The organism is Luteimonas sp. J29, from assembly GCF_000472505.1.
Taxonomy (GTDB): domain Bacteria; phylum Pseudomonadota; class Gammaproteobacteria; order Xanthomonadales; family Xanthomonadaceae; genus Luteimonas.
Window position 1 is genome coordinate 559,916 of record NZ_AWZR01000001.1, and the last position, 53,321, is coordinate 613,236.

Genomic DNA, 53,321 nt, shown 5'->3' on the forward strand with positions numbered 1-53,321 from the left:
CGGCCGCCCAGCGGCGACAGTTCGACCAGCACCTCCGCGGCGCAGACCCGTGCGCCCTGGCGCCGCACCAGCGCCACGCCCGCGCGCAGGGTGCCGCCGGTGGCGAGCACGTCGTCGACCACCAGCACGTTCGCGCCGGGCGGCAGTGCGTCGGCGTGGATCTCCAGCCGGTCGTGCCCGTACTCGAGCGCGTACTCCACGGCCAGGGTCGGCCCCGGCAGCTTGCCCGGCTTGCGCAGCGGCACGAAGCCGCAGCGCAGTTCGCGCGCCAGCGCCGCGCCGAGGATGAAGCCGCGCGCCTCAATGCCGGCCACCGCGTCCGGCGGCGCCGCGCGCCAGGGCGCGGCGAGCCCCGCGATCGCGGCGGCGAAGGCGTCGGCGTCGGCAAGCACCGGGGTGATGTCCTTGAACACGATCCCGGGCCGGGGGAAGTCGGGGACATCGCGGATCAGTCGGGACCAGTGCGGCACGGTGGCGCTCCTTCGGCGGGCACGCGCATGCTAGACCACGGATGCCGCGCGCGCCGGGTTCGCGCTATCGTGGCGGGCCCACGCCCGCCGCGAGGAGCCCCATGCGCCTGCCGACCATCCCGGCCCTGCCGTTCGCCGCCGTGGCCGTCGCCGCGGCCACGCCCCATGGCGGGCCGCTGCCCGGGGGCGAGCCCGAGCCGGTGTCGGTGGCGATCGCCGGGTTCGACGCGCATGCCGGGCAGGCGCACCGCTTCAGCGGCCCCATCACCTCGATCTGCCAGGCCGGCGGTGGCTGGAGGATGCTCGAGGACGACGGCAAGGGCCTGGCGGCCGCGCAGGTCGAGTACCGCATCATCGCCGACGGCGTGGGTATCGGGTCCTGAACGGGGGAACGGGGATGGCGTTGTCGATGCTTGCGGCGGCGATGGACGCGGTCGCGCAGGCGGGCGCCGCGGCGCCGGATCCGGTCGCCTGGACGCCGCAGCACTGGGACGCGCTGGGCAACCTGCTGCTCGGCGTGGGCGCGGTGGTGGGCGGCGCGTTCGGCCTCTACACCTACCGCAAGGCGACGCGCACGCGCGAGGCCGAATGGCTGGACCGGCTGTTCGAACGATTCTACCTCAACCCGACGTTCTCGCCGTTGCTGCTCTCGTTCGAGTACGAGTTCGTCGCCGGCACCAACCGCCTGGTGGACCGTGTGCTGACCGTCGACACCCCGGTCCTGGCGCCCGCCGAGATCGAGCGCATCCGCAGCGTCGACGTGGTGCTCAACTTCCTCGAGCACCTGCTGTACCTGGAGAGCGACAGGCACCTGCTGGCGCGCGACCGCGACGCGCTGTTCGGCTACTGGCTCGGGCTGCTGTCGCGGCCCCGGTATGCCTCGCTGCGCCAGTACGCGCTGCACTTCAACTACGAGCACGTGGCCACGTACTGCAAGGCGCGCAAGGTGGAGCACGTGTTCCTGTACGGCAGCCTGATGCGCGGGCACGCAGAGCACGTGCGGCGCGGGCTGGACCAGGCGCTGGAGTTCGTCGGCGAGGCCTGGGTCCCCGGCAGGATCTACCCGTTGCCGCCGGGCTACCCCGGGCTGAAGTTCAGCCGCGAGGAGGACGGCGCCCGGGCGCACGGCGAGCTGTTCCGGGTGCGCGACGAGCGCATCCTGCGCGACCTCGACGACTACGAGGAGTATTTCCCCGACCGCATGGAGCGCTCGGAGTACGCCCGCCGGCTCGTGCACGTGCCGGGCGCCGGCGTCGATGCCTGGGTCTACGAATACCTGGGCGAAGTCGAGGGCATCGACCCGGTCCAGGGCCGCTGGCGCGCGGACGCGGCCGGCGCCAGCGGCGCGTCGCTCACTGCTTCGGCGTGAGCCGCAGCAGGCGGCCGCCCTTGCCGTCCTCGATCACCCACAGCGCGCCGTCCGGGCCCTGGCGCACGCCGCGGATGCGTGCGCCCATCGCGAAGCGCTCGGCCTCGCGCGCGCCACCCTCGCCGTCGAACTCGATCCGCACCAGCGACTGCGACGACAGGCCGCCGGCGAAGGCGTTGCCCTTCCACTGCGGGAACAGCTCGCCGTCGTAGAACACCAGGCTCGAGGGCGAGATCACCGGCGTCCACGTGATCGCCGGCGGGTTGAACTCAGGACGGGTGGAGTGGTCGGGGATCGAGCGGCCATCGTAGTGGTCGCCGTTGGAGACCAGCGGGTAGCCGTAGTTCGCGCCGCGCTCGACCCGGTTGAGCTCGTCGCCGCCCTTCGGGCCCATCTCGATGTCCCACAGCTGGCCGTTGGCGTCGAAGGCCAGGCCGAGCGGGTTGCGGTGGCCGAGCGACCACACCTGCGCCGCCACCCCGCCCTGGTCGGCGAAGGGATTGTCGTCGGGCACGCTGCCGTCCTCGTTGAGGCGCAGCACCTTGCCGAGGTTGGACTGCATGTCCTGGGCCGGGTCGAACTTCTGCCGTTCGCCCGAGGAGATCCACAGCTTGCCGTCGTGGAACACGATGCGATGCGCGTAGTGGCCGCGGCCGGAGACCTTGGGCACCTGGCGCCACACGACCTCGAGGTCCTCGAGCCTGCCGCCGCCGGCGTCGTCGAGTACCAGGCGCGCACGCGCGACCGCCGCGCCGGCGGTGTCGCCCTCGCCGGCCTCGGCATAGCTCAGGTACACCAGCCCGTTCTCGGCGAACTGCGGATGCGGCACCACGTCGCCGAAGCCGCCCTGGCCGCCGTACACCACCTCGGGCACGCCGGTGATCTCGCCGGCCTGGCGCGTCCGCGGGTCGAGCAGGCGCAGCGTGCCGGGCTTTTCGCTCACCAGCAGGCGCCCGTCGGGCAGGAAGTTCAGCGCCCAGGGCTCGTTGAAGCTGGCGATGGCCTCGGCCTGGAACGGGCCGATGGCGCGGGTCTCGCCAGCCGCGGCGGTGGTCGCGGCGTCGCCACCCTGCGCGGCCGCAGTCGCGTCGTTGCCGGCATTGCAGGCGGCCAGCAGCGCGAGCGAGAGCAGGGCGGTGGTCATTGCGATTCGTTGCATCGGGGGCCTCGTTCGGGTTCCGGAAACCGGTGCATCATAGCTTCGATGCGGGCCGCCACCATCGCCCGCCGGGAGCCGGAATGGACCTGCAGCCGTTCGGACACGGCCATTGCCCCTGGTGCGGCGAACCGCTCGAGTTCGCACTCGACGCCAGCGGCGGCGACCAGGACTACGTCGAGGACTGCCAGGTGTGCTGCCGGCCGATCCTGGTGTCGGTCGCCTTCGACGCGGACGGCGAGGCGCGGCTGTCGCTGCGGCGCGAGGGCGGATGACGCATGCGCACTCGCGCGCATGCGCATGCGCCAACGCGTGCCCGCCTGGATGAACGCGCCTGCACTGCATCACGCATTCGCGCGGTGGTTCCTGAATCCCCGCAGGCGACGAACGCGATCTTAACTCCGGCCATGCGCCGGTCTTTATGCGTCCGCGGGCAAGGTGGCTGCGTGCGGAAGCGGACGACATGCACGACATGGACGCGATGCCGCGCACTTCCCCCAATTGCACTGGAGACCGTGATGAAGAATTCCCGCAAGCCGCTGTCCGGCCTGATCGCGCTGGGCGCCGCCCTCGCCATCCCGATGGCCTTCGCGCAGGACGCGACCACGCCGCCGCAGGACCCGGCGACGCAGGGTGGTGATCCGGCCCAGTCCACGGCCCCGGCCAGCAGCCAGCAGCCGCTGACGTGGGCGGACCTGGACGTGGACGGCAACGGCACGCTCAGCCGGACCGAGGCGTCGAGCCTGCCCTCGCTCGCCCAGGTGTTCGACCAGGCCGACGCCGACAGCGACGGCGAGCTGACCCCGGACGAGTACAAGGCGTTCGCGGCCGCGGCCAACGCGGGCCAGCCGCAGGACGGCGGCACCGACTGACCGCACTCGACGGTGAAGACCGCCGGACGCCCATCCCCCTGGCGTCCGGCCCATGACGGCGGCCACGTGGCCGCCGTCTTCGCGTCCGGGCGCGCATAATAGGCCCATGAACCCCGCCATCGAGATGGTCGGCTTCGACGCCGACGACACCCTGTGGCGCAGCGAGGACTATTTCCACGCCGCCCAGGACGAGTTCGAGCAGATCGTCGCGCGCCACGTCGACCTTGCCGACGCGCGCGTGCGCGAGCGGCTGTACGAGGTCGAGCGCAGCAACATCGCCGTGTTCGGGTACGGCGTGAAGGGCATGGCGCTCTCGATGGTGGAGGCCGCCGTGGACATCACGGGCGGCCGCATCGCCGCGCGCGACCTGCACCGGGTGGTGCAGATCGCCAAGGACATGCTGCGGCACCCGGTCGAGCTGCTGCCCGGCGTGCGCGAGGCGGTCGAGGCGGTGGCGGCCGAGCACCAGGTGGTGCTGATCACCAAGGGCGACCTGTTCCACCAGGAAGCGAAGGTGCGCGACAGCGGCATGGCCTCGCTGTTCCGCCGCATCGAGGTCGTGAGCGAGAAGGACATCGCCACCTACGCGCGGCTGATGGAGGAGTTCGGGATCCGCGCCGACCGCTTCGTGATGGTCGGCAACTCGATGCGCTCGGACATCGTGCCGGTGTTGCGCCTGGGCGGCTGGGGCGTGCACGTGCCCTACCACCTGACCTGGGAGCACGAGAACGAGGCCGACGACGTGGCCGGGCACCCGCGCCTGCGCCACGTGGCCACGGCCGCGGACCTGCCCGCGGCGCTGCGCGACATCGTGGCGTCGGCGGCGCCTGCGCCGGTGGCGTGATGCGGCCACGGCACGGGCACGCGCTGGCGCTGCTGGCCCTGGCCCTGGCCGCACCGGTGGCGCTCGCGCAGGAGGCGCCGGACGCCGCGCGCCAGGCGCCGGCCGATGCCGCGCCGGCGGGCACCGGCGATGCCTGGATCGACCCGCGCCTGGACGACATGCAACGCTACGCCGCGCGCTACCGCGACGCCTTCGTCGACGAGATCGTGCGCTACCTCGAGGCGCCGCGGGAACTGGTGGTGGAGGCCCTGGACGGCGGCATGCCCGCGGGCGACGTCTACTACGCCTGCGCCCTGGCGCGCGTGTCCGGCCGCGCCTGCCGCGGCGTGGTCGAGGCCTGGCGCGCGGAGGGCGAGGGCGGCTGGCCCGCGGTGCTCGAGCGGCTGGACCTGTCCCCGCGCGAGCTGCACCCGCGCGTGCGCGAGGAGATCCGCGCCAGCTACCGGCGCTGGGCGCGGCCCGACGACCACCTGCGTCCGCGTCGCTGATCCCGCCCGCGGCGCTTCTCGCCGCCTTGACGCCGTCCCGGGCGAGGATGGCGGCGGACCAGGCGCGGGAGCAGGCATGATCGACGTGGCCATCGTGGGCGGCGGGCCGGCGGGGCTGACCGCCGCGCTCTACATGCGCCGCTTCCACCGCTCCTGCGTGGTGTTCGACACCGGCGAAAGCCGCGCGCGCTGGATCCCGGAGAGCAACAACTGCCCCGGCTTCCCCGGCGGCGTGGGCGGGCGCGAGCTGCTGGAACGGCTGCGCCGCCAGGCCGGATCGGTGCAGGTGGGGTTCGAGCCGCTGGCGGTGGACCGGATCGCCGCCGGCGACGACGAAGGCGCGTTCTCGGTGGAGGCCGGCGGCCGCCGCTGGCAGGCCCGCAAGGTGATGCTCGCCACCGGCCTGCGCGACCGCCTGCCGGGCCCGTGGGCCGAGGACGCGATCGCCTGCGGCGCGCTGCGCCTGTGCCCGATCTGCGACGCCTTCGAGGCCAGCGACGCGCACATCGGCGTGTACGGCCACAGCCGCGACATCGGCTCGCACGCGACCTTTCTGCGCGCCTTCTCGCGGCGGGTGAGCGCGCTGCCGTACGACGGCGGCGACGGTGGCGAAGACGGGGAGGCCGCACGCGCGGCCGGAGTGCGCTGGCTCGGGGCGGGCGAGCTGGAGTTCAACGGCGCGCGCTGCCGCTACCGCAGCGAGGGCGAGGTGCTGGAGCCGGACACCGTGTACTCGTTCCTCGGCTTCACCACCTCGGTGCCCGTCGAGGGGCTGGCGCTCGAGCGCACCGGAGGCGGCGAGATCCTGGTCGACCACCACCAGCAGACGCAGACGCCGGGGCTGTACGCGATCGGCGACATCGTCGGCGGCCTCAATCAGATCGCCGTGGCGGTGGGCCAGGCGGCCGTGGCCGCCACCCATGCCCACGGCCAGCTGCCGGAACTGGCGCGCGGCGCGCCGGGTGGCCCGTGAACCCGGACTGGATCGGCTGGGCCGCGTCGGCCGTCCTGCTCGCCACCCTGGTGCGGCAGATCCGCAAGCAGGTGGCCGACGGCACCGGCGCCGGCGTCTCGCGCTGGCTGTTCATCGGCCAGAGCGTGGCCTCGGTGGGGTTCATCGCCTACAGCGTCCTGCTCGACAACTGGGTGTTCATCGTCACCAACAGCTGCATCCTGCTCACCGCCATCGCCGGCCAGTGCCTGCGGCCGAAGCAGGACTGAGCGGTGCGGTCCGCGGTGGGGCGATGGGCCGGCGCCGCCGCCGCGCACCCGTCTGGATCTGTTTATGTCCTCTATAGGAGACTTTATATGGAATATGCGAATTAAAGGATCATATAGGAGATGCAATTGCATGTGTGTCGAAAAGGGTCTATAGATGGGCCTGTCGATTCGCATGGCGGGGCAACGGCTCCGATATGGGCTTCAAGAGCACTGAACCTGCAACCACCATCGACGCCGCCCTGCTGGCCTTGGGCGAGCGGGTGGCCCGGCTGCGCCTTGCCCGCAACCTCACCCAGGCCCAGGTCGCCCGCGAGGCGGGGATCGCGGTGAGCAGCCTCAAGCGCATGGAAGCCGGGGGCAATACCTCGCTCGAGACCCTGCTGCGGGTGCTGGGCGTGCTCGGCCTCGAACGCCACCTGCTCGAGGCGCTGCCGGATCCGGCGGTGCGCCCGGTCGAACGCGTGCGCCTGGGCGGACGTGAGCGAAAACGCGCACGGCCCGCCGTCGCCGACACGCCCAGGGCCAGCGAATGGGCCTGGGGCGAGGAGGACGGCGGGTGACCGATGCGACGGTCCGCCTCTGGGGCCGCGACATCGGGGCGGTGAGCTGGCTCGAGGACCGCCAGCACGCGGTGTTCCAGTACATGCCGGAGTTCGTCGGCAGCGGGATCGAGCTGGCGCCGGTGATGATGCCGCTGCGCGCCGAGCCCTACGCCTTCTCGAGCCTGCCGCGCGAGTCCTTCCTCGGGCTGCCGGGCCTGCTCGCCGACTCCCTGCCCGACCGCTTTGGCAACGCGCTCATCGACGCTTGGCTGGCGTCGCGGGGACGCCCGCCGGGCAGCCTCGACCCGGTCGAACGCCTGTGCTACATCGGCACCCGCGGCATGGGCGCGCTCGAGTTCCGGCCGACGCTGGCGCGCGGCGCCGCGGCCACGCGCACCGTGGAGATCGATGCGCTCGCCCGCCTGGCCGACGCCGTGCTCAACGACCGCCTCGGCCTGGCGGGCGAACTGCGCGGCGGCGACGACCAGGACGCGCTCGAGGACATCCTGCGCGTGGGGACCTCGGCCGGGGGCGCGCGGGCCAAGGCGGTGCTGGCGTGGAACCCGGAGACCGGCGAGTTCCGCTCGGGCCAGGTCCGCGCCGGCGAGGGCTTCGGCGACTGGCTGCTCAAGTTCGACGGCATCGCCAACAACCGCGACCGCGAGCTGGCCGACCCGCAGGGCTTCGGCCTCGTCGAATACGCCTTCCACCTGCTCGCGGTGGCGGCCGGCATCGACATGGCCGAATGCCGCGTGCACCGCGAGGGTGGCCGCGCGCACTTCATGACCCGCCGCTTCGACCGCGACGCGGCCGGCCGCAAGCTGCACATGCAGTCGCTGGCGGCGATGCGCCACTTCGACTACAACGCGCCCGGCGCGCATTCCTACGAGCAGGCGGTGGAGACGATCCGCATGCTCGGCCTGCCGCGCCACGACCTGGAGCAGCAGTTCCGGCGCGCGGTGCTCAACGTGCTGATCCGCAACCAGGACGACCACGTCAAGAACATCGCCTTCCTCATGGACCGCAAGGGCGAGTGGCGGCTGTCGCCCGCGTTCGACGTGGCCTACGCGCACAACCCCGACGGCAACTGGACCAACCGCCACCAGATGAGCCTGGGCGGCAAGCGCGACGGTTTCGAACTGGCCGACCTGGTCGCGTTCGGCGGCTACTGCGGCATCAAGCCGCCGGCCGCGCGCGCGCTGGTCGAGGAGATCCACGCCCAGGTCGAACGCTGGATGGAATACGCCGGGCGCGCCGGCGTGCCGGAGGCGATGGCGGCCCGCATCGATCGCGGATTGAGGCGCGGCATCGTGGCAGGCGGCGGGTCAGGGCGGGGCGTGTAACCTTGTTCGCCTTGCGGAACGCCGCCGGCGGCCGCCACGACACGACGCAGCATGGATCCGAAGCCCGAACGCGACGCCATCGCCCCGCCGCCCGCGCGCGCCCCGCACGTGGCCGCGGCCGCGCGCCTGTCGGTGGCGCCGATGATGGACTGGACCGACACCCACTGCCGCGTCTTCCACCGCCTGGTCGCGCCCGGGGCGCTGCTGTACACGGAAATGGTCCACGCCAATGCCGTGATCCACGGCGACCGGGCCAAGCTGCTGGCGATGGATCCGGTCGAGCATCCGGTGGTGCTGCAGCTCGGCGGCAGCGAGCCGGCGCTGCTGGCGCAGGCGGCGGCGATCGGCGCGGGGCACGGCTTCGACGCCGTCAACCTCAACTGCGGCTGTCCGTCCGACCGGGTCCAGGCCGGACGCTTCGGCGCCTGCCTGATGCGCGAGCCGGCGCTGGTCGCCGGGTGCGTGGCGGCGATGATCGAGGCGGTCGGCGCGCTCGAGCGCCCGATCCCGGTCACGGTGAAGTGCCGCCTGGGCGTGGACGACGACCACGACTTCGACCGCTTCATCGGCTTCATCGACCAGGTGGCCGCGGCCGGCTGCCGCACGTTCGTGGTCCATGCCCGCAACGCCTGGCTCAAGGGCCTGAGCCCGAAGGAGAACCGTGAAGTGCCGCCGCTGCGCCACGACTGGGCGTACCGGCTCAAGCGCGAGCGGCCGGGCCTGGAAGTGGTGCTCAATGGCGGCATCGCCAGCGTCGACGCGGTCCTCGGGCACCTGGCGCAGGTCGACGGCGTCATGCTGGGGCGCGCGGCCTACCACGATCCCTACACCCTGCACCTGGCCGACGCCGCGCTGCGCGGGGTCGCGCCGCGCCCGCGCGCCAGGCTGCTGCGCGCGCTGCAGCCCTACGCCGAGGCCCAGCTGGCACGCGGGGTGCCGCTGCGGCACCTCACCCGGCACATCCTCGGCCTGTTCCACGGCCAGCCGGGCGGCCGGGCCTTCCGCCAGGTGCTCAGCGAGGGCGCGCACCGGCCGTGCGCGGACTGGGCCCTGGTCGAGCGCGCCCTCGCCGCCACCGAGCGCACCGCGGCCGCGGCCTGACCCGCCGTGGATGGTCGCCGGCGCGGCCCGGCCCTGCCATCCGGCCGTCCCGGTCCGCCCGCCATGAACGCCGGCTGGGCGGTGAAGGAAAAGTTAAGGCCTGTTCACCGCGGGCCGCCAAGAATGCGGGTCCACCCCAGCAAGAGCCCAGGCGCGCCTGCCCAGCGTTCCGCCATGACCCTGCCGCCCGTCCGCCCGTCGATCCTCGCGCTCGCCCTCCCGGTCGTCCTGTCCGTGCTGGCCTGGCCGGGCGTGGCGTGGGCCCAGGATCCACCGCGGGACCGTTTCGAGCAGCGCCGGGACGACGTCCCGCGCCGCCAGGCCTCGCCTGCCGGCCGTCCCGGCCACAACCGCGACGCCCTGTCGGACTCGGTGCGCCGGTTCGAACGCGACCATCGCGGCAGCCGCGTCCTGAGCGTGGAGCGGATGCAGTCCGACGGCCGCGACGTGAACCGGATCAAGGCGATGGACGATCGCGGCCGGGTCCGGGTGTACGTCGACGACCCCCAGCGCCGCCCGCCGCCGCGCCGCCCGCCTACACGCGACGACCACGACTGACGCCGCATTCTGTTCAGGAAGTCGGGGCCACACTGGCCCGATCCTGAACTGACTGAACGGAGTGGCTGCATGCGCATCCTGCTCGTCGAAGATGAAGCTCCCCTGCGTGAAACGCTCGCCGCTCGCCTGAAGCGCGAAGGCTTTGCCGTGGACGCGGCCCAGGATGGCGAAGAGGGCCTGTACATGGGCCGTGAGGTGCCGTTCGACGTCGGCATCATCGATCTGGGCCTGCCCAAGATGTCGGGCATGGAACTGATCAAGGCCCTGCGCGACGAGGGCAAGCAGTTCCCGGTGCTGATCCTGACCGCGCGCTCGAGCTGGCAGGACAAGGTCGACGGCCTCAAGCAGGGCGCCGACGACTACCTGGTCAAGCCGTTCCACGTCGAGGAGCTGCTGGCCCGGATCAACGCCCTCGTGCGCCGCGCCGCCGGCTGGAGCAAGCCGCTGCTCGAATGCGGCGCGGTGGTGCTCGACCTCGCGGCGCAGACCGTCACCGTCAACGGCCGCAACGTCGACCTGACCAGCTACGAGTACAAGGTGCTCGAGTACCTGATGATGCACGCCGGCGAACTGGTCTCGAAGGCCGACCTGACCGAGCACATCTACCAGCAGGACTTCGACCGCGACTCGAACGTGCTCGAGGTCTTCATCGGCCGCCTGCGCAAGAAGCTCGACCCGGAAGGCACGCTCAAGCCGATCGAGACCGTGCGCGGCCGCGGCTACCGCTTCGCCATCCCCCGCAACGGCGAGTCCTGATCCGTCGCGCGGCGCGGCCGCGTCCCGGCGCGCCCGCCTCACGGGGCGGGTGCGTGGCGGGCCGCGCGATCGTTTATCGTGGGCGGCCATGCGCATCCGCCGCCGCCCGACGCCGCATGATTCCCTCCTGAGCCGATGAGCAGAGGCACGTCCACGCGCGAACTGCCCTGGCGCCCGCGCTCGCTGCAGGCGCGCCAGCTGATGGCCGCGAGCCTGGGCCTGGTCGCGTTCCTGGCGCTGGCCGGCTACGCGCTCGACCGCGCGTTCCAGGACGTGGCCAGCGAAGGTCAGCGCGACCGCCTGCGCAACTACGTGCTGGCCTATGCGGGCGAGGTCGAGTTCCTGCGCAACGGCGAGCTGTACGTACCCGACAACGGCCCGGACGAGCGCTTCGACCGCCCCGGGAGCGGGCTGTACGCCGAGATCGTGCTGCCCGACGGCAGCTGGGTGTCGCGTTCGGCGTCCGGCCCGCAGCTGCCGCCGGCGCCGATGCTGGGCGGCGGCGAGGAGAAGTTCGAGGGCCCGCTGGAGATGGTGCGTGCCGACGACACCCCGGGCCACGTCTACCGCTACGGCATGGGCATGATCTGGGCGCCGGACGGCGCCAGTCCCGAGTCCGAGTTCCCGTACACCATCTACGTGATGGAGGACGCCGGGACGGTGCCGCGCCAGGTGCGCGTGTTCCGCGCCGCGCTGTGGGGCTACCTCGGCGTGGCCGGACTGATCCTGCTGCTGCTCCAGACCCTGGTGCTGCGCTGGAGCCTGTGGCCGCTGCGCAAGGTGATCGACGAACTGGTCCGGGTCCAGCGCGGCCAGGCGCACCGGATGGGCGAGCACCATCCGCGCGAGCTCGAGCCGCTGACCGACAGCATCAACGCGCTGATCGAGAGCGAGCGCCAGAACCTCGAGCAGCAGCGCAACACCATGGCCGACCTCGCGCACAGCCTGAAGACGCCGCTGGCGGTGATGCGCGCGCGCCTGGACTCGGGCGCCAGCGAGCAGGAGTTGCGCGAGGAGGTGGCGACCCAGCTGCAGCGCATGACCGACCTAGTGAGCTACCAGCTCAGCCGCGCGTCCGCCTCGGGCCACACGCTGTTCGCCGCGCCGATCGAGATCGAGCCGCATGCCGAGGCGCTGGTCCGCAGCCTGGAGAAGATCTACGCGTCCAAGGGAGTGATCTGCGAGTTCGAGATCGATCCGGCGGCGCGCTTCCATGGCGAGCCGGGCGACCTGCAGGAGCTGCTCGGCAACCTGATCGAGAACGCGTTCAAGTGGGCGCGCGCGCGGGTGCTGCTCACGGTCAAGCCGGGCGCCACCGCGCCCAACCGGCGCCCCGGCCTGCTGCTGGCGGTCGACGACGACGGCCCCGGCATCCCGGAAGAGCGCATCCCGCTGGTCCTGCAGCGCGGCGTGCGCGGCGACGAGCGCGTGCAGGGCCACGGCATCGGCCTGTCGATCGTGCAGGACATCGTGCGCAGCTACCGCGGCGAACTGTACGTCGGGCGATCGGAGGAGCTGGGCGGGGCGCGCTTCGAGGTGCGGCTGCCGCCGGGGCTGTAGCGCTCCTGAGACCGCGGAGGTTCAGGCGCCGCAGGCCGTGCCTTCCGAAGGCGAGCGTCCGTAGAAGCGTTCCAGGTGCGCGGCCACCCGCGGGAAGCACGCGCGCAGCAGCTCCGGGTCGCTGAAGTGGTATTCGCTGCACACGGCGAAGAATTCTTCCGGGGCTTCGGCCGCGTAGGGGTCGATCGCCACCTCGCCGCCGGCGTCGACCTCGGCCACGAGCCCGTCGTATGCCTGCTGGAAGTCGCGCGCCCATTGCCGCTGCCAGTCGCGCGGCAGCGGCGGGGTGCCGTCGAGCACGCCGTCGAGCGCGTCGAGCTTGTGCGCCATCTCGTGCACCGCCACGCAGAAGCCGGCGTGCGGATCGTCGAGGTCGGCCTCGACGTCCGCCCAGGACAGTACCAGCGGGCCGTTGTCCCAGGCTTCGCCCGCCAGCTCGTCGTCCCACTCGTGCAGCACGCCGGCGGCATCGACGTGGCTGCGGTTCACCCGGAACGCATCCGGGTACACGATCAGCTGCGTCCAGCCGTGCAGTCCTTCGGCGCCGAATTCGAGCAGCGGCAGGCAGCACAGCGCGGCGAGCGTGGCGCGCCGCAGCGGGTCGAGCTCGAGCGGCTCGATCGGCGTGATCGCCTTGCGCTGCAGGAACAGCGTGGCGAGCTCGCGCAGCCTGCGCGCGCGCGCAGGTTCCAGCGCGGCGATCCACGCCACGCGCGCGGCCACCTGCTGCCAGGTGGCCTCGTCGATCGGATCGGGCGTGCGGCCCAGCAGCCGCCGGATCAGGCCCGCGGGCACGCCAGGCGTTGCCTCAGCGGATCATGCCCGGCAGGAAGCTGTGCCAGCGCGGCGGACGGGTCGTGGTGCTGGTCTCGGCGCCGCGGCGCGCCGGTGCGGAGCGCGTGGCGGGCGGCGCGGCCGCCTTCTTCTGCGTGCGGACCAGTTCCGCCTCGGTTTCCTCGGCCTCCGCGTCCGCGGAGAGCGGACACGCGCCTCCGCTGCCCCCGTTGGCATCCATCATCGCAGGCTGGCGGGCGGCCACGGGAAGGGCGGCGAACGCCAGCAGCAGGCACAGCAGCGGACGGATTCGGGTTCTCGTTCCTGGAGCCATGGCAACCATCCTTCGGCAGTTGTTGCGGCGGCAACAGCTCACTATACACGGGCCGGCCGCGCTGCGGGCACGCCGGCCAGCGCCTTCCGATCCCCGATAATCCCGGCCATGACCCGGGCCGATCCGCCATGACCACCTCCGCCGACCGTGCCCTCCTCCTGCGCCTGGGCGAGGGCCCCGTCTCCGGCGACGCCCTGGCGCGCGAGGCCGGCCAGACCCGGGCCGCGGTGTGGAAGCGGATCCAGGGGCTGCGCCAGGCCGGGCTCGCGATCGAGGCCCGGCCGGGGACCGGCTACGCCCTGGCCGAACCGGTGGACCTGCTCGACCCCGGCCGGATCCGGGACGCCCTGCCGGCAGCGGCGGCCGCGGAGATCGACACGCTCGAGGTCGCCTGGACCCTGGAATCGACCAATACCGAACTGCTGCGACGCGCCCAGCGCCCCGGGGTGCAGGTCCTGCTCGCCGAGCGCCAGAGCGGCGGGCGGGGTCGCCGCGGCCGCAGCTGGGCTTCGCCGCTTGCCGCCAACCTGTACCTGTCGGTCGCGCGCGCGTTCGAGGGGGGGCTGGCGCGCCTGGGCGGGCTGAGCCTGGTGGCGGGCGTCGCGGTGGCCGAGGCCCTGCGCGGGCTGGGCGCCGGCGAGGTGGGACTGAAGTGGCCCAACGACATCGTGGTCGTCGGCGCCGACGGGCTGCGCAAGCTCGGCGGCGTCCTGGTCGAAGGCGGCGGCGAGCACGCGGGCCCCGCGCGCGCCGTGGTCGGCATCGGGTTGAACGTGCGCATGCCGGCCGCGTTCGCGGCGGGCATCGACCAGCCCTGGACCGACCTGCGCGCGCTGCTCGACCCGGTCCCCGCGCGCGACGCGGTGGCCGCCGCGGTCCTGGCTGCGCTGGTCCCGGCGCTGGCGCGTTTCGACCGCGAGGGGCTGCCGCCGTTCCTGCCGCGTTACGCCGCCTGCGACGTGCTCGCGGGCGCGCGGGTGCAGGTGCTGTCCGGTGCCGAAGTCCATGAGGGCGTCGCACTCGGGCCGGCACCCGACGGCGCGCTGCGGGTGCGGACGGCCGCGGGCGAACGCGTGTTCCATTCCGGCGAGGTCAGCCTGCGGCGCATGGAGCCTGCGCGATGACCACCTGGCTGTTCGACCTCGGCAATTCCCGGCTCAAGCTCGCGCCGCTCGACCACGCGGGCCGGGTGGGCGAGGTGCAGGCGATCGCGCACGACGGACGGGAGTTCGGGCCGGGCTGGCGCGAGCGCCTGCCGCAGCGCTTCGAGCTGGCGCTCGTGGCCAGCGTCGCCGCGCCCGGGCTGCGCGTGGCGCTGTTCGACGCGCTCGTCGCGCGCTGCCGCCGGATCAGCCTCGCCACCACCCAGCCGCGGTGGGCCGGGTTGCGCATCGCCTACGCCGAGCCGTCGCGCCTGGGCGTGGACCGGTTCCTGGCCATGCTCGCGGCGCACGCGCGCGGCGGGCCATGGCTGGTGGCAGGGGTCGGCACCGCACTCACGGTGGACCTGGTCGACGCGGCCGGTCGCCACCACGGAGGCCGCATCGCGCCGTCGCCCTCGCTGATGCGGCAGGCCCTGCACGAGCGCGCCGCGCAGCTGCCCGCCGGCGGCGGCGCGTACCGCGAGTTCGCCGCCGACACCGTCGATGCACTCGAATCCGGCTGCACGGGCGCGGCGCTCGGGCTGCTCGCGCGCAGCCAGGCCGAGGCCGCGGCGGCCTGCGGCGCGCCGGTACCGGTGCTGCTGCACGGAGGCGGGGCGCCGGCGCTGCTGCCGCATCTGCCGCGGGCGGTGCATGCGCCGTCGCTGGTGCTCGAAGGACTGGCGCGCTGGGCCGCGCCGGCAGCGACCGCCTAGAATCGGCCGATGCCGACCCGCGCCCTGATCGTCCTCCTGGTGATCCTCAACCTCGGCGTCGCGCTGTGGTGGGCGACCCGCGCGGACCCGCCGCCGCCCGTCGACGCGCCGCTGCCGGCGGGCGTCGAGCCGCTGCGCCTGCTCGGCGAAGCGGCGCCCGGCGTGGCGCCTCCGGCCGCGACGGCGGCGCCCGCGCCGACCGGCGACGCGGACGCGCCGGACGACGCCGGCGCGGACGGTGCGGGCGATGTCGTCGTCGCGGCGGCGGACGTCGCGCCGGCGGCGCCGCAAGCGCCCGAAGCGCCCGCGCCGGAACGTTGCCTGCGCCTGGGTCCGTTCGGCGACGCCGACGCCGCCCGCGCCGCCGCCGATGCCGTGCGTGCCTCGGTGCTCCGCCTGGCGGTGCGCGGGCTGCCCGACACCTCGCGCGGCTGGGACGTGCGCATGGCCGGCCTCGCCGACCGCGCCGCTGCCGACGCGATGGCCGCCCGCCTCGTTGCGGCCGGCTTCAGCGATCACTACCTGCTGTCGCCCGACGCGGATGGCCGCATCGACATCGCGCTCGGGCGCTTCAGCAACGAGGACGGTGCCCAGCGCCAGCGCAATGCGCTGCGCGAAGCCGGCTTCGAGGCGGTGGTCCTCCCGCTCGGCGACGAGGGCAAGCTCCAGCACTGGCTGCACGTGGCGATCGAGGCGCAGGCCGACCCGGGTGCGCTGCGGCGCGCGGCCGGCGCCACGCGTTCGGCCCGGGTCGACTGCGCCACGCTGGGACCGGCGGGCGGCTGACGGCCTTGGGCTAGAATGCAGGCGTCCGGCGCTGGCCGTCGTCGCCGCTTTAGCTCAGCTGGTAGAGCAACCGCCTTGTAAGCGGTAGGTCGTCCGTTCGAATCGGACAAGCGGCACCACCCCGCGCACGCGGTGCCCGCGCCGCATCCCGGCGCCGTGCGTTGACGCGAAGCGCACGGCTGCCGCCACAGTCTGCCCACATGCACGCGATGCCGCCCGTCCACGATCCCGCAGGCGCACCCGGCCGGGAGCGGGGGCGGTGACGGCGCGCCGCCTGCCGCCGGGATGGACGCCGGTGCCGCGTGCGTTCTATCGCCGCCATCCGACCCTGGTCGCGCCCGAACTGCTCAACAAGCTGCTGGTCCGCGACGACGGCCGCGCAGGGCGCATCGTCGAGGTCGAGGCCTACGCCGGCAGCGAGGATCCGGCGGCGCATTCGTTCCGCGGCATGACCGCGCGCAACGCCACCATGTTCGGCGAGGCCGGGCACCTGTACGTGTACTTCAGCTACGGCCTGCACTGGGCCGGCAACGCGGTCTGCGGCGAGGTGGGCGAGGGCGCGGGCGTGCTGCTGCGCGCGATCGAACCGGTGGCCGGCATCGAACGCATGCGCGCGCTGCGCCCGGCGGCGCGTCGCGACCGCGACCTGGCCAACGGCCCGGGCAAGCTGGCGCAGGCGATGGGCCTGGACCGCAGCCACGACGGGGCCGACCTGGTGCGCGGCGACCGCGGCGTGTGGATCGTCAGCGACGGCACGCCACCTCCCGCGAACCCGCGCGTGGGGCCGCGCGTGGGCATCTCGCGCGCGGTCGATTTTCCCTGGCGGTGGCGCACGCCCTGACGCGCGTTGAGTGCTGCGTCGCGCAAGCGGCGATGGCCCGCCCTCGCTAGACTGGTGCGAGGCCAGAACGGAGTCGCATGCATGCCCGCACCCTATCCACCCGTCTCGATCTTCGGCGTCCCCACCGACGTCGGCGCCGGCACCCGCGGCGCCTCGATGGGCCCGGAGGCGTTGCGGGTGGCCGGGCTGGGCGAGGCGCTGGCCGCACGCGGCGTGGACGTGGTCGACACCGGCGACGTGTACGGGCCGAAGAACCCGTGGCGCGGCCCGGTGGACGGCTACCGCCACCTCGACGAGGTGGTGGCCTGGAACCGCGCGGTCTACCAGGCCTCGAGCGACATCCTGGGCGCGGGCCGGATGCCGGTGATGCTCGGTGGCGACCACTGCCTGGCGATCGGTTCGATCGCGGCCGTGGCCGACCACTGCCGCCGCGCCGGGCGGAAGCTGCGCGTGCTGTGGCTGGACGCGCACACCGACTTCAACACCAGCGCGATCACGCCCTCGGGCAACATCCACGGCATGCCGGTGGCGTGCCTGTGCGGCATCGGTCCGGACGCGCTGACCGGGATCGGCGCGCACGTGCCCGCGATCGCGCCGGCGCAGGTGCGCCAGCTCGGCATCCGCTCGGTCGACCAGGACGAGAAGCGGCTGGTGAAGGAGCATCGGCTCGACATCTACGACATGCGCTACATCGACGAGGTCGGGATGAAGCAGGCGATGGAGCAGGCGCTCGCGGGCCTCGACGCCGACACCCACCTGCACGTGAGCTTCGACGTCGACGTGGTCGATCCGGAGATCGCGCCGGGCACCGGCACCCCGATCCCCGGTGGCGTGAACTACCGCGAGGCGCAGCTGATCATGGAGATGATCGCCGATACCGGCCTGCTCGGGTCGCTCGACATCGTCGAGGTCAATCCCGCGCTCGACGCGCGCAACCGCACCGCCGAGCTCGCGGTGGACCTGGTCGAGAGCCTGTTCGGCAAGTCGACGCTGATGCGCGACTGACCTTCGCGTTGACGCGCCGGCGACATCGATGAATGCCGCGCGCGCCGCCGCACGGCGGCCCCGGCCTGCGGAGTGGTTTTCAACGTGGATTTCACGGCTGTCCGCGTGAGATGGCGCCGACGCTCGCGGGACCGCCGCGATCGCAGTTCCAGGAGAATCCACATGAAGCGTTTGATGGCCCTCATCCTGATCGCCCTGTTCTCGGCCGGCACGCTCAGCGCGTGCAACACCGTCAAGGGCGTGGGCAAGGACGTCGAGAAGGTCGGCGACAAGATGCAGGACGCGGCCGACGACACCGGCGGCACCGATCCGCGCTGAGCGCGGAGCGATGCGGACCCGAAAGACCGGCGCGAGCCGGTCTTTTCTTTATGCCCTCCGGTATCCGGGGTGCGCCGCGGCGCCGGTGGTCCAGAAGCGACTGGCCACGCTGGCCGCGCATCGATCGCCCGCACGGGCGCAGGTGCGCGCGTGTCGGCGAAGCGCGTGAAGTCCCGGATTACGAATCCTTGATCCTCCCGTGATGCGCGGTGGCCGATGATGCGATCCATCGGCACGGGGGAGGCATTCCGCGCCGATGACTTCCCCTACCAACAGGAGCGACGACATGAACAAAGACATCATTGCCGGCAAGTGGACGCAGCTCAAAGGCCAGGCCCAGGCGAAGTGGGGCGAATTGACCGACGACGTGTTCGACGTCGCCGAAGGCGACAGCAAGTACCTCGCCGGCAAGCTCCAGGAGCGTTACGGCTGGGAGCGCGACCGCGCCGAGCGCGAGGTGCGCGAGTTCGAGAAGACGCTCAACTGAGCCACCTCGAACCGTGGCCCCGGCGCTGCGCCGGTGGCCAACGGGTGCATTCGGGAAGGGCCGGCATTGCCGGCCCTTCTTCGTTCCGCGGGATTCACCATGCGCCGGGCGGGTCCGGCACGAACCTGCCGGGGAAGGCCTGCGGGCCAAGCGGGCGCGCGGGACGTTGCGCGTGCTGGCGCGGGATGATGCCGCGCGAGGCCAGCGCCCACGGCGCGTCGTAGCGCAGTTGGGTGACCTGCACCGGCTCGCGCGTCGCGCGTACGAACGATGCCTGGCCGACGGGCGACCACTCGCGGGGGCCGTGCCCGGTGCCGATCTGCCGGCGCGCGCGCGACTCGCCCGCATGGGCGTCCGCCCGCGGTGCGGCCGGCGCGGGCGGCGGCGCGGACTTCGCCTCCGCGCGTGCGATCGGAGGCGGCGACGGACGCGGTGTCGCACGTTCGCGGAACACCGCCACGCCGATGGTGCCGACGTTGTCCGGGCGCCCGGTGCGCGCGGCGTAGCTGTCGTCGAGCGACGTGAACACGAACGCGGCCACGTCCTGCCACGACTTGCGCCAGCCCTCGATTTCGGCGCTCTGCCAGGGCTCGAGCACGTAGCCCGACTGCGACGGGTGCGCCGTCTCGCCGCTGATCGCGTTGATGCCGTCGATCGACAGCACCGCCAGCACCCGCTCGCCGCTGGTGTTGGTCAGGCGCACCGCGTAGCGGTGGCCGGGCGTGCCGGCCACCCAGGTCTCGCCCCGGGACCGGTAGCCGGGCAGCCAGTGGCCCTCCTCGCGGTCGACGACGTCGATCCGGACCAGGGACGCGGCAAGCGCCGGCGCAGACGGCAGCAGCAGGCACGACGACATGAGCAGGGCGGTCAGGCGTTTCATGGCGGCACCTCGTATCGGGGTCCCCCATGCCAACGCGCGGGTGCGCCGGACGGGGTTGGACCGGCGGCGGGGTAAACTTCAGGCCCCGCCCGCCAGCCTCGCGCCGCGCAATGCCCGATTCCCCCATCCGCGTCCTGACCGGCATCACCACGTCCGGCACCCCGCACCTCGGCAACTACGTCGGCGCGGTGCGGCCGGCGATCGCCAGCAGCCGGGCCCCGGGTACCGAAAGCTTCTTCTTCCTGGCCGACCTGCACAGCCTGATCAAGGCCCAGGAGCCCGAGCGCACCCAGCGCTCGACGCTGGAGATCGCCGCCACCTGGCTGGCCGCCGGCCTGGATCCGGCGCGGGTGTGGTTCTACCGCCAGAGCGACATCCCCGAGATCACGGAGCTCACCTGGTTCCTGACCTGCGTCGCCGGCAAGGGCATCCTCAACCGCGCCCACGCGTACAAGGCGGCCGTGGACCGCAACCGTGTCGAGGGCGAGGACGACGACGCCGGCGTGACCGCGGGCCTGTTCATGTACCCGGTGCTGATGGCCGCGGACATCCTGATCTTCAATGCCCACAAGGTGCCGGTAGGGCGCGACCAGGTGCAGCACATCGAGATGGCGCGCGATTTCGGCCAGCGCTTCAACCACGTCTACGGCCGCGAGTGGTTCACCCTGCCCGAGGCGGTGGTGGAGGAGCACGTGGCCACGCTGCCCGGCCTGGACGGGCGCAAGATGAGCAAGAGCTACGGCAATACCATCCCGTTGTTCGCGCCGCCGGAGGAACTGCGCCGGCTGGTGTTCTCGATCGTCACCGACTCGCGCGCGCCGGGCGAGCCCAAGGACACCGAAGGCTCGGCCCTGTTCCAGCTCTACCAGGCCTTCGCCAGCGGGGAGGAAACGGCCGCCTTCGCCCGCGCCTACGCCGAGGGCATCGGCTGGGGCGAGGCCAAGCAGCGCCTGTTCGACCTCGTCGAGCGCGAGATCGCGCCGCTGCGCGAGCGCTACCTCGACCTGGTCTCCCGGCCGGGCGACATCGAGGACATCCTGCGCGACGGCGCGCGCCGCCTGCGCGAGCGCTACGCCACGCCATTGCTGGCGCAGCTGCGCGACGCGGTGGGCCTGCGCGACCTGTCGAAGCTGCGCATCGACGCGTCCGCGTCCGCGACCGCCGATGCCGGGCCCGCCGCGCGCCCGGCGCCGCCGGTGTTCAAGCAGTACCGCGAGGCCGACGGGCGCTTCTATTTCAAGCTCGTGCAGGGCGACCGCGTGCTGCTGCAGAGCCACGCGTTCGAGGCGCCGCGCGATGCGGGTCAGGCGATCGCCGGCCTGCGCCGCGGCACGCTGGCGCTCGCGCAGGCGCCGGCCGCGCTGGGCGAGGGCGTCACGGAGCCGGAGGTCCAGTCCGCACTGGAGGCGCTGGCCGCCGCCGACGCCGAGCGCGCCGCGAAGGAGAAGCCGTGAATCCGCTGGTCGAACTCAACCTGACCCTGATCCTGTTCCTGCCCTGGTTCGCGATCCTGGCGACGCTGTACTGGCTGTTTCCGCGCCAGCCGCGTGGCGCCGCGCGCCTGGCCTACGACCTCGTCACCCTGGCGCTGGCCGTGGGCGCGTTCCTGTGGAGCGTGCACTGGGCGATCGGCTACGCCGATCCGGGCTATGGCAGGCTGTGGCCGCAGATCCTCGCCACCGCGGTGGGCTACGGCGTGTTCCTGGCCGCGCTCGCGGTCGCGTTCGCGGTGCGGCGCGTGGTGCTGCGCCGGCCGGGCTGACGCGGGTCGACCGCGGCCGGCGCATCGGCCACACTTCGTCGGTCAGTCCAGGCAGGGAACCGCGCCATGCCAGCCGATGGCATCACCCTCATCGATACCGGCTACATCCGCCCCCACCTGTGCGCGGCCTACCTGGTGCACGGCGAGCGCGGCCGCGCGGCGCTGGTCGACTGCGGCACCGCGACCTGCGCCGGGCGCGTGCTCGAGGCCATCGATGCCGCCGGGGTGGCGCGCGAGGCGGTCGACTGGCTGCTTGTCACCCACGTCCACCTCGACCACGCCGGCGGCGCCGGGCCGCTGATGCGCGCGCTGCCCAATGCCCGGCTGGTGGTGCATCCGCGCGGCGCGCGCCACATGGTCGATCCGGAGAAGCTGATCGCGGGCGCGAAGCAGGTCTATGGCGAGGAGATGTTCGCCCGCGACCACGCCGGGATGCTGCCGGTGGACGAGGCGCGGGTGGTGGTGGCGGAGGACGGCCACGTGGTCGAACTCGCCGGACGCCCGCTGCTGTGCGCCGACACGCCGGGGCACGCGCTGCACCACTACAGCGTCTGGGACGCGGACACGCGCAGCTGGATCGCGGGCGACGCCTTCGGCCTGTCCTACCGCGAGTTCGACAACCACAACGGCGCCTTCGCCCTGCCGACCACCTCGCCGGTCCAGTTCGACCCGGAACAGATGAAGGCCTCGATCCGGCGCCTCGTCGCGCAGGGCCCGGCCGCGATCCGCATCGCCCACTACGGGGTCGTCACCGAATGCGCGCGGATTGCCGACGATCTGGTTGCCCAGGTGGACGCGATGGCGGCGATCGCCCGCGGCGTGGACGGCGCGCCTGACCGCCACGCGCGGATCGTCGAGGGGCTGACCGTGCTGTGCGTGGAGCGCGCGGCCGAACACGGCGTCGACGCGCCCGAGCGCATGGTGGCCGAGGTGCTCGGCGGCGACATCGAGATCAATGCCCAGGGCCTGGGCGTGTGGCTCGACCGCCTGGCCAGGGCCAGCTGAGCCCGTTCCCGTCCAATGCCGGAGGAAGTCCCGTGATCAAGCGCCTGCTGCCCTGCCTGTGCACCACGATCCTGGCCCTGTCCGCGCACGCGGCCGACGTGCCCGGAGGCGGCATCGATGGCGCGGCGCTGATGCGCCACGTGCAGGTGCTGGCCTCCGACCGGTTCGAAGGGCGCGCGCCGGCCACCGCGGGCGAGGAGCGCACGGTGGCCTACATCGCCGAACGCTTCGCCGAGGCGGGCCTGCAGCCTGGCGGCGACGACGGCGGCTGGACCCAGGCCGTGCCGCTGGTGCGGGCGCGGGTCGAGGGACCGGTGGCCGCCACCCTGCACGTCGGCGGCGAGGACCGCGCGCTCGCCAACGGCGAAGACATCACCCTGCAGTCGCTCAGCCCGGTGGACCGGGTCGAGGTCGAGCGCGCGCCGCTGGTGTTCGTCGGCTTCGGCATCGACGCGCCCGAGCGCGGCTGGGACGACTACAAGGGCGCCGACCTGGCGGGCAAGGTCGCGGTGGTGCTGATCAACGACCCCGACTTCGAGACGCCCGAGCCGGGCGCGTTCGACGGCCGCGCCGTCACCTACCACGGCCGCTGGACCTACAAGTACGAGGAGCTTGCCCGGCGCGGCGCGCTCGGCGCGCTGATCGTGCACGAGACCGCGCCCGCCGCCTACGGCTGGGAGACGGTGCGCGCCTCGGGGCTGTCGCCGCTGTTCGACATCCCGCGCGCGGATGCCGCGCGGCACCACACCCTGCTGCGCGGCTGGATCCATCGCGACACCGCGGTGTCGCTGTTCGCGGCCGCGGGCCTGGACTTCGAGCGCGAGAAGGCGCGCGCGCAGACCGCCGCGTTCGCGCCGGTGGCGCTGGGCGACGCGACCCTGTCGGCCGCATTCGACGTGGTGCGCGACGAGGTGGTGACCCGCAACGTGGTCGGCCGCCTGGAAGGCGCATCGCGCCCAGGGGAGACGGTGATCGTGTCCGCGCACTGGGACGCCTACGGCATCGGCGAGCCGGACGCCAGCGGCGACCGCATCCGGCGCGGCGCGGTCGACAACGCCACGGGCGTCGCTGCGGTGCTGGAGCTGGCGCGCGTGTTCGCCGCCGGACCGCGCCCGGCGCGCAGCCTGCTGTTCGTCGCCCTGGCCGCGGAGGAAAAGGGCCTGCAGGGCGCGACCTACTACGCCGCGAACCCGCTCACCCCGCTGGAGACCACCGCCGCAGTGCTCAACATCGAGATGCTCAGCCCGGACGGGCCGACCCACGACATCGCCACCTGGGGCAACGGGCGCGTGTCGCTGGAGGACGACCTGGGCCGCATCGCCCAAGCGCATGGCCGCCGCCGATCGCCCGATCCCAACCTCGAATCCGGGTTCTTCTACCGCGCCGACCACTTCGCGTTCGCGCGTGCCGGCGTGCCGGCGATCACCATCGGCGCCGGGCTGGACATGGTCGAGGGCGGCGTCGAGCGCGGCACCGCGCTGCGCGAGGCCTACTTTGCCGAGTGCTACCACCGCCCGTGCGACGCCTGGTCGCCCGACTGGGACCCCAGTGGCCAGGTGCGCGACGTCGAGCTGCTGTACGCGCTTGCGCGCGAACTCGCCGACGGCGACCACTGGCCGCACTGGCACGAGGGCTCGGAATTCAAGGCGCTGCGCGACGCGAGCAACGCGCGGCGCACGCCGGCCACGCGATAGTCCGGCTCAGTCCCAGCGGTTGAGGTGCGGGCCGAACGGCTTGCGCTGCTGGCGGACCACGCAGAAGCGGTGGCCGCTGGGCGCCTCCATCACCACCCAGGTGTGGACGTTCCGGACCCGGCGCGCGCCGAGCGTCTCCAGCCGCCTGACTTCGGCCTCGACGTCGTCGGTCTCGATGTCCAGGTGCACGCGCGAAGGGTGCGAGACCTTCTGCAGCAGGATGATCGGCTCGTCGTCCGCGGTCTGCAGGCGGGCGTAGCGGCCGTCGCCGTCCTCGTCGGCGCGCTCGACGCGCTTGCCCAGGGCCTTGCTCCAGAACTCCACGTGCGGGCCGAGGTCCTCGACCTCGCAGTCCAGGACCAGGGCGCAAAGGCGGCTGTGGTGGGGCATGGGGGTTCCTCCTTGGATCAGGGCCAGGTGGAAGGCATGGCGCGGGGTGCGTCTTCGCGCATCGGGACCACGCAGAAGCGGTGGCCGCTCGGGGCCTCCATCACCCACAGGCGTGCGCGCACGTGTTCGATCCTGCGCGCGCCCAGCACTTCGAGACGGCGGACTTCGGCCTCCACGTCGTCCGCCTCGATGTCCAGGTGCACGCGCGGGGGATGGTCGACGCGCTGGACCTCGGCGTGCAGGCCGCCGGGCGCGGGGCCGAACACGGCGTAGCGGCCGCGCCCGCCTTCGTCGGGATCGACCACCGGCAGGCCGAGTGCGCCGCCCCGGAACCTCGCCGCCGCCTCCAGCGTGCCGTCGCGGACCTCGATCATGAATCCTGCGAGTCGGCTGCGGTGCACGGGGCGTGGTCGCGGTCAGTCGGGGAGGGCGAGGTCGTCGAGCATCGCGCGCAGGAAGCGCGCCGCCTCGCCGCCGGTGCAGGCGCGGTGGTCGAAGGTCAGCGACAACGGGATGACCTTGCGCGACTCGAAACCGCCGACGACCGGCGTGACCTGGTGGCGCGCGCGCCCGGCGGCGACGATCGCCACGCTCGGCGGCACCACCACCGGAGTGGCGTAGCGGCCGGCGAACATGCCGAAGTTCGACAGCGAGATGGTGTGGCCGGTGAGCTCCGAGGCGGGGATGCTGCGGTCCTCCACCTGCGCGCGCAGGCGGTCGACCGCGGCGCGCACCCCGCGTGCGTCGAGCAGGTCGGCGTTGCGCAGCGCGGGCACGAACAGGCCGTCGGGGGTGTCGACCGCGATGCCCAGGTCCACGTGCGGGTGCAGGGTGCGGGTGAGCGTGTCGCCGTCGAACCAGGCATTAAGCGCCGGCACCGCGGCCGCGGCCGCGCAGATCGCGCGCACCAGGCGCACGGTGACGTCATTGCCCGGGTGCCAGGCCTGGACGTCGGCATCGTCCACCAGGGTGGTTGGCACGACCTTGCTGTGCGCGTCGGCCATGACCCGCGCCATGTTCCGGCGCACGCCCCGGAGCTGCTCGGGCTGGCCGCTGGCGCTGACCGAGGGCGGTCGGGTGCGCATCGGCCGGCCGCTGGCCGAGAGCGCGGTGCGCTGCGCGGCGTTGCGCGTGCTCCCACCCCGGCCCTCTCCTGCAGGCGGGGAAGGGGGAGCGGGAGACTGGCGGAAGTCGGCAGCTCCCTCCCCCGCCCGCGGGGGAGGGCTGGGGTGCGGGCCTGCCGCCGCGGTGCCTTCCGCCGCCGCCCGCTTCACGTCCGCCATCGTCACCACGCCGTCGGCACCGGTGCCGGTCACGCGGCTGAGGTCCACGCGCAGCTTGCGCGCCAGCGCGCGCACCGCCGGCATCGCCCTGACGCCGCCGACCGAGAGCAGGCGGTCGCTCTGCACCGCGTCGGAGGACTGCATCGCGCCGACCACGGTGCCGCTGTCGGCGCGCTCGCCGCCGGCGTCCGATTTCCGTTCCGGCGGCGGCACGCCCGCATCCTCGATCGCGCCGCCCTCGCTGGAGGCGACCACGCGGTCGTCCGGCGCGGGGTCCTGCGTGCCCACGCCCTTGCCGGCCGGGCGCGCCCCGTGGTGGTGGCCGGTGTCCTGGCCCTCGGCGCGCTGCGGCATCGTGGGATCGACCTCGAACTCGGCCAGCATCGCGCCGGTGGCGATCACGTCGCCGGGACCGCCGCCGAGCCTGAGCACCTTGCCGGAGACCGGCGAGGGCACGTCGACCACGGCCTTGGCGGTTTCCATCGACACCAGGTTGTCGTCCAGGCGCACCGTGTCGCCCACCTTGACGTACCACTCGACGATGGTGGCGTCGGGCAGGCCTTCGCCGAGGTCGGGGAGGAGGAAGGTGTTCCTGTTGCCCATGTCGATGCCGGAAGTGTCGGTTGGATGGATCGGGGTGGGGCCGCGCGGACGGGGGCGATGGCGATGCGCCCGCGCGGCGCATCGCACGCGCCGGGCGCTACGAGGCCGCCAGCGTGCGCTTCGCCGCTTCCACGATGCGCGCGGTGGACGGCATGTACTTCATCTCCAGCCGGAACAGCGGCATGTGGGTATCGTAGCCGGTGACGCGCTCGACCGGCGCCAGCAGGTCGTACATCGATTCGCTGGCCAGGCGCGCCGCGATCTCGGCGCCGAAGCCCGCGGTCTTCGGCGCCTCGTGCACGATCACGCAGCGGCCGGTCCGGGCCACCGACTCGGCGATGGTGGCGAAGTCCAGCGGCTTGAGGGTGGCGACGTCGATCACCTCGGCGCTGATGCCTTCGGCCTCGAGCTGCTCGGCGGCCTCCAGCGTCTCCTTCACCTGCGCGCCCCAGGTGACCAGGGTGACGTCGCTGCCGTCGCGCAGCACGTAGCACACGTCCAGCGGCAGCGCTTCGCCGTCGTCGGGCACCACTTCCTTGTACTGCCGGTAGATGCGCTTGGGCTCGAAGTAGATCACCGGGTCGGGTTCGCGGATCGCCGCCAGCAGCATGCCGTAGGCGCGCGCGGGCGAGGACGGCATCACCACCCGCAGCCCGGGCACGTTGGTGAACATCGCCTCGTTGGCCTCGCTGTGGTGCTCGGGCGCGCGGATGCCGCCGCCCCAGGGCACGCGCAGCACCATCGGGCAGGTGAGCCGGCCCCGGGTGCGGTAGCGGAAGCGCACCGCGTGGCAGATGATGTGGTCGAGCATCGGGTAGATGAAGCCGTCGAACTGCGCCTCGGCCACCGGCTTCATGCCCATCGCCGCCATGCCCACGGTAAGGCCGGCGATGGTGGTTTCGTCGAGTGGCGTGTCGAGCACGCGCATCGGGCCGAACTGCTGCTGCAGCCCGGCAGTGGCGCGGAACACGCCGCCGTTCACGCCCACGTCCTCGCCCAGCACGACCACCGAGTCGTCGTGGCGCATCTCCCAGGCCAGGGCCTGGGTGATCGCCTCGATCAGGGTGATCGCCTTCGCCGCCGGCGCTCCGCCGGCGCCCGCCGCGTCCTGCTTCGCGACCGCCTTCATGCGCGTCCCTCCAGGGCCAGCAGCTGGGCCCGCTGCTCGAGGATGTCGGGCGGCGGGTCGGCGTACAGGTAATCGAACATCGCCTCGGGCGGCTGGCTCTTCGTGCCCAGGTAGGCGTCGATCTCGGCATCGACCTGGCGCGTGCACTCGGCGATCCATTCCTCCTCCCGGGCCTCGTCCCACAGCCCCTGCGCGGTGAGCCAGGTGCGCAGGCGCGCGACCGGGTCGCGGGTCCAGGCGTCCTTCACCTCGGCCTCGTCGCGGTAACGGCGCGCATCGTCGGCGGTGGTGTGGTCGTGGAGGCGATAGGTGAGGAACTCGATGACCGTGCCGCCCTCGCCGGCGCGCGCGCGCTCCATCGCCCGGCGCATGCCCTCGAGCACCGCGAACAGGTCGTTGCCGTCCACCTGCAGGCAGTGCAGGCCGCCCGCCAGGCCCTTCTGCGCCAGGGTCCGTGCGCCGGTCTGCGCGCTGCGCGGCACCGAGATCGCCCAGCCGTTGTTGATGATGCACTGGACGAAGGGCAGGGCGTAGGCACCGGCGGCGTTGATTGCGGCGTAGGTGTCGGACTTGGAGCTGCCGCCGTCGCCGCAGCAGGTGACGGCGACGCGCTTCTCGCCGCGCAGCTTGAACGCGAGCGCGGCGCCGGCCGCGTGCAGGCACTGGGTGGCGATCGGCACCGCCCACGGGAAGTCGTGGCGCGCGGGCTCGTTCCGGTAGTCGTTGCCGCGCTCGTCGCCGCCCCAGTACAGCAGGATCTCGCGCAGCTGCACGCCGCGCATGATCTGCGCGCCGTACTCGCGGTAGCTCGGGGCGAGCACGTCCTCGGGGCGCATCATCGCGCCGATCCCGATCTGGGTGGCCTCGTGGCCGAGGCAGGGCGCGTAGGTGCCGAGCTTGCCTGTGCGCTGCAGGGCGACGGCCTTGCCGTCGAAGGTGCGCAGGAACAGCATCCTGCGGAACAGTTCCAGGACCTCGTCCGCGGCCGGCGCCTGCGGCGGCAGGTCGGCCGCGAGCGTCCCGTCCGGGGCCAGGTACTGCAGGTATTCGATCTCGAAACTCGCGGCTATGCGCATCGATCGCATCCGTCCGTCGTCGGGCCGGGCATGATAAGGTTTCCGGGGTAAGGAAACGTTGCGCGCCGCGTCATGCGCGGCGCGGCGCAATGTGCTTGCGGCGGCATGCCGTTTTCGCGCGATTGCGTGCGCGGTGGCGCCGCGTCGCCCGCCCCGCGGGGCCGACGCCGCCCGATCCCCGCCAGGTCGCACGCACGGCCGGTGGCGGCGCGGGACGGGCCGGATGCGTTACCCTCGCGCGATGGGAATCGAAGACAACGAACGGCCGCTCGAGGAGGGCATCCACACCGACCTCGAGGGGCGGATCACCTATGGCGGCTACCTGCACCTGGACCGGCTGCTGTCGGCCCAGCATCCGCGCTCCGACCCGCCGCACCACGACGAGATGCTGTTCATCGTCCAGCACCAGGTCTCGGAGCTGTGGCTGAAGCTGGCGATCCACGAACTCGGTGCCGCGGTCGCGTTCCTGCGCCGCGACCAGGTCTGGCGCTGCCAGAAGGTGATCGCGCGCTGCAAGCAGGTGCTGCGCCAGCTCACCGAGCAGTGGTCGGTGCTGGAGACGCTCACGCCGTCGGAGTACATGGAGTTCCGCGAGGTGCTGGGGCCCTCCTCGGGGTTCCAGTCGCTGCAGTACCGCACGCTCGAGTTCCTGATGGGCAACAAGAACGCGGCGATGCTCAAGGTGTTCGCCCACGACCCGGAGGGGCAGGCGCGCCTGCGCGAGGTGCTGGCCGCGCCCAGCCTGTACGACGAGTTCCTGATGTACCTTGCGCGCTGGGGCCACGCGGTTCCGAAGCGGCACCTGGAGCGCGACTGGACCCGGCCGCACGTGCGTGACGAGGAGCTGCTGCCGGTGTTCGTCTCGATCTACGAGCACACCGACCGCCACTGGCGCGAGTACGCGCTGTGCGAGGACCTGGTGGACCTGGAGACCCAGTTCCAGCTGTGGCGCTTCCGGCACATGCGTACGGTGATGCGGATCATCGGCTTCAAGCGCGGCACCGGCGGATCCTCGGGCGTGGGCTTCCTCAAGCAGGCTCTCGAACTGACGTTCTTCCCGGAACTGTTCGACGTGCGCACGCACATCGGACCGGGACGCTGACCCGCGGGGACGCCGCGTGGGCGCGTCGCTGCCGGGGTGGGCGTCGTGGCCGGCGTGGCTGGCCGCCGCCGCGGTGCTGGCGCGCGCGGCGCCGGCGCTGGGCCGGCACGTGGCCGGGGCCGACCGCGAGGCGCTGCGCGTGCTCGTGGTCGCCGCGCTGGCGCTGGCGGCGATGCGCTGGTTCAACACCGCCGCGCTGCAGGGCGTGATGCTGCACTTCCTCGGCGCGACCATCGCCACGCTGATGTTCGGCGCCGGCAGCGCGTGCTGGGTGATGGTGCTGTCCAGCCTCGCCGGCGTGCTGATGGGCGCGGCCTGGCACGGCTGGGCGATGGATTTCCTCGCCACCGGGGCGCTGCCGGTGGCGGTGAGCGCGGTGGCCTCGCGGCTGGCCCGCGCCTGGCTGCCGCGCAACATCTTCACCTACGTGATGCTCCACGCCTTCGCCGGCGCGGCGCTGGCGATGGCCGCCTCGATGCTGGCCAAGGCGGGGCTCGAGGCCTGGCTGGGCGCGCGCTCCGCGGCCGCGTACCTGGCGGCCACGCCGATGCTGATGTTCGCCGAGGCGTTCTTCGCCGGCACCGTGATGGTGCTGGTCGTGGTGTACCGGCCGCACTGGTGCCGCAGCTTCGACGACCGCGAGTACCTCTGGCCCGCACGGCGCATGTAGCCCGCCCCGTGCCCCTGCGGCCGCGGCCCCGGCGGCCCGGGCGGGGCGTGAAGACGCCCTCCGGCGGCCGCGTCGGGTTCCCAAGCCGGCCGTCACGGGCTAACGTTGCGCCCGAAACCAGCCATCCGCGTGCGGCCGGCGCCGTCGCGGCGCCCGCGCACGCGCACCCAACCAGACAGTCCCGGGGGAGTCCCACCGCATGAATTCCAACCGCGTCGAGCCCGCAGGTCCGGGCATGGAACAGCCTCGCCCGGAGGCCGGATCCCCCGACTTCCCCCAGGTCATGGGCCATCCGCGTCCGCTGTGGATGCTGTTCATGACCGAGTTCTGGGAGCGCTTCGCCTTCTACGGCATGCGCTGGGCGCTGGCGCTCTACATCGTCGCCCAGTTCTACAACGGCGACGCCGCCGGCGAGGCCCCGGCCAGCAGGCTCTACGGCGCCTACCTGGCGCTGGTCTACGCAGCGGCGCTGTTCGGCGGCTACGTCGCCGACAAGGTGATCGGCTACCAGCGCTCGATCCTGCTGGGCGCGGTGGTCATGGCGGCCGGCCTGTTCATGATCGTCGTGCCCAACGAGACCGTCTTCAAGCTGGGCCTGGCCACGGTGATCGCCGGCAACGGCCTGTTCAAGCCGAACATCTCGACCATGGTCGGCCATCTGTACGCTCCGGGCGACGCCCGCCGCGACTCCGGCTTCACCCTGTTCTACATGGGCATCAATGCCGGCGCCTTCATCGCGCCGATCCTCACAGGCTGGCTGGCCGAGCGCATGTTCGGCGGCTCGCCCGACATGCCCGCGTACAAGGTGGTCTTCATCGCCTCCGGCGTCGGCATGCTGATCAGCCTGGTGTGGTTCTGGTTCGGCCGCGCCCAGTTGAAGGGGATCGGCCGCCCGGCGGCCGGCGGCGAGGGCAAGGCGCGGGTGCTGTACACCGCGCTCGGCGCGCTGGTCTCGATTCCGGTGATCTACGTCCTGCTCGCGATCGACGCCGGACAGCTGCAGTGGCTGCTGAGCGCGCTGTTCGTGGGCCTGTGCGTGCTGATCCTGCGCGAAGGCTTCAAGGATGGCCCCGTGCGCCGCGACATGGCCATCGCCATGCTGATCATCTTCGCGTTCAACGTGCTGTTCTGGTGCTTCTTCGAGCAGGCCGGCAGCTCGTTCAACTTCCTGGCCCAGAACATCGTCGACCGCGACTTCGGCGGCTGGATCTTCCCGGTGGGCTGGTTCCAGTCAGTCAACTCGCTGGCCATCATCACGCTTGCCCCGCTGGTCGCGTGGATCTGGGTGAAGATGGGCAAGGCGAATCCCTCCATCCCGCGCAAGTTCGGCCTGGGCATCATCTTCAATGGCCTGGCGTTCCTGCTGCTGATGTTCGCGCTGACCAGCCTGGTCGATCCGCAGAGCCTGAAGATCCCGTTCTGGACCCTGTTCATGGTCTACGTGATCCAGTCGATCGGCGAGCTGTGCCTGTCGCCGATCGGCCTGTCGATGGTGACCAAGCTGGCGCCGGTGCGCCTGGTCGGCTTCGGCATGGGTGGCTGGTTCCTGTCGACCGCGATCGGCAACAACCTCTCCGGCATCTTCGCCAGCCACGTCAGCGGCGAGTCGGGCATGAGCGTGGAATCGGCGCTGGGCGGCTACACCTTCGGTTTCTGGGTGCTGGTCGGCTCGGGCCTTGCGCTGTTCCTGATCGCGCCGCTGATCCAGAAGCTGATGCATGGCGTGAAGTAGTTCCGGTGCGGCGGCCGCGCCGGCGCCGCGGGCGCGGTGCCGGCCTCCGCGGCGGCCGGCGCACGCGCGCCGGTCGCGCCGTCCCTGCCACGGGCAGCTCCCGATGACCCACCACGCCGCGCCCCCGTTGCCGCGTCCTTCGCCCGCCCAGCGCTGGCTCGCCCTGCTGCTGGTCAGCGTGGCCATGTTCGGCAACTACTACGTCTACGACGCGTTCGGCCCGGTGGTGGACCTGCTGCGCGAGCAGGCAGGCTTCACCTACGACCAGGTCAGCATGGTCTTCAGCGCCTACAGCGTCGCGGCGGTCGTGGTGCTGCTGGCCGGCGGCTACGTGATCGACCGCTGGGGCACCCGGCGCTCGATCCTCCTGTTCGCGGCCATCTGCCTGGCCGCGTCGGCGCTGATGGCGTCGACGGCGCGCTTCGAGACCATGGTCGCCGGGCGCTTCCTGCTCGGGATCGGCGCCGAGCCGCTGATCGTGGCCGTGACCGCGGTGCTGGCGAAGTGGTTCAAGGGCAAGGAGCTGTCGTTCGCGTTCGGCATCAACCTGTCGATCGCGCGCCTGGGTTCGGCGTCGGCCGACTGGTCGCCTTCGTTCGCCTCCGGGCTTTACGCCAACTGGCAGGACCCGCTGTGGCTGGCCACCGGCATCGCCGCGGTGGCGGTGGCCGCGGCCATGCTGTACTGGATGGCCGAGGCGCGGCTGGAGCGGCGCATCGACCTCGGCCAGGCGGGATCCACCGACAAGCTGGCGCTCAAGGGCCTGTACGCCTTCAGCGCCTCGTACTGGTACATCGTGGGCCTGTGCGTGGTGTTCTACGCCACGGTGTTCCCGTTCCGCGCCTTCGCCATCGACTACTTCCAGCAGGCGCACGGGCTGGCGCGCGACACCGCCGGGATGCTCAGCAGCCTGTTGCCGGTGGCGGCGATCGTGGTGACGCCGCTGTTCGGCCTGTGGGTGGACCGGGTGGGGCGGCGCTCGCTGTTCATGGCGGTCGGCTCGCTGGCGATGCTGCCGCTGTTCCTGCTGGTCACCTACGCGCCGCCCGGGCCGGAAATCGCGCTTCCATTCACGGATGGCGCGGCGGTCCCGCTCACGCTGCTGGTGGTGATGCTGCTGCTGGGCGCGGTGTTCTCGCTGATCCCGGCGGTGATGTGGCCGTCGGTGGCCTACATCGTCCGCGAGAACCGGCTGGGCTCGGCCTACTCGATGATGACCCTGTGCCAGCAGGTCGGGGTCGCCCTGGTGCCGCTGGCGGTGGGGCGGTTCAACACGGCGTTCGCCGCCGGTCCGGACAACCCCGCCGGGTACGCGCCGGGAATGTGGTTCTACACCGCGCTGGCGGCGCTCGGGCTGCTGTTCTCGTGGCTGCTGTGGCGCTCGGAGTCCGGACCCCGGGCGCACGGCCTGGAGTATCCGTCGGGCGCGAAGCCGGCCTGACGCCGGGGCAGGGCGCGGCGCGCGCGGGCGGCGGCGCCCCGGCGCGGCCCCGGTCAGAGGTGCCGCAGCATCGAGTCCATGCCCTCGCCGGCGAGCTTGTCGATCAGCCGGGACAGGGTCTCGCGCTCTTCCTCCGACAGCGGTTCGAGCAGCCGGCGCTCGCAGGCCAGGGTCATCGGCGCCACCTCGTCGTAGACCGAATAGCCCGACTCGGACAGGGTGAGCACCGAGCGGCGGCGGTCGTCGCCGTGGATGTCGCGCCGGATCAGCTCGCGCTCCAGCAACCGGGCCACGGCGCGGCTCACCGCCACCTTGTCCATGGCCGTGCGCTCGGTGACCTCGCGCGCCGACAGGCCCGGGTAGCGGCCGAGCACGGCCATGACCCGCCACTCGGTGATGGCCAGGCCGAAGCGGCGGCGGTACTCGTTGGAGATGGCGGTACTCACCCGGTTGGAGAGCACGCTCAGGCGGTACGGCAGGAAGCGCTCCAGATCGAGGACCGCGTGCTCCTGCTCCTGTGGGACGGCTGGGTCGGACATGATGCGCTGCACCTTGCTGTTGGTTACCCGTGAAACTATAGAATAGGGTTCCAGTGCGGCCCCCGGCCGCGCCCCTTCCCCGTGAGGAGTATCACATGACAGCGCAGTCACAGGCAGTCGCCACTCCCGAGGCCGGCATGCAGGTCACCCGGTTCGAGAACCCCATGGGGATCGACGGGTTCGAATTCGTCGAGTACGCCGCCCCCGAAGGCCAGGCCGGCCACCTCCACGACTATTTCCGGCGCATGGGCTTCGTCCAGGTCGCCCGCCACCGGACCCGGCCGATCAGCACCTACCGCCAGGGCGACTGCACGTTCCTGATCAACGAAGACCCCGACTCCTTCGCCGCGCGCTTCGCCGCCGAGCACGGCCCGAGCGCCTGCGGCTTCGCGATCCGCTTCAGGAAGCTGGCCGAGTGGGTGCGGATGCAGGTGCTGCAGAACGGCGCCGAGGAGTTCGCGCCCGAGGACGAACTGACCAAGGCGGTGGCGGCCCCGGTGATCAAGGGCATCGGCGGCTGCATGCTGTACCTGGTCGACCGCTACGACAGCAAGGGCACGATCCACGACCCGGACTACGAGATCCTCCCCGGCGTCGACCTGATGCCCGAGGGCTTCGGCCTGACCTTCATCGACCACCTCACCCACAACCTCTACCCGGGCAACATGGAGAAGTGGGCGGACTACTACGAGCGGCTGTTCAATTTCCGCGAGATCCGCTACTTCGACATCAAGGGCGCCAAGACCGGGCTGCTGTCGAAGGCGATGACCGCGCCCGACGGCATGGTGCGCATCCCGCTCAACGAGTCGAGCGACCCCAAGAGCCAGATCAACGAGTACCTCGAGGCCTACCGCGGCGAGGGCATCCAGCACATCGCCTGCTTCACCAACGACATCTACGTGACGGTGGAGAAGATGCGCGAGGCGGGGATCGAGTTCCTCGACACGCCCGACACCTACTTCGACGTGGTCGACCAGCGGATCCCCAACCACGGCGAGGACCTCGAGCGCCTGCGCCGCAACCGGATCCTGATCGACGCCGACCCCGAGACCAAGCAGCGCAAGCTGCTGCAGATCTTCACCCAGAACGCGCTCGGCCCGATCTTCTTCGAGATCATCCAGCGCAAGGGCAACGAGGGCTTCGGCGAGGGCAACTTCCAGGCCCTGTTCGAGAGCATCGAGCGCGACCAGATGCGGCGCGGCGTCCTGTAGGACGCGGCGCCCGCGGGCGGCAGGATCGGCGGAGCGAGGCAGGCGATGGCGGACAGCAACTACATGTCGGGCTTCGGCAACGAGTTCGCGACCGAGGCGATCCCGGGCACCCTGCCGGTCGGGCGCAACTCGCCGCAGCGGGTGGCGCACGGCCTGTACGCGGAGCAGCTCAGCGGCACCGCGTTCACCGCGCCGCGCGCGGAGAACCGGCGCAGCTGGCTGTACCGGATCCGCCCGGCGGCCATGCACGGCCGCTTCGAGCCGTTCGCCCAGCCGCGCCTGCACGAGCGCTTCGGCGAAGTGCCGGTCTCGCCCGACCAGATGCGCTGGAACCCGCTGCCGCTGCCGGAGGCGCCGACCGACTTCGTCGAAGGCCTCTACACGATGGCCGGCAACGGCGGCAGCGACGCGCGCACCGGCGTGGGCATCCACCTGTACGCGGCCAACGCCACGATGCGCGGCCGCTACTTCTACAGCGCCGACGGCGAGCTGCTCGTGGTCCCGCAGCTGGGCCGGCTGCGGATCGCGACCGAGCTGGGCGTGCTCGAGGTCGAGCCGCAGGAGATCGCGGTGGTGCCGCGCGGCGTGCGCTTCCGGGTCGAACTGCCCGACGGCCCCTCGCGCGGCTACGTGTGCGAGAACTACGGCGCGCTGCTGCGGTTGCCGGACCTGGGCCCGATCGGCGCCAACGGCCTGGCCAACCCGCGCGACTTCCTCTCCCCGGTGGCCGCGTACGAGGACGTCGAGGGCAGCTTCGAGCTGATCGCCAAGTTCGGCGGCCGGCTGTGGCACGCGCCGATCGACCACTCGCCGCTGGACGTGGTCGGCTGGCACGGCAACTACGCGCCGTACAAGTACGACCTGCGCCGCTTCAACACCATCGGCTCGATCAGCTTCGACCACCCGGACCCGAGCATCTTCCTCGTGCTCACCTCGCCGACCGACACGCCCGGCGTGGGCAACCTGGACCTGGCGATCTTCCCGCCGCGCTGGCTGGTCCAGCAGGACACCTTCCGGCCGCCGTGGTTCCACCGCAACGTCGCCAGCGAGTTCATGGGCCTGGTCCACGGCGTGTACGACGCCAAGGCCGAGGGCTTCGCGCCCGGCGGCTGCTCGCTGCACAACTGCATGACCGGCCACGGCCCGGACGCGGCGACGTTCGAGAAGGCCTCGAGCGCGGACCTGTCGAAGCCGGACGTCATCACCGACACCATGGCCTTCATGTTCGAGACCCGGCTGGTGCTCAAGCCGACCCGGCAGGCGATCGAGGCCGGGCATCGCCAGCGCGACTACCAGGCCTGCTGGGCGGGCCTGCGCAAGCACTTCACACCACCGGCCTGACGGTTCCCGTCCCTGCAGGAGCGGCTTCAGCCGCGACCGGAGCCAGCCGTTGCGACGACCGGCGACGACGGTCGCGGCTGAAGCCGCTCCTACAATGGCCACGGGTTGTCGACGGGCGCACGCCCGCGGGCGGGGGTGGTCGCCGGTCGTCGACCGGGCATGGTCGTCGCGCTCACGCGGCGCGTGACATGATCGCGCCGTCGCCGCTGCCCCCGGAGTGTCCATGCGCCTGCATGCCACGGTCCTGGTCCTGTCCTTCGCCGCGCTTGCCGGTTGCGACGGCGGGCCCACCGCGCCTGCCGCGCCTCCGCCTGCCGCGCAACCGCCGGCGCCCGCCGGACCGACCCCACCGGCCGAACCCGGCGAACCCGCCTCGCCGTCCCGGCCGTCCGCCGCTCCCGCCGGCTCGCTGCGCGTCGACGGACCCGCCGAAGGCGCCCTGCGCTTCGACGGCTTCGGCCCGGTCCGCTTCGGCGACGGCGCCGAGGCCGTGCGCCAGGCCTGGGGCGGGGACCTGGGCGACGCCCGGCCGGACGAGCCGGGCGGTTGCCATTACCTGATCCCGCAACCGATGGGCCCGGAGGGCTACCGCATCGCGTTCATGGTCGAAGGCGACCGGTTCGTGCGCGTGGACGTGGCCGACCCGTCGATCGAGGCGCCGGGCGGCGCGCGCGTCGGCATGAGCGCCGACGAGGTGCGCGCGCTGTACCCGGGCCGCGTGGCCGAGCAGCCGCACAAGTACGACCCCCAGGGCCGGGTGCTGCGGGTGTCCGCCGCGGAGGGCGAGGGCGTGCTGGTGCTGGAACTGGACGGGGACGGGCGCGTCGTCGGCTGGCGGGTCGGGATCCCGCCGCAGGTCGACTACGTGGAGGGTTGCTCCTGAGCGGACCGGCCGCTCCGGCATAATCGCGCCGTTTCACGGACCGGGAGGTGGACGCGGCCATGGCACTGATCCAGCTCATCGCGGGCATCATCCTGCTGGCCCTGGGCGGCGATTCCCTGGTCAAGGCCGCGTCGGGACTGTCCAGGCGCATGGGCCTCAGCCCGTTCACCACCGGCCTGGTGCTGGTCGCGTTCGCGACCTCGATCCCCGAACTGGCGGTCAACCTGCGCGCGATCGCCCTCGGCGAACCGGCGCTCGCGCTCGGCAACGCGGTCGGCAGCAATATCGCCAACTTCGGCCTCGCGCTGGGCGCGGCGGCGCTGTGCGCGCCGCTGCTGGTCCGCTGGAAGGCGCTGCCGGCGCTGCTGCTGTGCCTGGTGCTGGCCACGGTGGCCACGATCCTGCTGGCGCAGGACGGGCGGCTCAGCCGCCTCGACGGGGCGCTGCTGGTGGCGGCCTTCGCCGTGGTGCTGGGCGTCTCCTGGCACCTCGGACGCCGCCAGGCCGAACTCCGGGAAACGCTCGAGGAGTTCGCGCGCACCCATACCTCGCCGGCGCTGAACCTGCTGCGGCTGGCGATCGCCGCGGCACTGCTGTGGTTCGGCGCGCGCTGGGTCGTGGCCGGCGCGCTCGGGCTCGGACCGGCGCTGGGCATGGAAGCGCTGGTGCTGGGCTTGCTGCCGGTGGCGATCGGCACGGCGCTGCCGGAAGTCGCGGCCGCCATCGCCGCCGCGCGTCGCGGCCAGGGCGACCTCGTCGCCGGGCACGTGATCGGGTCGAGCCTGGTCAACCTGCTGCTGGTGGTGGGCGGCATGGCGCTGGTGCGCGACGTGCACGTGCCGGCGTCGTTCGTGCACGTCGAGCTCCCGGCATCGCTGGCGCTCGCGGCGCTGCTGCTGCCGATGCTGCGCGGCGACCTCGAGGTCAGCCGCGCCGAGGGCGGAGTGCTGCTGCTGGCGTTCCTGGGCTGGCTGGGCCTGGAACTGGCGATGTCCTGACGCCGGCGGCGATCAGCCGTCGTCCCGGCCCTCGGCGCGCTCGCGCGCCTCCTGCTCGGCGCGCTCGTCGGCGTCGTCGCGGATGTGGCCCTCGGGCTCGGTGCGGCGCGACGGCGCCTCCGGCCGGCCTTCCATCAGCGACAGCGCCGCGCGCGACATCAGGTGCGCGGCGACCGGCGCGGTCAGGAACAGGAACACGGTGATCAACAGTTCGCGCGGGTGCAGCCCGGTGCCGTGGATCGCGCGGTGCAGCACCGAGGCCGCGAGGATGCAGCCCACGCCCAGGGTGCTGGCCTTGGTCGGCCCGTGGATGCGGTGGAAGAAGCTCGACAGCTTCACCAGCGCGAAGCTGCCCAGGAACACGAAGCAGCAGCCCGTGACCAGGAGCAGCAGGGTCGCGATGTCGATCGCCAGCCTCATTCCACGATGTCCCTGCGGATGACGTACTTGCTCAGCACCACGGTGCCGAAGAACCCGAGCATGGCGATGATCAGCGCGATCTCGAAGTACACCTCGGTCTCGTCGAGCATGCCGAGCAGCACCGCCTCGGCGATCGTGGCGACGTAGAGCGTGTCGAGCGCGAGGATGCGGTCCGGCGCGGTCGGCCCGCGCGCCAGCCGCCACAGCGCCAGCAGCATCGCCGCGCCGACCACCACCATGCAGGCGCCGATCACCAGGTCCATCAGCTCGCTCATGGGAATATCCTGCGCAGGGGCGCCTCGTAGCGGCGCTTGATCTCGTCGACCATTGCCTGGGGATCCTTGACGTCCAGGCAGTGGACCAGCAGGTGCGTGCGGTCCTCGGACAGTTCGGCGGTCAGCGTGCCGGGCGTCAGGGTAATGACGCTGGTCAGCGCCGAGATGCCGTGGATGTTGGTCAGCTCCAGCGGGATCCAGATGAAGCCCGGGTGCAGCTTCGACTCCGGTCCCAGCACCTGGCGCGCGACGGTGACGTTGGCCACCACGATGTCCCACAGCAGGGTCAGGCCCAGCGGCACCAGCAGCCAGACCTCGCCCAGGCGCGCGAACTCCCGCTCCAGGCGCGCGGCCAGCTGCGGCATCAGCACGGCGAGCAACGCGGCCATGAGCAGGTTGCCGGCGCTCGCGTCCTCGGCCATCAGCAGCCAGAACACGAAGACCGTGATGCTCTGCGGGATCGAAGGGAACAGGCGCGCGATCATCTCCGTCTCCTCATGGCGTGCGCGACCCGGAGACCGTGCCGCGCACCCCTTCGATGTAGTCGGTGGTGGCCTGCAGCTGCCCGGCCGTGGCCGTGGTGTAGCGCAGCACCGGGCCGGGCGCCAGGCTCATCGCGACCCCGTAGCCCAGCAGCAGCATGGTTGCCGCGATCTCGAGGCGGCCGGCCCTGGGCACCGGCTCCGACACGGGCGGCGGTGCGGGCTCGTCGTCGCCGGGCTGGTCGTCGCCGACGCGCCAGAACAGCCGGGTCCCGGTGCGGCTGAGTCCGATCAGCGCCAGCAGGCTGCTGCCGAGCACGGTGGCGTACACCCAACCGGTGTCCGGATCCGGCACCGCGGCCAGCAGCAGGAACTTGCCGACGAAGCCCGACAGCGGCGGCAGCCCGACCATCGCGACCGCGGCCACCAGGTACAGCGTCGCGGTGCGCCGTGACAGCGCCGGGGCGATCGGCAGCACGCGGTCGCCGTGGCGGCCGCGCTCGCGCTGGACGATGTGCGCGATGAGGAACATCGCCGCCGCCGCGAAGCAGCTGTGCGGCAGGTAGTACAGGCCGGCGGCGATCGTGCCCGGTGCGGCCAGCGCGAAGGCCACGAACAGGGTCCCCGACGACATCAGCACCAGGTAGGCCGCGCCGATGCGCAGGCGCAGCGCACCGACCACCCCCAGGCTCGCCACCACCATCGTCGCCATTCCCAGGACCAGCAGCGGGCCGCGGGCGAACCCTTCCAGCGGCCCGGACCCGTCGGCGAACCAGAGCGAGCCGATCCGCAGCAGCGCGTACAGGCCCACCTTCGTCATCACCGCGAACAGCGCGGCCACCGCGGCCGGCGCGCGCGCGTAGGCGTCGGGCAGCCACAGGTACATCGGCAGCAGCGCGGCCTTGGCGCAGAACACCACGACCAGCAGGCCCAGGGCCACCCGCAACAGGGCCACGTCGCCCGGGTCCACCTGCGCGATCCGCTGCGCGATCTCGACCATGTTGAGCGTGCCCAGCAGGCCGTAGAGCAGCCCGAGCGCGATCAGGAACAGGGTCGAGGCGGCGATGTTGAACACCACGTAGTGCATGCCGGCGGCGACGCGTTCGCCGCGCGCGCCCGACAGCAGCAGGCCGTAGGAGGCGATCAGCATCACCTCGAAGAACACGAACAGGTTGAAGATGTCGCCGGTCAGGAATGCGCCGTTGAGACCGGCCAGCTGGATCTGGAACAGGGCGTGGAAGTGCAGCGCGCGCCGGTCCCACCCCGCGCAGGCGTACATCAGCGCCGGCACCGCCAGCAGGGTGGTGGTCAGCACCATCATGGCGCTGAGCCGGTCGAGCATGAGCACGATGCCCAGGCGCGAGGGCCAGTCGCCGAGCAGGTAGGCCTCGACCTGGCCGCCGTCCGCGCGCGCCACCAGCGCCACCACGGCCGCCAGCAGCAGCGACAGCCCGGCCCAGGCGCCCACGCGCAGCACCTGCACCGAGTGCCGGCGCTCGAGCAGCAGCAGGATCGCGCCGGTGACGAGCGGCAGCAGGATCGGCGCGAGCACCAGGTGCCTGGTCACGCGCGCGGCCCCTGTTCGCCGTCGGCATCGCCCGGCGGCACCGGCTGGCCGGGTTCGCGGCCGTCGACGTGGTCGCTGCGCAGGTCGGCGTGGTTGCGCATCGCCACCACCACCACCACGGCGGTCATGGCGAACGCGATCACGATCGCGGTCAGCACCAGCGCCTGCGGCAGCGGGTCGGCGTAGTGCCGGGTGGTGGCGGCCACGGCCCCGCGCAGCACCGGCGGCTTGCCCACCAGCAGCCGGCCGGAGGCGAAGATCAGCAGGTTGGTGGCGTAGGAGAGCAGGGTCAGCCCGAGGATCACGTCGAACGTGCGCGCCCGCAGCAGCAGGTACACGCCCGCCGCCACCAGCACCCCGATCGCGCTCGCCATCGCGAACTCCATCAGCCTGCCTCCTCCGCCTCGAGCGTGCGCCGCCGCACCGTTCCCATCGTCGACAGGATCAGCAGCGCGCCCGCGAACACCACCACGTACACGCCCGTGTCGAACACGAGCGCGCTGGCCAGCGGCAGGTGCCCGATCACCGGCAACTCCAGGTCCACGTGCCCGCTGGTCAGGAAAGGCAGGCCGAACGCGAGCGAACCCAGGCCGCCGGCGGCGGCCAGGAGCAGGCCGATGGAGATGCCGCGCACGTAGTCGAATCCGAAGGTCCGCTCGACCGCGCGCGCGCCCTGGAGCACGTACTTGATCAGCACCGGCACCGCGATGGTCAGGCCCGCGATGAATCCACCGCCCGGCGCGTTGTGGCCACGCAGGAACAGGTAGATCGAGACCGTCATCGCCAGCGGGAACAGCAGCTGGGTCAGGTCGGCGGGGATCGGCAGCTGCACCGGCGGGCCCGGCATCAATTCGTCCGGGCGCAGCCGCGCCCAGCGCAGCATCGCGTGCACCACCAGCGCGGCCACCGCGAACACGGTGATCTCGCCGAAGGTGTCGAAGCCGCGGAAATCGACCAGGATCACGTTGACCACGTTGGCCCCGTAGGCTTCGGGGAGCGAACGCGCCAGCATCTCGGCCGACACCGAGCCGTCCGGGTCGCGCACCAGCATCGCGTAGGCCAGGCCGGCGATGCCGGCGCCGGCGAAGATCGAGATCAGCGCGTCGCGCCAGCGCCGGAACGGGGTGCGCGCCTGCTTCGACTGCTTGGGCAGGTAGTTGAGCGCCATCATCATCAGCGCGATGGTCACCATCTCCACCAGCAGCTGGGTCAGGGCGAGGTCGGGGGCGGAGAGCATCGCGAAGGCGATGCTGACCATCAGGCCGGTGGCGCCGATCACGATCAGCGCGGTCAGGCGCTTGCCGTGCCAGGCCACCGTGGCCAGGGTCGAGGCCACCAGCACCGCCCACAGGATCCAGCCCAGCGGCGGCATCGGCTGCGGCGGCGGCAGGTCGGCCAGCAGCGCCGCCTCCTGGCCCAGGTAGGGCGCGGCCGCCACCACCAGCACCACCACGATCATCCAGAACAGGCTGCGCCGGATGCCGCCGGCGGCGACCCGTGCTGTGTAGCGCCATGCGGCGTTGAACAGTTTCTCGATGTTGACCTGGAACAGGTGCCGGCCCCAGGTGCGCAGCATCGCGTCGTGCAGCGCGAACAGGCGGCGCAGGGCGAAGTAGAACAGCAGGCCGCCGGCGACGCCGCCGATGCTCATCGCCAGCGGCAGGTTCCAGCCGTGCCAGACCGCGAGCGAGAAGCGCGGGGCGGCCGGCCCCAGCACGCCTGCGACCGCGGTCTTGAGCGTCGGCTCGACCACCAGCCCCGGCAGTATCCCTACCGCTAGGCACAGCGCCACCAGGATCGCCACCGGGACCTGCATCCATACCGGCGGTTCGTGCGGTTCGACCGGCAACGCGCGCGGCCCGCGGCCGAGGAAGGCGTCGTGCACGAAGCGCAGGCTGTAGGCCACGCCGAACACGCCGTAGAGCAGGGCCGCGACGCTGATCGCGATGCGGAATCCGCTCTGCTCGCCGGCCTCCAGCGCCTCGGCGAAGAACATCTCCTTGGACAGGAAGCCGTTGAGCAGCGGGATGCCGGCCATCGCCAGCGAGGCCACGATCGCCAGCGTCGCGGTCCACGGCATGTAGCGGCGCAGGTTGCCCATGCGGCGCAGGTCGCGCGTTCCGCACTCGTGGTCGATGATGCCGGCGGCCATGAACAGCGAGGCCTTGAACGTGGCGTGGTTGAGGATGTGGAACACGCCGGCGACGACCGCCATCGGCGTGGACAGGCCGAACAGGAGGGTGATCAGGCCCAGGTGCGAGATCGTCGAGTAGGCCAGCAGGCCCTTGAGGTCGTGCTGGAAGATCGCGTACCAGGCGCCGACCAGCAGGGTGATCGCGCCGACCGTCGAGACCACGTAGAAGAACAGGTCGGTGCCGGCCAGCGCCGGGTGCAGCCGCGCGAGCAGGAACACGCCGGCCTTCACCATGGTCGCCGAATGCAGGTAGGCCGAGACCGGGGTGGGCGCGGCCATCGCCTGCGGCAGCCAGAAGTGCAGCGGGAACTGCGCGCTCTTGGTGAACACGCCGGCCAGCACCAGGGCGAGGATCGCCGGGTACAGCGCACTGGCCCGGATCGCGTCGCCCGAGGCCAGCACCACGTCGAGCTCGTAGCTGCCGACCACGCGGCCGATCAGCAAGACGCCGCCGAGCAGCGCAAGCCCGCCCATGCCGGTGATGGTCAGCGCCATGCGGGCGCCCTCGCGCGCGTCCTGGCGGTGGCTCCAGAACCCGATCAGCAGGAACGAACTGATGCTGGTGAGTTCCCAGAACACCACCATCAACAGCAGGTTGCCGGCCAGCACCACGCCCAGCATGGCGCCCATGAACAGCATCAGGTAGCCGAAGAAGCGTCGGGCGCTGTCCTCCTCCGACAGGTAGTAGGAGGCGTAGAGGACGATCAGGGCACCGATCCCGAGCACCAGGCCGGCGAACATCCACGCCAGCCCGTCCAGCCGCAGCGACAGCGCCAGTCCGGCCTGCGGCAGCCAGTCCAGGCTCGAACCCGGCACCTGGCCGTCCATCACGCCCGGAGTGTGTCCGGCCAGCAGCGCCAGGCCGAGCAGCGGCGCGGCGGCGGCCATCCAGGCGATGGTCCGTCGGGATGCGCCCGGCGCCAGCGCGATGGCCAGCGCCGCCGCGAATGGCAGGGCCAGGAGCAGTTTCAGCATCAGGGGTCCGTTGCGGGGGGCTGCCGCTGCGCATGCCGCGGCGATCCCGAGTTTAGCCGACGCCGCGGCCCGGAGGCTCCACGTTATCCTTCGGCGGATGGCCAGCCCTCCACGCGATGCGCCGCAAGTGCCACCGCGGCGCCCGCCGGTGCGGGGCCGCGCCTTGCTGGTGGGCGCCAGCGGCCAGATCGGGCGTCCGCTGCTGGTGCGGCTGATCGGGGCCGGCTGGCAGGTGGAGGCGCTGTCGCGGTCCCCGCAGCCGCCGCTGGCCGGCGTGCGCTGGCTGCGAGGCGATCTCGCGACGGGCCAACTGCCGACGGACGTCGACCTGGTGCTCAGCTGCGGCCCGCTGGACGCGTTCGCGGCTCGTTTCGCCCGCGGCGACGTCGCCTGCCGGCGCGTGCTGGCGTTCGGATCGACCAGCGTCGAGGTCAAGCAGGACTCGCCCGATGCCGGCGAGCGCGACCTGGCGCGCCGCCTGCGCGAGGCCGAAGCGCTGCTGTTCGCGACCGCCGCGCAGCACGGCATCCCCGCCACCGTGCTGCGGCCGACCCTGGTCTACGGCGCCGGCCGCGACGCGACCCTGACCCGGATCGCCGCGCTCGCCCGGCGCCTGCACGGCTTCGCCCTGCCGGCCGATGCGGCGGGCCTGCGCCAGCCGGTGCACGTGGACGACCTCGCGGACGCGGCCATGGCCTGCCTCGACACGCCCGCCACCCATGGCCGCGCCTACGCCGTCCCGGGTGGCGAGACCCTGCCGTACCACGAGATGGTGGCGCGCACGCTGGCCGCGCTGCCCGGGCGTCCGCGCCTGTGGGTGCTGCCGCCGCCGCTGTTCCGCGCGCTGCTCGCGCCGGCGCGGCTGCTGGGCGTGGCGGCCGGGTTCGGCGACGCGGCGCTGGCGCGGATGCGCGAGGACCTGGTGTTCGACGCGGGGCCGGCCCGGTGCGACTTCGGCTATGCGCCGCGCCCGTTCGCGCCCGATGCGGCGATGCTCACGCCTCCGGGGTGAGCGCCACCGGGGGCCGCGCCGTCCGCAACGTCCGCAGTGCGATCATCAGGACCCCGCCCAGCACCATCGCGCCGCCGATCCACAGCGCCGGGCCCGGGCGGTCGCCCCAGAACGCGATCCCCAGCACCACCGCGAACACCGGCGTGAGCAGCAGGTAGGGCGTCACCTCGGCCACCGGATGGCGCTGCACCAGCCGGTACAGCAGGCCATGGCCCAGCAGCGAGGCGAACGCCGCCGAGTACGCCACGCCGCCCCAGCCGACCCATCCCGCCGAACGCAGCCCCGCGAAGCCGCCCGGTTCGGCCAGCGCGCTGATCGCCAGCAGCGGCGGCAAGCTGAGCGCCGCGGTCCAGCCGAGCTGGTCGACCATGCGCACGCCCTCGAGGCGCCGCAGCAGCACGGTGCCGATCGCCAGCATGAGCGCCGAGCCGAGCATCACCAGCAGCGACGCCGGGTTGTCGAGCACGATCGGGTCCAAGCCCAGCACCAGCACGCCGGCGAAGCTCACCGCCACCGCCAGGGCGGTGCGCCAGCCGAAGCGTTCGCCCAGCCACCACCAGGCCAGCAGCACCGTCATCGGCACGTAGGTCTGGGTCACGATCGCGGGCGAGGACAGGTCGCCGGCCAGCCGGAGCGCGAGGAACGCGGTGCCGAAGTGCAGCACGCCGGTGGACATCGCGATCGCCGCCAGCACGGCCCACTGCGAGCGCGGCGGCGCGCGCATCAGGGGCGCCAGCACCACCGCCACGATCGCCATCCGCAGCGCGGTGAACAGGAACGGCGGGATCTCGCGCAGCGCGTGCGCCGAGGTGAGGAAGTTGAGCGCCCAGCACAGGCAGACCAGCAGCGCGAGCGACAGGTCGCGCGCGCCCAGTCCGGCGCCGGCGCTCACCCGCTCACCAGCGCCAGCCCATCGTGCGGTACAGCTTCGACAGCACCCAGGCCGGGCCGATCAGCAGGTAGCGCAGGTCGGTGAAGAAGCTGGGCTTGCGCCCTTCGAACAGCTTGCTGTGGCCGACGAACTGCGCGATCCACGCCACCACGAACACCGCCACCGCCAGCCACAGCAGGAACCGCGTGCCCTGGCGGTGCTCGATCCAGTAGGTCAGCCACAGCATGGCCACGAACACCGCCAGCATGCCCACGCCCAGCGCGCGCGAGCTGCGGTAATAGAACATCCAGGCCCCGAAGCAGGTCAGGCCGGCCCACAGGCCCTGACGGAACCCGCTGCCGGCGGGGACCGGGATGCACCACAGCAGGGCGATCACGCTCCACAGGATCAGCGGCACCGCGACCACGTGGATGCGCTGGTTGGTCGCGTTGCGGTGGTCGGCCGAATAGCTGGCGAACCAGTGGTCGATGGGGCGGTCGGAGGCCGGGTCGGTCGCGTTCATGGCTGTCCTCCGGTGTGCACGTCGGGTGCGGCGAGGATAGCGCAGGGCAGCGCGGGGATCAGCCGGCGGACCCTCAGTCGATCGAGATCCCCGCCAGCCGCTGCAGCGCCTCGGCGTAGCGGGCGCGGGTGCGTTCGATCACCTCGGGCGGCAGGCGCGGGCCGGGCGGGGTCTTGTCCCAGTCCAGCGTCTCCAGGTAGTCGCGCACGATCTGCTTGTCGTAGCTCGGCGGGCTGGTGCCGACCTCGTACTCGTCGGCCGGCCAGTAGCGCGAGGAGTCGGGCGTGAGCATCTCGTCCATCACGTACAGGCGGCCGTCGGCGTCGGTGCCGAACTCGAACTTGGTGTCGGCCAGCAGGATCCCGCGCTCGGCGGCATGGGCGGCGGCGTGCTTGTACAGGCGCAGGGTGGCGTCGCGCACCTGCTCGGCCAGTTCGGCACCGGCCAGCTTGACCGCGGTATCGAAGTCGATGTTCTCGTCGTGGTCGCCGACCGCGGCCTTGGTCGAGGGAGTGAAGATCGGCTCGGGCAGCTTCTCGGCCTGGCGCAGGCCGTCGGGCAGCGCGATGCCGCTGACCCGGCCGGTGCGCTGGTAGTCCTTCCAGCCGCTGCCGATGATGTAGCCGCGCGCGATCGCCTCGATCGGCACCGGCTTGAGCTTCTTCGTCACCACCGAGCGGCGCGCGTACAGCGCCGGGTCCACGCCCTCGGGCAGCACGCTGGCCACGTCGATGCCGGTGAGGTGGTTGGGCATCAGCGCGGCGGTGTGCGCGAACCAGAAGTTGCTGATCTGGCACAGCATCTCGCCCTTGCCCGGGATCGGGTCGGGCAGCACCACGTCGAAGGCGCTGAGCCGGTCCGTGGCGACGATCAGCAGGCGGTCGTCGCCCAGGTCGTACACGTCGCGCACCTTGCCGCGGTGGCGCAGGTTGAGTCCGGGAAGGTCGGAGGACAGCAGCGTGGTCGCCAAGGGTGTCGTGCCTTCGGGCGGGCCGGCCAGTGTAGTGGCAATCGCGCCGGCAATGAACGCCCGGCGGTACACTGGCGGGCATGAACCGCTGGTACGGGAAAGTCCTGGGCTTCATCGCCGGTTGGCTGCTGCTGCGCCACCCGGCCGGGGGCCTGATCGGCCTGCTGATCGGCCACGCCTTCGATGCGGGCTGGGTCGGCGGGGGCCGCCACGCCGCCGCCTACCGCACCCTCGGGGTGGCGCCGGATGCGAGCCAGGCCGAGATCGACCAGGCCTACCGCCGGCTGATGTCCCAGTATCACCCGGACAAGGTCGCCGGCGCGGCGCCGGAGCTGCGCGCGCAGGCCGAGAGGCGCGCCACCGAGATCAATGCCGCCTACGACCGGATCCGCGACCGCCGCCGACGCTGACCCGCCGGGCGCGACCCGGTCGCCGGCCGCCGCCACCCGACCCACCGCAGGAATCCGCATGCAGCCGCCCGTCATCGCCCCTTCCATCCTCTCCGCGGACTTCGCCAGGCTCGGCGAGGAGGTCGACGCGGTCCTGGCCGCCGGCGCGGACTGGGTCCACTTCGACGTGATGGACAACCACTACGTCCCCAATCTGACCATTGGCCCGCTGGTGTGCGAGGCGCTGCGCAGGCACGGCGTCGCCGCGCCGATCGACGTGCACCTGATGGTCGAGCCGGTGGACCGGATCGTCCCGGACTTCGCGAAGGCGGGCGCGACGCTCATCAGCTTCCACCCCGAAGCCTCGCGCCACGTGCACCGTACGATCCAGCTGATCAGGTCCGAGGGCTGCCAGGCCGGCCTGGTGCTCAACCCGGCCACGCCGGTGGACGTGCTCGACTACGTGCTCGAGGACCTGGACCTGGTGCTGCTGATGTCGGTCAACCCCGGCTTCGGCGGCCAGGCCTTCATCCCCTCCGCGCTGGACAAGCTGCGCCGCGTGCGCGAGCGCATCGACGCCACCGGAAAGCCGATCCGGCTCGAGATCGACGGCGGGGTGAAGCCGGACAACATCCGCGACATCGCCGCGGCCGGCGCCGACACCTTCGTCGCCGGCAGCGCGATCTTCGGCCAGCCCGACTACGCGGCGGTGATCGCGCGCATGCGCCGCGGGATCGCGGAGGCCGCGGCATGAACACCTGCGACCTGTGCGACCGGTTCGAGGATCGCGTCCGGGTGCTGGGCCTGCCGCTGCGCGACTACGGCGGCCGCATCGAGTTCGCCGGCCGGGTCAGCACGGTCAAGGCGCTGGAGGACAACTCGCTGGTGCGCGAGGCCGTGGCCGAGCCGGGCGAGGGCCGGGTGCTGGTGATCGACGGCGGCGGCTCGCTGCGGCGCGCGATGCTCGGCGACATGCTGGCGGAAAAGGCGGTCGCCAACGGCTGGAGCGGGGTGCTGGTGCACGGCGCGATCCGCGACAGCGCAGCGCTTGCCCGGCTCGACCTGGGGGTCAAGGCGCTGGGCGCCTGCCCGCTGAAGACCGACAAGCGCGGCCAGGGCCTGCGCGACGTGCCGGTGCGGTTCGGCGGCGTGGAGATCCGGCCTGGCGACTGGCTGGCCGCGGACGAGGATGGCGTGATCCTCGCCGACGCCCCGCTGGCCTGAACCCGGCACGCCGCGGCGCCGCCCACGCCTGCCCGTCCGCGGCAAGGGCCGGGACTCCCCCCAGGCCCGCCGGGATACCGTCGGCGAGCGTGTCGTGCGAAGCCTCGGCGAGCCTCCCTCACCCGCCCGCGGCGAACACCGGGCCTCCCTCCCCCGCTCGCGGGGAGAGCCGGGGTGGGGGGCTGACGAGACGACGCAGCATCGGGCGCACCTCCCTCCATCGGACGCCGCCCACGGCGCCAAGGCACCGCCTGCTTCACGCCTCCCTTCGCACCGCGCCCGGATCATCCCGGCCTGCGCACCCCTGCGCGAGCCCCGATCCGATGCCTCCAGCCCACTGGCGACTCATCCTCAACGGCAAGTCCGCCGGCGACGATGCGCTGCGCGACGCGGTGCAGGCGCTGCGCGAGCGCGGGCAGCGCCTGGACGTGCGCGTGACCTGGGAGCGCGGCGATGCCGACCGCATCGTCGCCGAGGCGCTCGAGGACGGCGTCGGCGTGCTGATCGCAGCGGGCGGCGACGGCACCCTGAGCGAGGTCGCGACCGCGCTGGCCAGCCGCGACCGGCCCGCGGGCGCACTGCCGGCGCTGGGCCTGGTGCCGATGGGCACGGCCAACGACTTCGCCGCCGCGGCCGCGATCCCGGACGCGCCGCTGCAGGCGCTGGACCTGGTGGCGGCGCAGCCCGCCCGCCCCGTCGACCTGCTGCGCCTGGAAGCCGACGGCGAGGTCCACTGGGCCGCCAACCTCGCCAGCGGCGGCTTCGGCACCCAGGTCACGGTGGACACGCCGGAGGGCATGAAAAAGCTGCTCGGCGGCCTGGCCTACCTGCTGACCGGACTGGCGAAGCTCGGCCGCATCGACCCGGTGCATGCGCGGCTGCGCGGCCCGGGCTTCGAATGGGAAGGCGGCTTCATCGCCCTGGGGATCGGCAACGGCCGCCAGGCCGGGGGCGGCCAGGCGCTGTGCCCGGACGCCCTGGTCGACGACGGCCTGATCGACCTGACCGTCATCCCCGAACTCTCCGGCGAGATCGCCGCGACCCTCGGCACAGTGGCCAGCGCGGGCAAGGCGGCCGCGCTCGACCGGATCGCCACCCGCACGCGCCTGCCCTGGGTCGAGGTCGAGGCGGACGAACCCCTGGTGCTCAACCTGGACGGCGAGCCGGTGGAATCGCGCGCCTTCCGGATCGACTGCGCGCCGGCCCGGGTGTGCATGCACCTGCCGGACGATTGTCCGTTGCGATCGCAACCACCGGCCTGCGTGTAAAACCCGCGCCAAAGCCGTTACATTAGGCCCCATGGGCGCGTCCGCATCCTTGCATTTCCCTGCTGCCGGCGAAGGCTGGCGATGGTGGCACGCCGCCACCGCCGCCGTTGCCCGCCCGCGTTCCAAGGAAATGCCGCGTGACCTCGCAAGACGAATTCCAGCTCTCCGCCGCTGAAGGCCATACCCGCATCCCCGTGGTGCGCGAGGTCCTGTCCGACCTCGACACGCCGCTGTCGGTGTACCTGAAGCTCGCCGACGGCCCGCATACCTACCTGTTCGAATCGGTCGAGGGCGGCGAGCGCTTCGGCCGCTACTCGATCATCGGCCTGCCCGCGACCCGCGTGTACGCGTTCCGCGGCCACACCCTGACCGTGCGCGAGCACGGCGAGGTGGTCGAGACCCGCGAGGTGGCCGATCCCTTCGCCGAGGTCGAGCGCCTGCGCGCCGAACATTCGGTGCCGCGCCTGCCGGGACTGCCCGGCTTCAGCGGCGGCCTGGTCGGCTGGTTCGGCTTCGAGTGCATCGAGTACATCGAGCCGCGCCTGCGCGCGAACGCCAATCCCGACGAGCTCGACACGCCCGACATCCTGCTGATGCTCAGCGAGGAGGTCGCGGTGTTCGACAACCTCAAGGGCCGGCTGTACCTGGTGGTGCACGCCGACCCGCGCGAGCCGCAGGCCTGGGCGCGCGCCAACCGCCGCCTCGACGCGCTGGCCCACCGCCTGCGCCACGGCGGCGCCGGCTACCCGGAGACGCTGCGTCCCGAGGCGCTGGACGAGGCGCACTTCGAGTCCGGCTTCACCCGCGAGGGCTTCGTCGCCGCGGTCGCGCGCGCCAAGGACTACATCGCCGGGGGCGACGCCTTCCAGGTGGTGCTGAGCCAGCGCCTGAGCGTGCCGTTCAACGCCCGTCCGGTGGACGTGTACCGCGCGCTGCGGGCGATGAATCCGTCGCCGTACATGTACTTCCTCGACGTCGGCCAGACCCAGGTGGTGGGCTCGTCGCCCGAGATCCTGGTGCGTCTGCAGGACGGCACCGTGACCGTGCGCCCGATCGCCGGCACCCGCCCGCGCGGCGCCACGCCCGAGGAGGACCAGGCGCTCGAGGCGGAGCTGCTGGCCGATCCCAAGGAGCGCGCCGAGCACCTGATGCTGATCGACCTGGGCCGCAACGACGTCGGCCACGTCTCCGAGCCGGGCAGCGTCGAGGTCGGCGAGCGCTTCGTGATCGAGCGCTACAGCCACGTCATGCACATCGTCAGCGAGGTCACCGGCCGGCTGAAGGCAGGGCTGGGCTACGCCGACGTGCTGCGCGCGACGTTCCCCGCCGGCACGGTCAGCGGGGCGCCGAAGATCCGCGCTCTGGAGATCATCCGCGAGCTCGAGCCGGTCAAGCGCAACGTCTACGCCGGCGCGATCGGCTACATCGGCTGGCACGGCGACGCCGACACCGCGATCGCGATCCGCACCGCGGTGATCCAGGGCGGCCGCCTGTACGTGCAGGCGGGCGCCGGCATCGTCTACGACTCCGATCCGGACAAGGAGTGGGACGAGACCATGAACAAGGGCCGCGCGCTGTTCCGCGCCGTGGCCGAGGCGGCGAAGGGGTTGTGAGGCATCGCATGGCCGTCCTCCCGTCCATCCATATCGTGCGCCCCCATCCATATCCACCGCATCGCGTCCGACCGGGGTTCCTGCCGTGCTGCTGATGATCGACAACTACGACAGCTTCACCTGGAACCTCGTCCAGTACCTGCAGGCGCTGGGGGCGGAGGTGAAGGTGGTGCGCAACGACGAGCTGTCGGTCGAGGAGATCGACCGGCTCGCGCCCGAGCGCATCGTGATCTCGCCGGGGCCGTGCACGCCGAACGAGGCGGGGGTCTCGGTCGCGGTGGTCGAGGCGCTGGGGCCGCGCATCCCGATCCTGGGCGTGTGCCTGGGCCACCAGAGCATCGGCCAGGCCTATGGCGGCCGGGTGGTACGCGCCGGGCGGATCATGCACGGCAAGACCTCGCCGATCCGGCACACCGGACAGGGCGTGTTCGCGGGATTGCCCGACGGCTACGAGGCCACGCGCTACCACTCCCTGGTGGTCGAGCGCGAATCGCTGCCCGACTGCCTCGAGGTCACGGCCTGGACCGAGCACGGGGACGGCGCGTTCGAGGAGATCATGGGCCTGCGCCACCGCGCGCATCCGGTCGAGGGCGTGCAGTTCCACCCCGAGTCGATCCTCACCGAGCACGGGCACGCCCTGCTCAAGAACTTCCTGGAGCGCTGAGGCCCGCGCTCCGGCCACGCACGACGAAACGGATCCATCCGCATGACCATCACCCCCCAGGAAGCCCTGCAGCGCACGATCGAGCACCGCGAGATCTTCCACGACGAGATGATCGACCTGATGCGCCAGATCATGCGCGGCGAGGTCTCGCCGGTGATGACCGCGGCGATCCTCACCGGGCTGCGGGTGAAGAAGGAAACGGTGGACGAGATCGCGGCGGCGGCCAAGGTGATGCGCGAGCTCTCGCGCCCGGTGGAGGTCGCCGACCGCAGCCACCTGGTCGACATCGTCGGCACCGGCGGCGACGGCTCGCACACCTTCAACATCTCCACCGCCAGCATGTTCGTGACCGCCGCCGCGGGCGCGCGCGTGGCCAAGCACGGCAACCGCAGCGTGTCCTCGAAGTCCGGCAGCGCCGATGCCCTGGAGGCGCTGGGCGCGGCGATCGAGCT

General features: G+C 72.5%; 60 protein-coding genes, 1 tRNA gene and 1 pseudogene (2 of these 62 running past the window's edge). 42 read left to right on the forward strand and 20 right to left on the reverse strand.

Annotated features, from left to right (window positions below; genetic code table 11):
- A protein-coding gene (locus LUTJ29_RS15865) for an adenine phosphoribosyltransferase (RefSeq protein ID WP_051322609.1) crosses the window boundary here: on the reverse strand, positions 1-470 show its 5' portion. 49 nt of this gene lie to the left of the window's left edge; the window shows 470 of its 519 coding nt (coding positions 1-470); its start codon is at positions 468-470; its stop codon lies off the left edge, out of view.
- A gap of 101 nt (positions 471-571) precedes the next feature.
- Between LUTJ29_RS15865 and LUTJ29_RS0102440 the strand changes: the two genes are divergently transcribed.
- Together LUTJ29_RS0102440 and LUTJ29_RS17960 are read left to right on the forward strand one after the other, a co-directional pair.
- Complete coding sequence (locus tag LUTJ29_RS0102440; RefSeq protein WP_027071152.1) at positions 572-853, forward strand: hypothetical protein; 282 nt, start codon at positions 572-574, stop codon at positions 851-853.
- A gap of 14 nt (positions 854-867) precedes the next feature.
- Positions 868-1,839, forward strand: coding sequence for a gamma-glutamylcyclotransferase family protein (locus LUTJ29_RS17960; protein WP_051322610.1), 972 nt, complete (start codon positions 868-870; stop codon positions 1,837-1,839).
- Here the strand turns inward: LUTJ29_RS17960 and LUTJ29_RS0102450 are convergent.
- On the reverse strand, positions 1,823-2,998 hold the full coding sequence (locus LUTJ29_RS0102450) for a PQQ-dependent sugar dehydrogenase (RefSeq protein WP_027071153.1): 1,176 nt from the start codon (positions 2,996-2,998) through the stop codon (positions 1,823-1,825). The genes LUTJ29_RS17960 and LUTJ29_RS0102450 overlap by 17 nt on opposite strands.
- A gap of 80 nt (positions 2,999-3,078) precedes the next feature.
- Between LUTJ29_RS0102450 and LUTJ29_RS0102455 the strand changes: the two genes are divergently transcribed.
- The 12 genes from LUTJ29_RS0102455 (at position 3,079) to LUTJ29_RS0102510 (ending at position 12,280) form a co-directional block, all read left to right on the forward strand.
- The gene (locus LUTJ29_RS0102455; RefSeq protein ID WP_027071154.1) at positions 3,079-3,270 is read left to right on the forward strand and encodes a CPXCG motif-containing cysteine-rich protein; all 192 of its coding nucleotides are present in this window, start codon (positions 3,079-3,081) and stop codon (positions 3,268-3,270) included.
- A gap of 240 nt (positions 3,271-3,510) precedes the next feature.
- Positions 3,511-3,867, forward strand: a complete 357-nt coding sequence (locus LUTJ29_RS0102460; protein ID WP_144774346.1) for an EF-hand domain-containing protein — start codon at positions 3,511-3,513, stop codon at positions 3,865-3,867.
- A gap of 106 nt (positions 3,868-3,973) precedes the next feature.
- Positions 3,974-4,711, forward strand: coding sequence for an HAD family hydrolase (locus LUTJ29_RS0102465; protein WP_027071156.1), 738 nt, complete (start codon positions 3,974-3,976; stop codon positions 4,709-4,711).
- Positions 4,711-5,199 carry a hypothetical protein gene (locus tag LUTJ29_RS0102470; protein WP_043740059.1) on the forward strand — a complete coding sequence of 163 codons (489 nt, stop codon included), beginning with the start codon at positions 4,711-4,713 and terminating at the stop codon, positions 5,197-5,199. Before LUTJ29_RS0102465 ends, LUTJ29_RS0102470 begins: the two co-directional genes overlap by 1 nt.
- Before the next feature lie 76 nt (positions 5,200-5,275).
- On the forward strand, positions 5,276-6,172 hold the full coding sequence (locus LUTJ29_RS0102475; RefSeq protein WP_027071158.1) for an NAD(P)/FAD-dependent oxidoreductase: 897 nt from the start codon (positions 5,276-5,278) through the stop codon (positions 6,170-6,172).
- Positions 6,169-6,420: a hypothetical protein gene (locus LUTJ29_RS0102480; protein ID WP_027071159.1), complete on the forward strand. Its 252-nt coding sequence runs from the start codon at positions 6,169-6,171 to the stop codon at positions 6,418-6,420. The genes LUTJ29_RS0102475 and LUTJ29_RS0102480 overlap by 4 nt, the downstream gene beginning before the upstream one ends.
- Positions 6,421-6,614: 194 nt before the next feature.
- Positions 6,615-6,980 carry a helix-turn-helix transcriptional regulator gene (locus LUTJ29_RS0102485; protein ID WP_027071160.1) on the forward strand — a complete coding sequence of 122 codons (366 nt, stop codon included), beginning with the start codon at positions 6,615-6,617 and terminating at the stop codon, positions 6,978-6,980.
- Positions 6,977-8,305, forward strand: a complete 1,329-nt coding sequence (locus tag LUTJ29_RS15875) for a type II toxin-antitoxin system HipA family toxin (RefSeq protein ID WP_232221136.1) — start codon at positions 6,977-6,979, stop codon at positions 8,303-8,305. The genes LUTJ29_RS0102485 and LUTJ29_RS15875 overlap by 4 nt, the downstream gene beginning before the upstream one ends.
- Before the next feature lie 51 nt (positions 8,306-8,356).
- Entirely contained in the window at positions 8,357-9,406 is a 1,050-nt protein-coding gene (dusA, locus tag LUTJ29_RS0102495; RefSeq protein ID WP_051322612.1) for a tRNA dihydrouridine(20/20a) synthase DusA, read from the forward strand.
- Positions 9,407-9,580: 174 nt separating this feature from the next.
- On the forward strand, positions 9,581-9,964 hold the full coding sequence (locus tag LUTJ29_RS18940) for a hypothetical protein (protein WP_027071162.1): 384 nt from the start codon (positions 9,581-9,583) through the stop codon (positions 9,962-9,964).
- Between the two features lie 69 nt (positions 9,965-10,033).
- Entirely contained in the window at positions 10,034-10,720 is a 687-nt protein-coding gene (locus tag LUTJ29_RS0102505) for a response regulator transcription factor (RefSeq protein ID WP_027071163.1), read from the forward strand.
- Between the two features lie 135 nt (positions 10,721-10,855).
- Positions 10,856-12,280, forward strand: a complete 1,425-nt coding sequence (locus tag LUTJ29_RS0102510; RefSeq protein WP_027071164.1) for a sensor histidine kinase — start codon at positions 10,856-10,858, stop codon at positions 12,278-12,280.
- Positions 12,281-12,301: 21 nt separating this feature from the next.
- Here the strand turns inward: LUTJ29_RS0102510 and LUTJ29_RS0102515 are convergent.
- Positions 12,302-13,080, reverse strand: a pseudogene (locus LUTJ29_RS0102515) (M90 family metallopeptidase).
- 8 nt (positions 13,081-13,088) lie between these two features.
- Entirely contained in the window at positions 13,089-13,388 is a 300-nt protein-coding gene (locus LUTJ29_RS0102520) for a hypothetical protein (RefSeq protein ID WP_144774349.1), read from the reverse strand.
- A 128-nt stretch (positions 13,389-13,516) separates the two neighbouring features.
- On the opposite strand from LUTJ29_RS0102520, the gene birA reads away from it, so the two are divergent.
- The 8 genes from birA to LUTJ29_RS0102560 all read left to right on the forward strand — a co-directional run bounded on the left by birA (position 13,517) and on the right by LUTJ29_RS0102560 (position 18,683).
- Positions 13,517-14,512 (forward strand): bifunctional biotin--[acetyl-CoA-carboxylase] ligase/biotin operon repressor BirA, encoded by a 996-nt coding sequence (gene birA, locus LUTJ29_RS0102525; protein WP_027071167.1) that lies wholly within the window; start codon positions 13,517-13,519, stop codon positions 14,510-14,512.
- Positions 14,509-15,246 carry a type III pantothenate kinase gene (locus LUTJ29_RS0102530; protein ID WP_027071168.1) on the forward strand — a complete coding sequence of 246 codons (738 nt, stop codon included), beginning with the start codon at positions 14,509-14,511 and terminating at the stop codon, positions 15,244-15,246. Before birA ends, LUTJ29_RS0102530 begins: the two co-directional genes overlap by 4 nt.
- 9 nt (positions 15,247-15,255) lie before the next feature.
- Positions 15,256-16,032, forward strand: a complete 777-nt coding sequence (locus LUTJ29_RS0102535) for an SPOR domain-containing protein (RefSeq protein WP_027071169.1) — start codon at positions 15,256-15,258, stop codon at positions 16,030-16,032.
- Between the two features lie 43 nt (positions 16,033-16,075).
- Positions 16,076-16,151: transfer RNA gene (locus LUTJ29_RS0102540), tRNA-Thr, on the forward strand.
- Positions 16,152-16,291: 140 nt separating this feature from the next.
- Positions 16,292-16,873, forward strand: coding sequence for a DNA-3-methyladenine glycosylase (locus tag LUTJ29_RS15880; protein ID WP_051322613.1), 582 nt, complete (start codon positions 16,292-16,294; stop codon positions 16,871-16,873).
- Between the two features lie 81 nt (positions 16,874-16,954).
- Positions 16,955-17,878 (forward strand): arginase, encoded by a 924-nt coding sequence (gene rocF, locus LUTJ29_RS0102550; protein WP_027071170.1) that lies wholly within the window; start codon positions 16,955-16,957, stop codon positions 17,876-17,878.
- A gap of 162 nt (positions 17,879-18,040) precedes the next feature.
- Positions 18,041-18,196: an entericidin A/B family lipoprotein gene (locus LUTJ29_RS0102555; RefSeq protein ID WP_027071171.1), complete on the forward strand. Its 156-nt coding sequence runs from the start codon at positions 18,041-18,043 to the stop codon at positions 18,194-18,196.
- 286 nt (positions 18,197-18,482) lie between these two features.
- Positions 18,483-18,683: a CsbD family protein gene (locus LUTJ29_RS0102560; RefSeq protein WP_027071172.1), complete on the forward strand. Its 201-nt coding sequence runs from the start codon at positions 18,483-18,485 to the stop codon at positions 18,681-18,683.
- Positions 18,684-18,777: 94 nt separating this feature from the next.
- On the opposite strand, the gene LUTJ29_RS0102565 is transcribed toward LUTJ29_RS0102560, so the two are convergent.
- Positions 18,778-19,563 carry a hypothetical protein gene (locus tag LUTJ29_RS0102565; RefSeq protein ID WP_027071173.1) on the reverse strand — a complete coding sequence of 262 codons (786 nt, stop codon included), beginning with the start codon at positions 19,561-19,563 and terminating at the stop codon, positions 18,778-18,780.
- Positions 19,564-19,673: 110 nt separating this feature from the next.
- Between LUTJ29_RS0102565 and LUTJ29_RS0102570 the strand changes: the two genes are divergently transcribed.
- The 4 genes from LUTJ29_RS0102570 (at position 19,674) to LUTJ29_RS0102585 (ending at position 24,024) form a co-directional block, all read left to right on the forward strand.
- A complete protein-coding gene (locus LUTJ29_RS0102570; RefSeq protein WP_027071174.1) occupies positions 19,674-21,017 on the forward strand; it encodes a tryptophan--tRNA ligase in 1,344 nt (447 codons plus the stop codon).
- Positions 21,014-21,325 (forward strand): hypothetical protein, encoded by a 312-nt coding sequence (locus LUTJ29_RS0102575; RefSeq protein ID WP_027071175.1) that lies wholly within the window; start codon positions 21,014-21,016, stop codon positions 21,323-21,325. Before LUTJ29_RS0102570 ends, LUTJ29_RS0102575 begins: the two co-directional genes overlap by 4 nt.
- A gap of 66 nt (positions 21,326-21,391) precedes the next feature.
- Positions 21,392-22,330 (forward strand): MBL fold metallo-hydrolase, encoded by a 939-nt coding sequence (locus LUTJ29_RS0102580; protein ID WP_027071176.1) that lies wholly within the window; start codon positions 21,392-21,394, stop codon positions 22,328-22,330.
- 32 nt (positions 22,331-22,362) lie between these two features.
- Positions 22,363-24,024, forward strand: coding sequence for a M28 family metallopeptidase (locus LUTJ29_RS0102585; protein ID WP_232221137.1), 1,662 nt, complete (start codon positions 22,363-22,365; stop codon positions 24,022-24,024).
- Positions 24,025-24,030: 6 nt separating this feature from the next.
- Here the strand turns inward: LUTJ29_RS0102585 and LUTJ29_RS0102590 are convergent, their stop codons facing one another.
- The 5 genes from LUTJ29_RS0102590 to pdhA form a co-directional block, all read right to left on the reverse strand.
- Positions 24,031-24,414, reverse strand: coding sequence for a VOC family protein (locus LUTJ29_RS0102590; RefSeq protein WP_027071178.1), 384 nt, complete (start codon positions 24,412-24,414; stop codon positions 24,031-24,033).
- Positions 24,415-24,431: 17 nt separating this feature from the next.
- On the reverse strand, positions 24,432-24,788 hold the full coding sequence (locus tag LUTJ29_RS0102595; RefSeq protein WP_186441961.1) for a VOC family protein: 357 nt from the start codon (positions 24,786-24,788) through the stop codon (positions 24,432-24,434).
- Positions 24,789-24,830: 42 nt separating this feature from the next.
- Positions 24,831-26,300, reverse strand: a complete 1,470-nt coding sequence (locus LUTJ29_RS0102600) for a dihydrolipoamide acetyltransferase family protein (RefSeq protein WP_027071180.1) — start codon at positions 26,298-26,300, stop codon at positions 24,831-24,833.
- 97 nt (positions 26,301-26,397) lie between these two features.
- Positions 26,398-27,429: an alpha-ketoacid dehydrogenase subunit beta gene (locus LUTJ29_RS0102605; protein ID WP_051322614.1), complete on the reverse strand. Its 1,032-nt coding sequence runs from the start codon at positions 27,427-27,429 to the stop codon at positions 26,398-26,400.
- The gene (pdhA, locus tag LUTJ29_RS0102610) at positions 27,426-28,505 is read right to left on the reverse strand and encodes a pyruvate dehydrogenase (acetyl-transferring) E1 component subunit alpha (RefSeq protein ID WP_027071182.1); all 1,080 of its coding nucleotides are present in this window, start codon (positions 28,503-28,505) and stop codon (positions 27,426-27,428) included. The genes LUTJ29_RS0102605 and pdhA overlap by 4 nt, the downstream gene beginning before the upstream one ends.
- A 241-nt stretch (positions 28,506-28,746) precedes the next feature.
- On the opposite strand from pdhA, the gene LUTJ29_RS0102615 reads away from it, so the two are divergent.
- The 4 genes from LUTJ29_RS0102615 (at position 28,747) to LUTJ29_RS0102630 (ending at position 33,450) form a co-directional block, all read left to right on the forward strand.
- Positions 28,747-29,607: a tryptophan 2,3-dioxygenase family protein gene (locus LUTJ29_RS0102615; protein ID WP_027071183.1), complete on the forward strand. Its 861-nt coding sequence runs from the start codon at positions 28,747-28,749 to the stop codon at positions 29,605-29,607.
- A gap of 16 nt (positions 29,608-29,623) precedes the next feature.
- Positions 29,624-30,277 (forward strand): energy-coupling factor ABC transporter permease, encoded by a 654-nt coding sequence (locus LUTJ29_RS0102620; RefSeq protein WP_027071184.1) that lies wholly within the window; start codon positions 29,624-29,626, stop codon positions 30,275-30,277.
- Positions 30,278-30,512: 235 nt separating this feature from the next.
- Positions 30,513-32,009, forward strand: a complete 1,497-nt coding sequence (locus tag LUTJ29_RS0102625) for an oligopeptide:H+ symporter (RefSeq protein ID WP_027071185.1) — start codon at positions 30,513-30,515, stop codon at positions 32,007-32,009.
- Positions 32,010-32,112: 103 nt separating this feature from the next.
- Positions 32,113-33,450 (forward strand): MFS transporter, encoded by a 1,338-nt coding sequence (locus LUTJ29_RS0102630; protein WP_043740061.1) that lies wholly within the window; start codon positions 32,113-32,115, stop codon positions 33,448-33,450.
- A gap of 53 nt (positions 33,451-33,503) precedes the next feature.
- Here LUTJ29_RS0102630 and LUTJ29_RS0102635 read toward each other — a convergent pair whose 3' ends face one another.
- Entirely contained in the window at positions 33,504-33,989 is a 486-nt protein-coding gene (locus tag LUTJ29_RS0102635) for a MarR family transcriptional regulator (protein WP_051322642.1), read from the reverse strand.
- A gap of 95 nt (positions 33,990-34,084) precedes the next feature.
- Here LUTJ29_RS0102635 and hppD point away from each other — a divergent pair, with 95 nt between their 5' ends.
- The 4 genes from hppD (at position 34,085) to LUTJ29_RS0102655 (ending at position 38,422) form a co-directional block, all read left to right on the forward strand.
- On the forward strand, positions 34,085-35,200 hold the full coding sequence (hppD, locus tag LUTJ29_RS0102640; protein ID WP_027071188.1) for a 4-hydroxyphenylpyruvate dioxygenase: 1,116 nt from the start codon (positions 34,085-34,087) through the stop codon (positions 35,198-35,200).
- A 45-nt stretch (positions 35,201-35,245) separates the two neighbouring features.
- Positions 35,246-36,541: a homogentisate 1,2-dioxygenase gene (gene hmgA / locus LUTJ29_RS0102645; protein ID WP_027071189.1), complete on the forward strand. Its 1,296-nt coding sequence runs from the start codon at positions 35,246-35,248 to the stop codon at positions 36,539-36,541.
- 223 nt (positions 36,542-36,764) lie between these two features.
- A complete protein-coding gene (locus tag LUTJ29_RS0102650; protein ID WP_043740063.1) occupies positions 36,765-37,424 on the forward strand; it encodes a hypothetical protein in 660 nt (219 codons plus the stop codon).
- 59 nt (positions 37,425-37,483) lie between these two features.
- Complete coding sequence (locus tag LUTJ29_RS0102655) at positions 37,484-38,422, forward strand: sodium:calcium antiporter (RefSeq protein ID WP_027071191.1); 939 nt, start codon at positions 37,484-37,486, stop codon at positions 38,420-38,422.
- Positions 38,423-38,434: 12 nt separating this feature from the next.
- On the opposite strand, the gene mnhG is transcribed toward LUTJ29_RS0102655, so the two are convergent.
- From mnhG to LUTJ29_RS15885, 6 genes are read right to left on the reverse strand one after another with little or no spacing between them, the layout of a single operon-like run.
- Positions 38,435-38,842 carry a monovalent cation/H(+) antiporter subunit G gene (gene mnhG, locus LUTJ29_RS0102660; RefSeq protein ID WP_027071192.1) on the reverse strand — a complete coding sequence of 136 codons (408 nt, stop codon included), beginning with the start codon at positions 38,840-38,842 and terminating at the stop codon, positions 38,435-38,437.
- The gene (locus tag LUTJ29_RS0102665) at positions 38,839-39,117 is read right to left on the reverse strand and encodes a K+/H+ antiporter subunit F (protein ID WP_043740064.1); all 279 of its coding nucleotides are present in this window, start codon (positions 39,115-39,117) and stop codon (positions 38,839-38,841) included. The genes mnhG and LUTJ29_RS0102665 overlap by 4 nt, the downstream gene beginning before the upstream one ends.
- A complete protein-coding gene (locus tag LUTJ29_RS0102670; protein WP_027071194.1) occupies positions 39,114-39,602 on the reverse strand; it encodes a Na+/H+ antiporter subunit E in 489 nt (162 codons plus the stop codon). Before LUTJ29_RS0102670 ends, LUTJ29_RS0102665 begins: the two co-directional genes overlap by 4 nt.
- 10 nt (positions 39,603-39,612) lie before the next feature.
- Complete coding sequence (locus tag LUTJ29_RS0102675) at positions 39,613-41,166, reverse strand: monovalent cation/H+ antiporter subunit D (RefSeq protein WP_027071195.1); 1,554 nt, start codon at positions 41,164-41,166, stop codon at positions 39,613-39,615.
- Entirely contained in the window at positions 41,163-41,552 is a 390-nt protein-coding gene (locus LUTJ29_RS0102680) for a Na+/H+ antiporter subunit C (protein WP_027071196.1), read from the reverse strand. The genes LUTJ29_RS0102675 and LUTJ29_RS0102680 overlap by 4 nt, the downstream gene beginning before the upstream one ends.
- Positions 41,552-44,335, reverse strand: coding sequence for a monovalent cation/H+ antiporter subunit A (locus tag LUTJ29_RS15885; RefSeq protein ID WP_051322615.1), 2,784 nt, complete (start codon positions 44,333-44,335; stop codon positions 41,552-41,554). Before LUTJ29_RS15885 ends, LUTJ29_RS0102680 begins: the two co-directional genes overlap by 1 nt.
- A gap of 97 nt (positions 44,336-44,432) precedes the next feature.
- Between LUTJ29_RS15885 and LUTJ29_RS0102690 the strand changes: the two genes are divergently transcribed.
- A complete protein-coding gene (locus LUTJ29_RS0102690) occupies positions 44,433-45,347 on the forward strand; it encodes an NAD-dependent epimerase/dehydratase family protein (protein WP_051322616.1) in 915 nt (304 codons plus the stop codon).
- On the opposite strand, the gene LUTJ29_RS0102695 is transcribed toward LUTJ29_RS0102690, so the two are convergent.
- The 3 genes from LUTJ29_RS0102695 to LUTJ29_RS0102705 all read right to left on the reverse strand — a co-directional run bounded on the left by LUTJ29_RS0102695 (position 45,331) and on the right by LUTJ29_RS0102705 (position 47,711).
- Positions 45,331-46,239 (reverse strand): DMT family transporter, encoded by a 909-nt coding sequence (locus LUTJ29_RS0102695; protein ID WP_027071197.1) that lies wholly within the window; start codon positions 46,237-46,239, stop codon positions 45,331-45,333. The two genes, LUTJ29_RS0102690 and LUTJ29_RS0102695, sit on opposite strands and share 17 nt — an antisense overlap.
- A gap of 4 nt (positions 46,240-46,243) precedes the next feature.
- The gene (locus LUTJ29_RS0102700) at positions 46,244-46,741 is read right to left on the reverse strand and encodes an Mpo1-like protein (protein WP_027071198.1); all 498 of its coding nucleotides are present in this window, start codon (positions 46,739-46,741) and stop codon (positions 46,244-46,246) included.
- Between the two features lie 73 nt (positions 46,742-46,814).
- Positions 46,815-47,711 carry a phosphoribosylaminoimidazolesuccinocarboxamide synthase gene (locus LUTJ29_RS0102705; protein WP_027071199.1) on the reverse strand — a complete coding sequence of 299 codons (897 nt, stop codon included), beginning with the start codon at positions 47,709-47,711 and terminating at the stop codon, positions 46,815-46,817.
- An 80-nt stretch (positions 47,712-47,791) separates the two neighbouring features.
- Between LUTJ29_RS0102705 and LUTJ29_RS0102710 the strand changes: the two genes are divergently transcribed.
- The 7 genes from LUTJ29_RS0102710 to trpD form a co-directional block, all read left to right on the forward strand.
- Positions 47,792-48,121 carry a DnaJ domain-containing protein gene (locus tag LUTJ29_RS0102710; protein ID WP_027071200.1) on the forward strand — a complete coding sequence of 110 codons (330 nt, stop codon included), beginning with the start codon at positions 47,792-47,794 and terminating at the stop codon, positions 48,119-48,121.
- A gap of 58 nt (positions 48,122-48,179) precedes the next feature.
- A complete protein-coding gene (gene rpe, locus LUTJ29_RS0102715) occupies positions 48,180-48,854 on the forward strand; it encodes a ribulose-phosphate 3-epimerase (protein WP_027071201.1) in 675 nt (224 codons plus the stop codon).
- Positions 48,851-49,324 (forward strand): ribonuclease E activity regulator RraA, encoded by a 474-nt coding sequence (gene rraA / locus LUTJ29_RS0102720; protein ID WP_027071202.1) that lies wholly within the window; start codon positions 48,851-48,853, stop codon positions 49,322-49,324. The genes rpe and rraA overlap by 4 nt, the downstream gene beginning before the upstream one ends.
- Before the next feature lie 323 nt (positions 49,325-49,647).
- On the forward strand, positions 49,648-50,592 hold the full coding sequence (gene yegS, locus LUTJ29_RS0102725; protein WP_027071203.1) for a lipid kinase YegS: 945 nt from the start codon (positions 49,648-49,650) through the stop codon (positions 50,590-50,592).
- 137 nt (positions 50,593-50,729) lie between these two features.
- Positions 50,730-52,205: an anthranilate synthase component I gene (gene trpE / locus LUTJ29_RS0102730; RefSeq protein WP_027071204.1), complete on the forward strand. Its 1,476-nt coding sequence runs from the start codon at positions 50,730-50,732 to the stop codon at positions 52,203-52,205.
- An 85-nt stretch (positions 52,206-52,290) separates the two neighbouring features.
- Positions 52,291-52,869 (forward strand): aminodeoxychorismate/anthranilate synthase component II, encoded by a 579-nt coding sequence (locus LUTJ29_RS0102735; protein WP_027071205.1) that lies wholly within the window; start codon positions 52,291-52,293, stop codon positions 52,867-52,869.
- A gap of 42 nt (positions 52,870-52,911) precedes the next feature.
- Positions 52,912-53,321 carry the 5' portion of an anthranilate phosphoribosyltransferase gene (gene trpD, locus LUTJ29_RS0102740; protein WP_027071206.1) on the forward strand. 631 nt of this gene lie beyond the right edge of the window, so 410 of the gene's 1,041 nt are visible here — the first part of the coding sequence; its start codon is at positions 52,912-52,914; its stop codon lies beyond the right edge, outside the window.

Bases quoted from the DNA above. Each gene is read 5' to 3' on its own strand.
- LUTJ29_RS0102440 (WP_027071152.1), top strand. From the start codon at position 572: ATGCGCCTGCCGACCATCCCGGCCCTGCCGTTCGCCGCCGTGGCCGTC.
- LUTJ29_RS17960 (WP_051322610.1), top strand. From the start codon at position 868: ATGGCGTTGTCGATGCTTGCGGCGGCGATGGACGCGGTCGCGCAGGCG.
- LUTJ29_RS0102450 (WP_027071153.1), bottom strand. From the start codon at position 2,998: ATGCAACGAATCGCAATGACCACCGCCCTGCTCTCGCTCGCGCTGCTG.
- LUTJ29_RS0102455 (WP_027071154.1), top strand. From the start codon at position 3,079: ATGGACCTGCAGCCGTTCGGACACGGCCATTGCCCCTGGTGCGGCGAA.
- LUTJ29_RS0102465 (WP_027071156.1), top strand. From the start codon at position 3,974: ATGAACCCCGCCATCGAGATGGTCGGCTTCGACGCCGACGACACCCTG.
- LUTJ29_RS0102470 (WP_043740059.1), top strand. From the start codon at position 4,711: ATGCGGCCACGGCACGGGCACGCGCTGGCGCTGCTGGCCCTGGCCCTG.
- LUTJ29_RS0102475 (WP_027071158.1), top strand. From the start codon at position 5,276: ATGATCGACGTGGCCATCGTGGGCGGCGGGCCGGCGGGGCTGACCGCC.
- LUTJ29_RS0102485 (WP_027071160.1), top strand. From the start codon at position 6,615: ATGGGCTTCAAGAGCACTGAACCTGCAACCACCATCGACGCCGCCCTG.
- dusA (WP_051322612.1), top strand. From the start codon at position 8,357: ATGGATCCGAAGCCCGAACGCGACGCCATCGCCCCGCCGCCCGCGCGC.
- LUTJ29_RS18940 (WP_027071162.1), top strand. From the start codon at position 9,581: ATGACCCTGCCGCCCGTCCGCCCGTCGATCCTCGCGCTCGCCCTCCCG.
- LUTJ29_RS0102505 (WP_027071163.1), top strand. From the start codon at position 10,034: ATGCGCATCCTGCTCGTCGAAGATGAAGCTCCCCTGCGTGAAACGCTC.
- LUTJ29_RS0102510 (WP_027071164.1), top strand. From the start codon at position 10,856: ATGAGCAGAGGCACGTCCACGCGCGAACTGCCCTGGCGCCCGCGCTCG.
- LUTJ29_RS0102520 (WP_144774349.1), bottom strand. From the start codon at position 13,388: ATGGCTCCAGGAACGAGAACCCGAATCCGTCCGCTGCTGTGCCTGCTG.
- birA (WP_027071167.1), top strand. From the start codon at position 13,517: ATGACCACCTCCGCCGACCGTGCCCTCCTCCTGCGCCTGGGCGAGGGC.
- LUTJ29_RS0102530 (WP_027071168.1), top strand. From the start codon at position 14,509: ATGACCACCTGGCTGTTCGACCTCGGCAATTCCCGGCTCAAGCTCGCG.
- LUTJ29_RS0102535 (WP_027071169.1), top strand. From the start codon at position 15,256: ATGCCGACCCGCGCCCTGATCGTCCTCCTGGTGATCCTCAACCTCGGC.
- rocF (WP_027071170.1), top strand. From the start codon at position 16,955: ATGCCCGCACCCTATCCACCCGTCTCGATCTTCGGCGTCCCCACCGAC.
- LUTJ29_RS0102555 (WP_027071171.1), top strand. From the start codon at position 18,041: ATGAAGCGTTTGATGGCCCTCATCCTGATCGCCCTGTTCTCGGCCGGC.
- LUTJ29_RS0102560 (WP_027071172.1), top strand. From the start codon at position 18,483: ATGAACAAAGACATCATTGCCGGCAAGTGGACGCAGCTCAAAGGCCAG.
- LUTJ29_RS0102565 (WP_027071173.1), bottom strand. From the start codon at position 19,563: ATGAAACGCCTGACCGCCCTGCTCATGTCGTCGTGCCTGCTGCTGCCG.
- LUTJ29_RS0102570 (WP_027071174.1), top strand. From the start codon at position 19,674: ATGCCCGATTCCCCCATCCGCGTCCTGACCGGCATCACCACGTCCGGC.
- LUTJ29_RS0102580 (WP_027071176.1), top strand. From the start codon at position 21,392: ATGCCAGCCGATGGCATCACCCTCATCGATACCGGCTACATCCGCCCC.
- LUTJ29_RS0102590 (WP_027071178.1), bottom strand. From the start codon at position 24,414: ATGCCCCACCACAGCCGCCTTTGCGCCCTGGTCCTGGACTGCGAGGTC.
- LUTJ29_RS0102595 (WP_186441961.1), bottom strand. From the start codon at position 24,788: ATGATCGAGGTCCGCGACGGCACGCTGGAGGCGGCGGCGAGGTTCCGG.
- LUTJ29_RS0102600 (WP_027071180.1), bottom strand. From the start codon at position 26,300: ATGGGCAACAGGAACACCTTCCTCCTCCCCGACCTCGGCGAAGGCCTG.
- LUTJ29_RS0102605 (WP_051322614.1), bottom strand. From the start codon at position 27,429: ATGAAGGCGGTCGCGAAGCAGGACGCGGCGGGCGCCGGCGGAGCGCCG.
- pdhA (WP_027071182.1), bottom strand. From the start codon at position 28,505: ATGCGCATAGCCGCGAGTTTCGAGATCGAATACCTGCAGTACCTGGCC.
- LUTJ29_RS0102615 (WP_027071183.1), top strand. From the start codon at position 28,747: ATGGGAATCGAAGACAACGAACGGCCGCTCGAGGAGGGCATCCACACC.
- LUTJ29_RS0102625 (WP_027071185.1), top strand. From the start codon at position 30,513: ATGGAACAGCCTCGCCCGGAGGCCGGATCCCCCGACTTCCCCCAGGTC.
- LUTJ29_RS0102630 (WP_043740061.1), top strand. From the start codon at position 32,113: ATGACCCACCACGCCGCGCCCCCGTTGCCGCGTCCTTCGCCCGCCCAG.
- LUTJ29_RS0102635 (WP_051322642.1), bottom strand. From the start codon at position 33,989: ATGTCCGACCCAGCCGTCCCACAGGAGCAGGAGCACGCGGTCCTCGAT.
- hppD (WP_027071188.1), top strand. From the start codon at position 34,085: ATGACAGCGCAGTCACAGGCAGTCGCCACTCCCGAGGCCGGCATGCAG.
- hmgA (WP_027071189.1), top strand. From the start codon at position 35,246: ATGGCGGACAGCAACTACATGTCGGGCTTCGGCAACGAGTTCGCGACC.
- LUTJ29_RS0102650 (WP_043740063.1), top strand. From the start codon at position 36,765: ATGCGCCTGCATGCCACGGTCCTGGTCCTGTCCTTCGCCGCGCTTGCC.
- LUTJ29_RS0102655 (WP_027071191.1), top strand. From the start codon at position 37,484: ATGGCACTGATCCAGCTCATCGCGGGCATCATCCTGCTGGCCCTGGGC.
- mnhG (WP_027071192.1), bottom strand. From the start codon at position 38,842: ATGAGGCTGGCGATCGACATCGCGACCCTGCTGCTCCTGGTCACGGGC.
- LUTJ29_RS0102665 (WP_043740064.1), bottom strand. From the start codon at position 39,117: ATGAGCGAGCTGATGGACCTGGTGATCGGCGCCTGCATGGTGGTGGTC.
- LUTJ29_RS0102670 (WP_027071194.1), bottom strand. From the start codon at position 39,602: ATGATCGCGCGCCTGTTCCCTTCGATCCCGCAGAGCATCACGGTCTTC.
- LUTJ29_RS0102680 (WP_027071196.1), bottom strand. From the start codon at position 41,552: ATGGAGTTCGCGATGGCGAGCGCGATCGGGGTGCTGGTGGCGGCGGGC.
- LUTJ29_RS15885 (WP_051322615.1), bottom strand. From the start codon at position 44,335: ATGCTGAAACTGCTCCTGGCCCTGCCATTCGCGGCGGCGCTGGCCATC.
- LUTJ29_RS0102690 (WP_051322616.1), top strand. From the start codon at position 44,433: ATGGCCAGCCCTCCACGCGATGCGCCGCAAGTGCCACCGCGGCGCCCG.
- LUTJ29_RS0102700 (WP_027071198.1), bottom strand. From the start codon at position 46,741: ATGAACGCGACCGACCCGGCCTCCGACCGCCCCATCGACCACTGGTTC.
- LUTJ29_RS0102710 (WP_027071200.1), top strand. From the start codon at position 47,792: ATGAACCGCTGGTACGGGAAAGTCCTGGGCTTCATCGCCGGTTGGCTG.
- rpe (WP_027071201.1), top strand. From the start codon at position 48,180: ATGCAGCCGCCCGTCATCGCCCCTTCCATCCTCTCCGCGGACTTCGCC.
- rraA (WP_027071202.1), top strand. From the start codon at position 48,851: ATGAACACCTGCGACCTGTGCGACCGGTTCGAGGATCGCGTCCGGGTG.
- yegS (WP_027071203.1), top strand. From the start codon at position 49,648: ATGCCTCCAGCCCACTGGCGACTCATCCTCAACGGCAAGTCCGCCGGC.